Origin of the sequence: Bacteroides sp. AM44-19 (assembly GCF_003603395.1) — a bacterium.
Classification (GTDB): domain Bacteria; phylum Bacteroidota; class Bacteroidia; order Bacteroidales; family Bacteroidaceae; genus Bacteroides; species Bacteroides uniformis.
In genome coordinates this window covers 171556-229226 of sequence record NZ_QTNB01000001.1, presented here as the reverse complement: position 1 = coordinate 229226, position 57671 = coordinate 171556, and the positions used below count along the sequence as shown (strand labels likewise).

Below are 57671 nucleotides of genomic sequence, written 5' to 3'. Positions count from 1 at the left end.
GGAGGTTTGGGGCGATGGAAGAACTGCTAATTATGAATATAACTATGATTTCAATAATATTATATTGTCTAATTTATCTAAAGTAGTAAGTGATTTTGTTACGTGCAAAATTGGCTTTGAAACCTTGATAAAGGATACATTATGTATAGGCATGAATGCTAAGATGAATCAGAATGGTTACCGTCCTGACGGCTCTTACTATTATGGTGCAATCTATGCGGAACCATGCAAAAATTCCGATACCGATTTTAATCAGTTGTTGTCTATTATTGATAGTGGGACAGACTCTCGTTGGGATTATTGTCAAGTGGTGAATAATCAATCTTTGAAGACACTTGCGAATCTGATTACTTATTGTCAACAAAACAGTATTCTTGTGTTATCTTATTTACCGCCCTTTTCGCCTAAAGTATGGAACCATATGGAGGGAATGGGAGATAAGTATATCTATATGCAGAAACTATATGATGAAATCTCTCCTATATTTGCTTCATATCCCCAAGCCTTTTTTTTCGATTATAGTGATGGTGGAATTCTGAATAGCCCCAATCCTGAGTATATTGACGGCTTTCATGGTTCCGATCGTACTTACTTGAAAATGGTGATACAGATTGTTGAAAAGTATCCTGTTTTATCTTGCTACTTTAAAGATGGTAAATGTCTGAGTGATATACTACAAAACTATCCGGTTGTAGGGGTAGCAAGGGAATAAATTATTAGGCTCTTATCGTGTAGTTGATTAGATATCCCTTTGTTCGGACCTACATAACCAAAAATCCTTATTTATTGAAGAATTTATCCCTTTAATATAGGTTTATCTACTTTACGATTATACCCATCAATGCAAGGATTGGTGTATTTATATGTAAAAGCCTAAATGTTATCAGGAAGAAGTAGGTTTGAAAATAAGGTAATCAATGCTTTAACTAAAAGAAGTCTTCTTAGATATAAAACAAATAATAAAATCAATATGAAAGTCGTTATTCTTGCTGGCGGATTCGGTACTCGAATATCTGAAGAATCTGCTTACAAGCCTAAGCCTATGATAGAAATAGGTGGGATGCCTATTTTGTGGCATTTGATGAAAGTATATTCATACTATGGAGTTAATGAGTTTATAATCTGTGCCGGATATAAGCAGCATAAAATTAAAGAATGGTTTTCGGACTACTTCCTTCATACATCGGATATTACTTTTGATTTTACCAATGGCAATGAAGTGATTGTGCATCAAAAGCATATTGAGCCATGGAAGGTAACGGTTATTGATACGGGGCTTGGCACAATGACCGGTGGAAGAATCAAGAGGATAAAAGACTATGTGGGAAATGAGCCCTTCATGCTTAATTACGGAGATGCAGTGGGCGATGTAAACCTTAAGGAGTTGCTGGATTTCCATAAGAGTCATGGTAAATTAGCCACTGTTTCGGTATATAATTTCGGTCAAAATAAAGGTGTATTAGATATAAAAGACGGAACAGTCAGAGCTTTCAGAGAAAAGTCTGATTTAGATGGCAATCTGATTAATATTGGTTTTTTCGTATTAGAACCTTCAGTGCTTGAATATATTGAGGGAGATAACACGGTGTTTGAGCAAGAACCTCTGAAGCAATTAGCCGCCGAATCGGAATTAAAGGCTTTTGTTCATCATGGCTTTTGGCAATGTATGGACACTCTGCGCGAGAAACAACATTTAGAGAAACTTTGGTCCACGGGAAATGCGCCTTGGAAAATCTGGAAATAATTAGTAACGATTAATAATATGGCATTTAACAACGTATATAAAGGTAAGAAAGTCCTTGTGACCGGCAATACTGGTTTCAAAGGTAGTTGGCTCTCTGCATGGTTGCTCATGGTGGGTGCTGAGGTTTATGGCTACTCTAACGACGTTCCTACCAATCCCTCAATGTTTGAAACACTGGGATTGGACAAAAAAATTCATCACCATTTTGGTGATATTCGCAATCGTGAGGAGATGAACGATTATGTGCAGCGGGTAAAACCAGACTTTCTTTTCCATTTGGCCGCACAAGCTATAGTCTCTACTTCTTATAAAGAGCCTTTCGATACCATTACAACCAATGTAGTAGGTACTGCTTCCGTGCTTGAAGCTATCCGCAATATTACTTGGGAATGTACTTGTGTACTTCTTACCAGCGACAAGGTTTACGAAAATGTAGAATGGATTTGGGGTTATCGTGAGACCGATGCAGTAGGTGGTAAGGATGTATATTCAGGTTCTAAAGGAGCAGCCGAACTCACCATCAAATGCTATTGGAATTCATTTATTCAGTCTATGCCTAACATTAAATTGGGCGTTGCCCGTGCAGGCAACGTGATAGGTGGTGGCGATTGGGCCAAAGACCGCATTATTGTAGATTGTGTAAAAGCTTTCTCGAATCAAGAAACTGTGGAAATCCGGAGTCCGAAGGCAACCCGCCCTTGGCAGCATGTATTGGAACCCTTGAGTGGCTATTTAAATCTGGGGCAGTATCTTTATGAAGGTAAGGTAGAGAACGGCGAGCCTTTTAACTTTGGTCCTCGTGCAGAGCAAACCAAGACTGTATTTGAATTGGTACAAGATTTGGCTACATTGTGGGGGTTGGATAAAGATCAAGCTGCTAAGCTGACAGGCAATGTTCCTTTTAAAGAAGCAACCCTACTTAAACTTAACTGTGATAAAGCTCTTGTTTATCTCAATTGGCATTCTACCCTCCATTATGAAGAGTGTGTAAAGTTTATTGCTGATTGGTACAAGGCTTTCTATATTGACCGTTACGAAGATATGTATGCTCTTACTGTAAAGCAGATTGAGGCATACGTAGATTCTGCAAAAAAGCAGGGACTTAATTGGGCGGAATAGTATGGAAGGCGTAACATTGCACCCCTTAAAGCATATCACGGTGCCCAAAGGCGATATTTACCATGCCATGAAGTCTACTGACGAAGGATATTGTGGCTTTGGTGAAGCATACTTTTCTCAAATCGAGCAAGGGCAGGCTAAAGGCTGGAAGCGCCACAATCGTATGACACTGAATCTTATTGTTCCTGTAGGTGCGGTTAAGTTCGTTGTTTATGACGATCGTGAAAGTAGTGCAACGAAAGGTAGTTTTGAAGAAATCATTCTATCTCCAGAATTCAACTACCAACGCTTGACAGTGGCTCCGGGTCTTTGGATGGCATTCTATGGAGTAGGCGAAGGCGTTTCCATGCTTATGGATATTATTCCCGAACCTCACGACCCTGAGGAAGCCAGTCGCGTAGCTCTCAGCGATATCCCTTATAATTTCTAATCCCTCTCAATTATTATGAAGATTCTTATCACCGGTGCTACGGGCTTTATCGGTCAGAACCTATTACCGCAGCTTTGTTCTGTTTGTCCGGATGTTGAAGTTCTGACACTGAATCGTTCTGTAGAAAAGGCTGAGTTATTGTTTCCTCAGGATAGGTTTACTAACTTTGTGCATACATCTGCGGACAATTGGGACATGGTAAGGGCTTTTAATCCCAATATAGTGATTCATTTGGCAGCATTGAGCACTGCCGACAATGACATCCGGATAATAGATTCCTTAATTGCTTCAAATATTACTTATGGAGTTCAGTTGCTGTCTGTACTGTCTAATTGTCCTTCGCTAAAATTGTTCGTAAACACCGGTTCTTTTGCTGAATATAGATTAGGGGTGCAGCAGTTTGATAGCGCATACCTTTATTCGGCCACAAAGACTGCATTCCGAACTTTCTTGAATTATTATGCCGGATTATATGCATTCAAATATATTACAGCAGTACCCTATACTGTGTATGGAGGCAATCCTACAGTGAAGCGTTTGATGGATTACATCATTGAATCGCTGGATGCACCCGCGGCAATAGAGATGACGGGAGGAGAACAAATCCTTGATTTTATTCATGTGGATGATATTTCCCGATTTCTCATCTATGTGATTCAGAATCATTGTTCTTTTTGTATGTTAGAGAAAAACGGAGAAGACTTTCATCTTGGCACAGGTCGGGGTACAACTGTCAGGGAGGTTGCGAAGATTATTGAATCGGTGTCCAAACGCCGTTGTAATATCAATTGGGGAGCTAGAGCCTATCGAGATAGAGACACAATGTATGCAGTAGCTCCTATAGCCAAGAATATAGAATTAATCCAATGGAAAGCGCAGATTGAGCTGAAAGTAGGAATAGAACGTTATTTAAACAAACAATAATATGGCACATACATATATAGATACATTATTCGAGGTGTATCCAAATCGAACCGAATATCTCGATTGGATACAATACGAGTTGGATACACGTGTTTATTACTTTGGTAATCACTTTAAAACGCCATTTGGACACAAACGACAGTTGAAATATCGCATCCGTAATTATTTGGCTTCATTCAAGCGGAAAGTTAGCAATATTGATTTTGATGGAGCTATCTTATCAGAAGCTTACGCAAACTGGGGAATCAATGACAAACTAAAGGAAGAAGGTTATAAGGTGTGTATGCTTCCTTGGCATGCTGATCCGGGTTTCAGACTAAGCACTGAATATGCTGCGGTGGCAAATGGGTTGGATTATGGTGACTTTAATTTTTTATTAAGCGAATATTTCATAGATAGAGTTTACAATTTCCGTTCATTTTTTGAGAATTTTCTTCAATGCAATCATATAAAACTTGTGATTTTTGCAAATGATATGACTGCAATAAATAGAATTGCGATATCTGCTTGCAAAAATGTGGGTGTTAAATCAATGATATATCTGCATGGACTGCCTGCCGGTTCTTACAATGCTATAGATAATAATAGAGCAGACTATTTATGCGTATGGGGTGATAGGATGAAAGAATTGTGTGTTAATGCCGGAGTTAATGCAAATAAAGTGATTGTAATGGGCAATGCAAAATATTCTGGTCAAAAATTCCCAGACACTCATCCTGCTTCTTTTGATAATGTGTTGGTTCTGAGTCGCGCAATTTCCGGTGCGCCAAGTGACAGCGTAAAACGTCCGATTGAGAATAGAGGTCTTTCGATTGATTATATTTATATGGTAGAAGAAGCGCTCAAGCGAGTAGGCGTTAATAAAGCTACGCTGAGACTTCATCCGTCGGAAAACGGAGAGTGGTATAAAAAGTTTATTGATTCTGACTTTTATACATTAGATGACAAGTCTTTGATGGATTGCCTGTCAGATAAAACTGCTATTGTATCTCCTGCTTCTACGGTCATGTTCGACGCCTTCCTATGCGGTATTCCCTTTTTTGCTTTTGAACCACACACAATTATAGGTTATGAAGTTGTCCCCCCTTTTGATGGTAGTGAAGAAGAAATGCCTATTGCGAAATCAATAAGTGAATTGGTTGATCATTTGCAGCATAACATTGTGGCATCACATGCACTGATTGATAAATATATTAATCCGGTTGTTGATATGTCTAAAATAAAAGAACTACTGCCCAATGGATAATAGCTATTCCCTGAAATATCTGAAGATATATATATGGCAGGCGATTTCTTTTGTGCTTAGTTTTGTTTCTCTTTTTATAGTTGTTCCATCGTTAAGCTCCATGCCGGGCGTTTATGGCGTTTATAGTTTATGTGTAGGTATGACTATATTTTTGTCATATGCTGATTTGGGCTTTATAAATGCTGGTACTAAATTTGCGTCGGAGTGTTTTGTAAGTGGAAAAATCGAAGAAGAAAAGTCGTATGTAGGCCAGGCTACTTTTGTTTATTCTGTTATAGCATCTGTAATGCTTTTGCTCTTTCTTTGCTTTTCTTATAATCCATGCATCATTCTGTCAGGCATAAATCCTGGTTCTGAGGAATTTTATATTGCCCAAAAGCTGCTTTTAATTTTATCACTGAGTATCCCGGTTTATGTTGTCCAGAAATATGTATTTCTAATATATAATGTCAGACTATTGGACTATAAAGTTCAAAAGGTACAAATATTGGGGGCATTGGTAAGAATAGCGTCTGTTCCTCTTGTCTTCTTCAATGGTAGATATGATATAGTAGGATACTATGGATTTTCACAAATCGTCTTGTGTTGCGCGGCTGTGTATATGCTTTGGAAATCTAAAGAATTTTCTTACGGATTCATATCTATTTTTCGTGTTTGCAGATATAATAAAGTTGTTTTCAGCAAGATGAAGAGTTTGGCCTTCAGTGGAATTTTAGCTTGTGTGTCATGGATTTTATATTATGAGTTAGACTCTTTGGCTATCGGTAAATTCTTAGGAGTTCAGGCTGTGGCATATTATGCAATTGCTTTCTCAATAGCCTCATTCATTCGATCTGCTTTTGCAATCTTCTTTTCTCCTTATAATGTGAGATTCAATTATTTCGTTGGCGAATCTGACTTTCAGGGTTTGGCTTCATTTTGCAGAACTTTGATTTCGTTTTCTTCAGTTTTGGTTATTCCTCCTTTAATAGCACTTATGTGCTTAGCTAAGCCTTTTGTGTTTGCATGGGTGGGGGATGATTACGCTTCTTCTGTTTTAGTGTTTCAGCTATTGGTTGGATGTTTTTTACTTGCTTATATTACTTATCCATTATCATTCTTGCAAACGGCATTGAAACAAGTAAAAGCAATATCAATTGTAAGTATGATTGTACCAGTGGTGTACTGGAGTGTTATTTGTTTATTGATAGATACTTATGGGCTCTATTCATTTGCATTCAGTAAATTGCTGGCATTTGCTATTTCAGCTTTTGTATGTATATTGTTTTCACTGTCAAATATTCAGATTGGCTTTTGGAAGTATATGAATATACTTTTTCTTCGACCTGTCATATATAGTGCTATTCCGGCTCTAATACTCTCATTAATCGCTTATCATTGTATTCCATTTGGAACTGCCAGAATTGATTTGTTGTTCGTAATGGTATGCGTAATGGGTATCTCTGCTGCTGTGTGGGGACTGAATATATTGATAAATAGATTGTTTAGAGAACGTGTTTTTGCAGTCAGTGCTTCTGTTATGAAGCGTAATAAATAGTTTTTTTGATTTCGCAGTGTCATGGAAAGGTTAGTAGTATTTCTGGATAACGAGATTTATGGTGGCAGTGAGAGGCTGATGTATACTGTACTCACGAGTAAACTTATTAGAGAAAACTATATAGTGAATGCTCTTTATGGATATAATAAACCGATGCATGACGGTTTAGTCAGAGATTATGGTGACCGATATGATTCCATATTTACTTCGGCGCCTATATATTGTAATGAGCTATACATTCGAATACACATGTCACAGCTTCCCAAGCTATTAAAGATGACATTTAAATTTCCATTTTGGCTATTTAAGAAGACTGGATTAAAGATTATCTACAACTTTATAGTTCTTTTGTTCTATGTAATCAGAATGAAGCCTGATTTAATTCATATCAATAATGGAGGTTATCCTGCAAGTGTCAATTGCCGTATCATGGTATTTATAGCTTCACTTCTACATAGGAAATGCGTGATGCATGTGAATAATCAGGCTGTAAAACAGCGCTTCCTTGAACCCTACATGGATCGATTCATCAATCGAAAGGTATCTTACTTTATTGTTGCCTCAAAGCTGGCCAAACATAATTTGCTTGTAAACAGACACTTTGATGTCAATAAAATATCTATTGTGCCTAATGCTGTGAAAGAAGAGTCCATAAAGATTAGTAGGGAGGAATTATTGTCGATCTATGGAATATCTAATGACAAAATAGTAGTTCTCGAACTTGCCTTCTTGCAGTATAGAAAAGGACAGCGTTTTCTTATTGAGTCGATTGAAAAAATTAAAGAAGAGACTCCTTTATTGGGCTCAAAACTTCATTTGATTTTATCTGGCTCTGGCGAGGATGAACAGGTTCTGAAGGAGATGGTAAAGGTTAAGAATATGGGGGATATGATAACCTTTACGGGTTATTGTAACAACCCGATAGATTTCATCAATGCTGCTGACATATTTGCATTGCCATCAGTTGCCAATGAAGATATGCCATTGGTAATATTGTCTGCGATGAAACTGGGTAAGCCCATTGTTGCTACCAACTTTGCTGGCATTCAAGAGGAAATTGAGTCGGGAGTTTCAGGCATCCTTATTGAACCTAACGAGCAGACTATTGTTGACAATCTCGTCCATGCTTTGATAGAGATGAGCCATTGCAACAACATCTGGGGCAAAAATGCACAAGTAAGATACGAAGAGCTTTTTTCTCCGAAAATTTACGAACGGAAGCTCTTGGAAATATATTCAAAAAGCTAAAATTAAAATGAAACATATACTTTTATTAGGCGGTTATGGTTTTATAGGGACTAATATTATTAAATATGTAGATAACCATCTAAAAGATAAATACCGTTTTATTGTTTTTGACCGGCTGCCTACTCATATGTACGGCATATCATTCGAATCGATCGAGAAGACTTATACTGGAGATTTTTCTTCAAGAGCGGATATGGAAAAAATATTTTCTGAAAATCAGATTGATATCGTCATACATTCATTATCATCTACAGTTCCTTCCACATCACTTGACCCTAAATTTGATATAGAGTCCAATCTTCTGCCAACGATACAATTTTTAGAATTGCAAGGGAAATACAAAGTACCGTCGATTATTTATTTATCATCGGGTGGGGCCATATATGGAAACGATAGCTTGTGCGCATTTTCCGAAGACCATTTTTCCAATCCAATCAGTTCATACGGAATTACTAAACTTGCTATAGAGAAGTATCTTTATCTTTATCACATGCAATATGGATTCAATTATCTGATTTTGAGACTTTCTAATCCATATGGTCCCTATCACTATTCGCAAAAACAAGGTGTAATTAATATTGCACTTGAAAGAGCTATGAAGAATGATTCGTTCTCTGTTTGGGGTAATGGTGAAGGCACCAAAGATTATATTTATATAGAAGATTTTTGTAATATCTTGTTTGAACTGCTTGATAGTAAAGTTTATAATAAAGTGCTGAATGTAGGATCGGGTGAAACCGTCTCGCTGAATACAATCCTTCGTATAATTAAATCGTATTATCCGAATTTTGAATGGATAAATACTTCTTCATACCCCAATGATATTGCTAATTTCTCTTTGAATATTAATCGATTGAAAACATTCATTCCGGACATTCGGTTTACTGATATAAATAAGGGAATCAATAAAACTTTAAATTGGCTTCTTCATGGGAAAGATTCTATTTAGCATCATCATACCGTCTTACAATAGCGCATTATTTATACGTCGCTGTTTGGACTCACTTCTTAAACAGACTTATTCAAACTGGGAGGCCATAGTGATTGATAATCATTCTACTGATGACACTGTTTCTATTGTCAAAAGTTATGGAGATAGTCGTATTCAATGCTATTTAATACATAACGAAGGTGTAATTGCTAAGTCTCGAAACTATGGAATCACTTTTGCAAAGGGAGATTATGTTTGCTTTTTGGATTCGGATGATTGGTGGAAAGAAAATAAACTCAATACGTGTCTTCTTTATTGCAATCTTAATGAAGAAGTTTTTATTTATCACCAGTTTGAATTATATAGAGAGGAGCAGAGGGGGCTTCACTCTAATAAATCTCAATATAGAGAATTGCCAAACAGCAACAGAGTACGTAACCTACTTTGTAATGGAAATACGATAGGAACTTCAAGCGTTTGTTTATCTCGCTCTATTCTTACGCGGTATCAATTTAACGAAAGCCCTTTGCTTGCTGGAGTGGAAGACTTTGATTTATGGATTCGTATTTTAAATAATGATACTGTTAAGACATTCTTTATAGACCAAGCGTTAGGATTCTATTATGTAGGTAATACGTTTTCTGCATCTGCCAAACAGCTGACAAAGCTTCGCTTCTTGATTGCTCAATATATAGGATGTTTTGATAAGGCTATCCGTAGAGAAATAATTAAATCATGGTATTTCCAAAAGGCAGTGTATCATTATGTGAACTTCAAATTTCCCGAAGCCATTAAATTCTTTCTTATCTCTGCAACATCTAAGTCGAAAAAAATTCGCTGCATATCTATACAAGCTATTGTTAAAAGCAATTTTTTGAGAATATATAACATTTTGAAATGAACATAACGAAATCTTCATTCTTAGTAGGGTGGCTATGTCTATTTTGCCTATTTTATATTCCTTTAAATTTTTCATCATGGATGTTTAATGCTTTGCCATTAGTGTCAGTAAGGTTAATATTAACATTAGTGCTGGTTTTTGTTTTATTTTCTCGTAAAATTTTAGTTACGAAGTCTGAATTTGCATTCTTGTTATTATCTGTAGCTTATTGCACCGCTGAATGGCTATATAATCCGGCGTATAATAAAAATTTCATAAACGATTTGATATTTTTTATGTTTTGCTTCTCTTTTTATATTATACAAAAAGATATGCAAAATTTGAAAGTTAAAGTTATAAAGGTGTGGGTTGGTATCGTTTCATTAGCCTCTATATCATCAGTGCTTTCGTGTGTCTTATATGCTTTTTTACCTTCGACTTTTTTTCCTGCTGGATATGATGGATATGCAACGGTAATTAACCCTTTGGGATTCATTCATTTAGAAACAGGTGGATTTCGGCCAAGTTGGTTCTTTGCAGAACCAAGTTATTTAGGATTTTATTTAGGCGCCAATTTACTGTTTGTTTACCGTTATTATAAAACAAGATTACCCAAGAGTGCATTTAAACTATTTATGATGATTTATCTATTGAGTTGTTTCACCGTTCAATCAGGTACGATAGTAGTTAGTCTTGCATTCTCTTTCTTAATTTCAATTTTCTATAAGTTGGCATTTAAGTCAACTACTACTCTGTATTGGCTGTTAGTGGCTCTTATGATTGTAGTTCTAATAGTTGTATTAGAACTGGACTTAATGGAGATTTACACATCTTACAATCTTCTTTCTTCATTGGGTGATCGACAATCAAGAATGATTTCATCGGCTGAAATCTATCAAGATATGTCAGCATGGGAATATCTTTGGGGCAAAGGAAGTGATTATGTTGCTCTTCTTAACGGTAGAGGTGAGTCGAATACTTATTATAAAATATTTATTGAGCAAGGAACTGTACCGCTTGTATTGTTTCTGATTTATATTAAATTCTTTCTAAGGAAATCTGTTTTTGCCTTGGCTTTTGTTCTTATTGCTTTTAATTCTACTATCTGCCACTTCAGTCCTATGACATTTTTCTATTTTATCGCTTTATATAATTTCTATGGGAGTCAGCATATGGAAGAATCTCGCACATATAGAATAATAGGCAATAGGGTTGTGGCATTGTGATTTTAAATCCTAAGATTGTAGGTATGCATTTCAATTTTCTTAATAACTTCACTTCAAACTCATCAAATGTTGATACGTCTAAATTTGGAGGTGAGTCTGAAACTATATCATACTTGAGATTCCCTCTTATTGTGTTGGTAGTAATGATTCATTCTAAATTTGACGGGGTTGTAGTTAATGGAGTTGGTTTGATGCACGATGGTGGTTTTCCTTGCTATTCTACAATATCTACCCTCGTTTCAAACATTATTGCGAGTATAGCAGTTCCTTTGTTTTATTTCATTTCTGGATTCTTGTTTTTTTTCAAAACTGCATTTTTTAGTTTTGATGTATATTGTAGCAAAATCAAAAAAAGAGCAAAAACTATACTTATTCCTTATTTATGTTGGAATTTATTTGTTATTCTGCTGTTGCTGGCTGCAGAAAGTGTTTTCCCGGGGCTATTATCAGGAAAGAATAAGCTTGTGGTAGATTATACATTTACAGATTGGCTATGGTCTTTCTATGATACTTCGCATATTAATCCAACTGTAGAAGGTGCTTTTCCCATATGTTATCAGTTTTGGTTCTTGCGTGACTTAATGGTTACTATGGTTTTCTCTCCTATCGTTTATCTTGGAGTTAGGTATTTGAAAGTATTATTTATACTATGCTTGGGCATTTTATGGCTTATTAATTTTTTGCCTGCTATTCCTGGTTTTAGTTCAGCTGCTATGTTTTATTTTTCATTTGGTGCTTATTTTAGTATTCATAAAAAAGATTTTGTTGCAACAATGCGACCATTATTGCCTTTATCATTATTAGCATATCTTTTATTGGTTAGTGTTCGATTTATACCTGGTTGTATGAATTCATGGTACATTGAATACGTACATCATTTGAGCATTATACTGGGTATGTTATGTATGATTGCTATTACGTCATACTTGCTTTGTATGGGAAAGATAAAAAGTCATCATTTCCTGACTAATAGCAGTTTCTTTATCTATGCTTTTCATTCAATGCCATTGGTGTTAATTATTAAGTTGTTATTCAAGGCTATTCAGCCTCAGTCGGATTTTACAATCTGCATGCTCTATTTTTTATGTCCAGCAATTACAATTGTGATAGGTCTTGGCTTATATAAATCATTAGTAATTCTTTTTCCAAAATTTACCGCAATCATTACTGGTGGAAGAAAATAATCAAATTCAAGGTCAACAAACATTAATCGTTTTCTGGTAACCTTTAATTTATGAAGAGTAAAATATCATTTTTTCTTCCCTCATTTAATATAGGGGGAGTAGAACGTGTATTTATTAATTATGCTAATGCACTTTCTGACAAGGGATATAATGTTGATTTTGTGGTTTGCAAAGCTGAAGGTGTGCTTTTAGATTTGGTTTCTTCTTCTGTGAAAGTTGTGTCGTTAGGTAATATTCAGCTTCGCTATTCCTTTTTTAAGCTTAGGAAGTATATCAAGAAGCGTCAGCCGGATTCAGTTATTTCAGGTGGAGACTTTCCGAATATAATGTTGATATTGGCAGCTTCTTTTCTATCAAAACGTCCTCAAATAATAATCTCACAGCATAACTATTATAACATTGAGGTGAAAAATCTAGGATTGTGGGCTCGATGTACAACCTTCTTAATGAAACAAATATATCCGTGGTCTGATGTGGTTATTGCTGTTTCAAAAGGAATCATGACTGACCTATCAAACAAAATCAAGTTAAATCCCAAGCAGTTACTTTATTTGCCTAATCCTATTGATATTGATAAAACTATGCAATTAGGTAACTTACCGGTACCATCATTACCGAATAATTTTATCGTTTTTATTGGACGGCTTAGCAAGGTGAAAAACCTCAAATTACTGTTGAACGCTTTTCAACATATAAAGCATCAAGGTTACGAGCTGCTTATTGTAGGAGATGGACAAGAACGAAGTGAACTTGAAGATTGCGCAAATAATTTAGAGCGAAGTTCTAAAATTCATTTTATTGGAGCTGTTCCAAATTCAATGCCTTATTTAAAGCGTGCTAAAGTGTTGGCTTTACCTTCTTTTTCCGAAGCACTGCCAACAGTACTACTTGAAGCTTTAGCTTTCAGTATTCCTATTGTTACAACGCCTAATGCGGGAGCTGTGGAGATATTGCAAGATGCTAAAAATGCGTTTATCTCAGAATCATTTGATAATGTAGAGGAATTTGCTAGTTTGTTGGATAGTGCCATAGTGCATTGCGCTGAAGATGATAGGTCATTATTGAGTAAATACTACACGTTGAACATCCTACCACAACTGGAACGCATATTACAGTCATGATTTATATTTATTTGTATAAACATTGGTTAGATTCCTACTATTACATTTTTATGAAAGCAGGACATTGTAAGTGAGTTGGAGTACAAAGATGTTGCTTTTTTGAGCGAAATTCAATAGAGAATTGTGAAAAAATTATGAATATATTAATAGACTTTACACAAATTCCCATACAAAAAGTTGGGGTTGGAGTTTATGCAAGAGAAACGTTCCTTGAATTATTACGTGGCACAAATAATAAGTATTACTGTTTAGTTCAAGATGATGACAAAGATATGTTGAATACCTTAAAGTCAAGCAAAATAATCTTCGTCAAATCTAAGTGGTTTAGATTTTTTTTCTTTAGATTCTTCTTAGAGCAGTTCTATATACCATGGATTTGTTATAAATATAAAATTAATATTGTCCATAGTTTGCATTACAGTTTTCCTTTAATTCCATTGAGGGCTAAGAAAGTTGTTACCATTCATGATTTAACCTTCTTTATATATCCAAAAGCGCATACAATCTTTAAGAGGTATTATTTCAGATTTTTTATTCGGTTTGCATGTCGATTTGCAGACGAAATTATATGTGTGTCTAACTCAACATTAAATGATTTAAATCTACACATAAAGCCAATTAAATCTGAAACTCAAGTTATTCCCTTAGCTTGTGAGCAACCAAAAGTTTTTGATCTTGAATCGATAAATAATACAAAGGCGAAGTTTGGCTTGCATAGAAAATATTTATTATTTATCGGAACACTGGAGCCACGAAAAAATATAGTCAACTTATTGATTGCTTTTGAAAAAATAGTAAAAAATGACAGTTCTATTGACTTGGTAATTGTTGGCAAAAAAGGCTGGTTTTATAACGATACTTTGACTAAGGTTCAAGAGCTTAACATAGCCAATCGTGTGATTTTTACAGGCTTTGTTACTACTGAAGAAAAGTTTATTATATTGTCAGGTGCGTATGCTTTCATTTATCCTTCTATTTATGAGGGATTTGGTCTTCCTGTTTTGGAGTCTATTACGTACAACATCCCTACAGTAACAAGTAATATCTCTTCATTACCAGAAGTGGTTGGACAAGCAGCAATATTGATAAACCCCAATAATATTGATAGTATATACAATGCTCTTAAAGAAGTGTTATATAATGAAGATACAAGATTGGTATTAGCTGAAAGATGCTCTAAGCAAGCAAAAAAATTCTCATGGGAAATCACTGCTAAAATGACAGAAAATGTGTATGATAAATATCAAGTTGTTAAATGAGAACTGTGAAAGCTTTATATTATCAATGCATATTAAAAGCATTTACATATCTGGGAGAAATAAAAGAAAGCAGTAGGTAGATTTCGAAAAGAGTATCTCGATGTTTTTTAGTAGTGCTTTATCATAGAGAGTTTTACTATCCTATTACAGTTGATAATTGGGGCTTAGTGTGTGTACTTTAGAATGATTCCCCCCCTTTTTCTATCCAGCTATCTTTTTTATTTAATCGTTTGATTTTTTCACTCAAACGAAAGATACTGTAGTTTTTTTGTATAATGAAGTTTTCCCCTTTTTGAAGAAAATAAATGTTATGAAACTTTCTTTTGTCATTGTTGAATACCATTCAGTGGAGGATATTTTGGCTTGTTCTTCATCCATACAAGAGAATATGGAAAAGACATCTTATCAATTTGAGATAATAGTATCCTCTAATTCATTGTATAATTCCGAAAAGCGGAAACAATTACTTGCTGTACATTCTCTATGTAAATGGATTTTTAATGCTGAAAATGGTGGCTTTGCTTATGCAATGAACCAAGGATTAAAAGTGGCTACCGGAGATATTTTGGTGATTATGAATCCTGATGTAAGATTGAAGTCAGGGATTGGAGAGATGGTTGAATATTTCGCAGCCCATGAAAAAATTGGACTGATAGCTCCTATGATTAGAAATACATTGGGTGACATACAAGATAGCTATCGTCATTTTATTACACCATGGCGTTTCTTGGTTAGACATTTGGTTAGAGTTATTGGGCAAAAAAAATTAAAGAAGTATGATAATCCGGTGAATATGGATTGGGTCTGTGGAGCATTTATGATGATGTCTCGTGCATCGTATACCTTTGCAAAAGGTCTGGATGATGGTTATTTCCTTTACTGTGAAGATATGGACTTATGCAAGAGAATGTGGTTGGGAGGTTATAAGGTAATTTATTATCCGATGGCTGAAATAGAGTACGAAGGAACACGTTCTGCAAGATACTCACTGAAGTATGCTCTTGTATTTCTCAAATCTTTATTAAGATATTGGAGGAAGTTTGGCTGTATTGGTTAAAGATTAAGAGTTCTTAATTTTGCATCTGAAGTTGAGACGATTTATATGGGCTGATTAAGGTGCTTGTAGAAAAGGGTAGTTAGGGATTTATCATTTGGCTATATCTATAGCTGATATACAACAAGATATTCATTCTAAATTGAGAAAGATAGCTCCTGCTTTTTTGAGCGATATGGTGAGGATATGTACTATATTCAACTCAATCCTAATGCATGTGGCATTTCTTTTGAAAAAAATATTGAAAAGGTTTACTTTTTCAAGTGTATCACTAACAGCCATGTTCTCGGTTAATATCTTTTATAGAATATTTTCATGAATATACTTATTACCGGAATCCACGGTTTTGTGGGTTCCAATCTTGTTGTGGCTTTGAAGGAAAGCCATACCCTTTATGGGTTGGATATCATTACTCCCGAAAAGGAGGGTGTGACAAAGACTTTTTCTTGGAAGGATATTGAAACTATTTCTTTCCCAATGCAGAATCTTCCTAAATTTGATGCCATTATTCATCTGGCAGGCAAGGCGCATGATACGAAGAATCAGTCTGCCGCTCAGGTATATTTTGATATCAATACTGGATTGACTCAGAAGATATTTGATTTCTTTCTGGAATCGTCTGCAAAGAAGTTTGTATTCTTCAGTTCGGTGAAAGCTGCTGCTGATAGTGTATCTGGAGACATACTGACGGAGGACGTAATACCGGCTCCGGTAGGGCCTTATGGAGAAAGTAAGATAAGGGCAGAAGAATACATTTTCTTGGAACTAAAAAGAAGGGAAGAATTGAAGGTGGCTGATGGTAAGCAGGTGTATATCTTGCGTCCCTGCATGATTCATGGTCCCGGCAATAAGGGAAACTTGAATCTGCTTTACAATGTAGTGAAGAAAGGTATTCCCTGGCCGTTGGGAAGTTTTGAGAACAGACGCTCATTTACTTCGATTGACAATCTTTGCTATGTGGTGGAAGGATTGTTGGTGAAAAACGCGGCGAGTGGTATTTATCATATGGGGGATGATGAAGCCTTGTCCACAAATGAGCTGATATCTTTGATGTGTGTAGCTTTGGGGCGCAAGCCGCATATCTGGAGGATGAATAAGCGGATGATGGAGTTTTGTGCCCGCCTTGGAACTTTGCTTCATCTGCCTTTGAATACGGAACGCTTGCAGAAGTTGACGGAGAATTATGTGGTGAGTAATGCGAAGATAAAGGCTGCCCTTGGCATTGACAAAATGCCGGTGAAGGCGGAAGAGGGAATCGTGAAAACGATAAAGTCGTTTGTTACTCATGTTTAACTATTATATACTGTGTTTGTTGTATGTCCATAAAGAGAGTAGATGCTTCGCTATGCTCTGCATGACGGATGCTAATAATATGAATAGGTCCTAATTTCTTACTTAAGATGTATTATTTGACAGTCTTGGTTCTGCTATTTCTGGCAGAACTTTTTTATTTTAAGATAGCAGATAAGTGCAATATCATCGACAAACCTAATGAGCGGAGTTCTCATACTAAAGTGACTTTACGCGGTGGGGGAATTATCTTCTACTTCGGTGCATTGGCTTATTTTCTGGCGAGTGGTTTTGACTACTTTTGGTTTATGCTGGCATTGACTTTGGTGACGTTCATCAGTTTTGTGGATGATATAAAATCCACCGGACAAATGACAAGACTGCTTTTCCATTTCTCTGCCATGACCTTGATGTTTTATCAGTGGGGGCTGTTTTCCTTGTCTTGGTGGTGGATAGTCATTGCCTTGATAGTCTGTACGGGCATCATCAATGCCTACAACTTTATGGATGGCATTAACGGTATAACCGGTGGTTATTCTCTGGTTATTCTTGCTGCGTTGGCCTATATCAATAAAGAGGTAGTGACTTTTGTGGAAGCGGATTTTATCTATACCGTTATCTGTTCTGTTCTTGTCTTCTGCTTCTTTAATTTTCGTAAGAAAGCCAAGTGCTTTGCCGGTGATGTGGGTTCCGTGAGTATTGCTTTTATCCTTCTTTTCCTGATAGGCAGGCTCATCATTGAAACGGAAGATTTCAGTTGGATAGCCCTTTTATCCGTTTACGGTGTAGACAGTGTTCTGACTATCATCCACCGTCTGATGCTTCATGAGAATATCGGCTTGCCGCATCGCAAACATCTGTATCAGATAATGGCGAATGAACTGAAAGTTCCTCATGTAATGGTTTCTTCTATTTACATGGCAGTGCAGGCAATCATAATCGTAGGATATATAATGTGTTTAGGTTACGGTTATTGGTATTTGGCAGGTATAATTCTTTTGCTTTGTTTTCTTTATATCTGCTTTATGAAGAAGTATTTCGGATTGCACTAGTCGACGTGAGTAATACTGAAATGATGATTAGTAGAATAATGAAAGGCGATGGAGACTAAAATCTCCATCGCCTTTCGTCTTTTTTTGAAATATAAATCGTACCTTTGTGATACACCAATCAGGTTATAATAACATGGAACAGATGCGTAAACTGCCGATAGGCATACAGACTTTTGATAAACTACGTGAAGGGAATTTTCTTTATGTAGATAAGACGGCTATGATTTATCAAATAGCATCTACTTCTACTCCTTATTTCTTGAGCCGTCCCCGTCGTTTTGGCAAGAGCCTGCTTCTTTCTACCTTTGAAGCCTACTTTCAAGGACGCAAGGATCTGTTTCAAGGTTTGGCCATCGAACAGCTGGAAAAGGAATGGGAAGAATACCCGGTTTTGCACTTGGATTTGAATGCCCGGAAATATGAAGCTGCTGCTGACCTGACGGCTATGCTTAATCAGTATCTGGAGAAATGGGAGCTGCTCTATGGTCAGGAGAAGAAAGACCGTAGTCCGGAAGAGCGTTTTGCTTACGTGATAGAGCAGGCATGCATGCAGACAGGAAAGCAGGTTGTTGTGCTGATTGATGAGTATGACAAGCCATTGCTTCAAGCGGTCTTGGATGAGAACTTGCTGGATGAGTATCGGAAAATATTGAAAGCGTTCTACGGTGTCTTGAAGAGCGCTGACCGTTATCTTCGTTTTGTTTTCCTGACCGGAGTGACCAAGTTTGCGCAAGTAAGTGTGTTCAGTGACTTGAACCAGCTGAATGATATCAGCATGAAGTCTCCTTACGCTGCTTTGTGTGGTATTACCAAAGAGGAGTTGGTGAAAACCTTTCTGCCGGAACTTGAGAGACTGGCTAAACGAAGAGGGATATCCTTACAAGAAGTGATTGATTTGATGGAACGTCAATATGATGGTTATCATTTTCATCCGGAAGGTGTAGGAATGTTCAATCCGTTCAGTGTATTGAATGCTTTTGATGCAGAAGAGATGGGGTACTATTGGTTTCAGACCGGCACACCTACTTACTTGGTTGACTTGCTGAAGCAGAGTGATTACGATATACGTCTATTGATAGATGGAGTGGAAGTGCTGGCTTCCGCTTTCTCTGAATATCGTGCGGAAACAAATAATCCTCTTCCGATGATTTATCAAAGTGGTTATTTGACCATAAAAGGGTATGATGATGATGTGAAGCTATACACTTTAGGCTTTCCGAATGATGAGGTACGTTACGGCTTTCTGAATTTTCTGGTACCCTATTATACCAATGTATCCAATGATGAGACTGGTTTCCACATCGCTAAATTCATGCGTGAATTGAAGAGTGGGGATGTGGAGGCGTTTATGGAGCGTCTTAAGATATTCTTCTCCGGTATTCCGTACGAGTTGAGTGATGATACGGAACGTCATTATCAGGTTATTTTTCATGTAGTGTTTACTTTGCTGGGACAGTTCATCCGGTCCGAGGTTCGTAGCAGCCGCGGCCGTGCGGATGCAGTAGTTCATACCCCTACCGCTATTTATGTTTTTGAGTTCAAACTGGACGGTACAGCCGACGCAGCTCTGAAACAAATAGATGAGAAGGGGTATCTGATTCCTTATACCTTGGATGGCAGGAAATTAGTGAAAGTAGGTGTGAACTTCAGTAAAGAAACACGGAATATTGATGAATATATTGTCGTAAAGGAATAGGAACGAACAATCCTATATACGGAAAAGGCGATGGAGAATCAAATCTTCATCGCCTTTTCCATATATAGTATTTCATTTTATTTCTTCATCCTCAGTACCCGTATTCCCGTCCACTTATTATTGTCTTTCAGCATTTGGGACAAGGGGACTTTGGAGACGACCACTTTCTTGTCGGTAGAGGAAGCGTGTACCAGCAGGAGTTTGCTATCCGCATAGAAAGCGATTCCCATGTGGGCTACATCCAGCCCCGGAGTGTTGGTGGTGATGGCTATGATATCGCCGTCTTTAATCCACGGGAGACCATCGGCGGGAAGTTTGGCTTTGGGAAGATAGTGAATTTCCTTGCCGGACAAGGATTGTTCAATCTTTTTCATTTTGGCTACGTTTTCCGGAGAATTTGCCAGCTGCTTGTAGAGTTGGGGGTGGGAAGACATGTAGGAGATGGACAACCGTTCGGTGTCGGGACTCATGGCGCCCGTTACATCCTGAAGGAAGCCGTTGCGTACGCCATTGTTTATCCAGTCGGCAATATAATGCAGGCGGGAAGTGTACCCGTCGATTTTACCGTCACGGTAACGGATTTTTTGCAGGTTATCGGCGAAAGCGCTTTCCGAGATGTCTCCGTCGGCCAATTTGGGGGTGAGTGTCTCTGCCAGCACATATTCCACCAGCGTGGTGCAGTCTACCTCATCGCAGTTGATGACGAGTTCTTCGGGACCATCTGCTTCCAGCGTATGGGCTACGTATGGCACATCCAGATACTTTATTCCATTGCTCAACATATCTTTCCCTCCCTGGGCAGAAACGGAAGTTACCATGGCTGCGGCGCAGAGGGCGCTGAACATAAATTTAGTCATTGTTTTCATTTTTCTCTCTTTTGATTATTATTGTTCTTGAACGTAAAAAGGATGCAGCAAATTTACTACATCCTTTTTATAAAAGCTTAATCCGGAGGGATTAAATTCAATATTGCCGGATTAAATATTTATAATCCTCCTTTTTATCGAACGGAACAAGGGTAAAACCGTATTCGATGGCATTCTCCTTGCCCGGACGAATCAGATAGGGTTCATGGGCTGTTGCACCCCAACTGTCGTCTCCACCGACACCCATCATGCGGTAATCAATGAATAAATCGACCATCTTTTCCGGCAGAGGGTCGGTGAGATGGCGGTGATGGGTCTTTTCGGTACGCGGAGCGCCGTTGTCAATCGTATCGCCGCTGTCCATACTTTCCAGGGGATAGTTGGAGGCGTTCAGCTCAAAGGTGCGGTCGGCGATGAGCAGCAGGCCCCGTTGCGTCTTATCGGTAAAGGCACACCAATAGATATCTGTGCGATGGTTGTTCTCTTGTGGGCGGACATACGGCTCGTACATGTTCTTGACCGGGATGGCATACTCTCCGATGAACTGGGAGGTACGGCGGTCTCGGTAATTCTCTTTCGGACCGCGACCGTAGTAGGTCAAGTCTGTAAAGCTTTCCGGTAACTGCATCCGCAGGCCTACACGCGGTATCATCGGAGCTTGGTCTCCTTCGGCCATGAACCGGTTGTCTACCTTGATGACTCCGCTGGCATATATCTTATAGGTGATGTCCCAACGGGCGTCTGTCTGCGGAAAACGGTAGGTCACCTTTACTGTCGTGGCATTGCTGCCCGGAGTCACTTGGAAACTTTCGGCTTTTGGTTCCTGGTAGCTTGCCTCTTTCCAGGCTTTGAGGCGGACGGGGAGGTTGGCTCCATAATCATTGTCCGTCGGTGCACGCCAGAAGAATGGCCGGGGACCCTGACCGTTCAGTATGTACTCGTGTTTCTTGTACAAATAGGAGGTGAGCAGGCCGCTTTGCTTGTCGAAGGTGGCTTTGAAGTCGGGACCGGAGAACGCCACCAAATTTCCCTCTTCCTTAGAAGTGGCGGGCTGCTGTGCCGTAGCCTCTTTCTTGTAGAAAGTATGGACGTAGGTCTGTTCGCGTGCAATGACCGTGCCGGCCGGGAGGAAAGGTTCTGCCGTCTTGATGGCTGCATAGAACTCGATGCGTACATCTCCCGTTGTCTGTTTCTCTTTGGGGATGCCGTTCAGAAAGCCGGTGGTTACCGTCTTGCCCGGTGCGGCATGGATATTTTCAATCTTGCCACGGTAGACTTCCTTTCCGTGGTCGCGTATGATGTAGTAGAAGTCGTACTTGTCGAGATTGGTGAAGGAGAAATCATTGCGGATTTTCACGGTAGAAGTCTGCTTGTCGAAGTCGAGGAACTTGATGTTCTGGTAGACCTTCCCCATCTCTTCCGTCTGCGGCTTGACACTGCGGTCGGGATATACCACGCCGTTGATGCAGAAATTGCCATCGGAGGGGGTACCGTTCTCGCCATAGTCGCCGCCATAGGCCCAGTATTTGCGCCCGTCGTCTGTCTTGGCGGCAAAGCCCTGGTCTACCCAATCCCAGACACAGCCACCCTGGAGGATGGGATATTTTTCGATGATGTCCCAATACTCCTGGAAGTTGCCGAGGCTGTTGCCCATGGCATGGGCATACTCGCAAAGAATGAGGGGACGCGTCATCTCCTTGTTCCGAGCATACTTTTCCAGATAGGAAGGGGAAGCGTACATCGGGCAGTAGATGTCCGTATTCCATTCCAACAGTGCGCGTTCATACTGGATGGGGCGGCTGTCGAGCGTCTTCAAGGTGTTGTAGGTAACGTAGAAATTCAATCCGTTTCCGGCTTCGTTGCCCAGCGACCAGATGATGACTGACGGATGGTTCTTGTCCCGTTCGTACATATTCATGGTACGGTCGAGGTGGGCATTCATGAAGAGCGGATTGTTTCCCAGCGTGCCGCCTACACGCAGGTCGTAACCCATGCCGTGGCTTTCGATATTGGCTTCGTCGATGACGTAGATACCATATTCGTCACAGAGTTCGTAGAAACGTTCCTGCTGGGGATAATGGCAAGTGCGTACGGTATTGACATTGTATCTCTTCCAAAGCTCGAAGTCTTTCTTCATCAGTTCTTCGGAGACATAGTGACCGGTATTCTCGTTGTGTTCGTGATAGTTCACGCCTTTCACGAGGATAGGTTGTCCGTTTACCAACAGTTGTTTGTCCTTGATTTCCACTGTGCGGAATCCTACTTTGCAGCTTGTCGCTTCAATCACATCTCCATTCGGGCGCTTTAGGCTGATGACGAGGGTATAGAGGTTGGGCGTTTCGGCTGTCCATTGCAGGGGTTCCTGGATGGTCTTCTTGGTGAATTCCACTTCCGTTTGGTCACCGCTGACCTGAGTAGAGGACTGGGCTATCTGCTGGTCGTTCTTGTCCAGCAGGCGGTAACCAACGACAAATGGGGAATTTTGTCCGCTTTCATTGGTAAACTGCACCTTTACCTTGAGGATACCATTCCGGTAGTTCTCATCCAAAGGAGACTCCACCTTGAAGTCCGTGAGATGGATTTGAGGCTGGGCATATAAGTAAATGTCCCGTTCGATACCACTGATGCGCCAGAAGTCCTGGCATTCCAGATAGTTGGCATCGGAAAAGCGGTGTATCTGAATGGCAATGACATTCTTCCCTTTCTTGGCAATGGCGCTGACGTTGAAACGCGCCGGAGTCTTTGCATCTTTACTCATGCCTACAAACTTGCCGTTGAGGTAGTAGAAGGCTGCCCCGCGTACGCCGTCGGCACTCAGGAAAATTTCCTTATCGTCCCAGTCTCCCGGAAGAGTGAACTCGCGGCGGTAGGTGCCGGTGGGATTCCATTCTTGGGGAACGTATGGAGGATTGGGCTTGTCCCAATAAGGAGGATAGCCCGAAGAACAGAATTCATAAGGCTGGTTCACATAGATGGGCGTACCGAATCCCTGCAACTCCCAGTTTCCGGGTACATTGATGTCCGGCCAGCGGCTGGCGTCCACACGGTCCATCATGAAGTCCGTGGGGCGGTCGGCGAAGGTTTCCACGTAATGGAATTTCCATTTCCCGTTAAGGGACAAGCGGAAGGTTCCGTTCTTGCGGTCATTGATGACGGCATCAGCCTCCGTGACGTAGGAGGTGAACGTGCTGCGGGCAGGCTCCCGGTTGATGCTTGTCAGCTTGGGGTTGGTAATCTCTTCGTAGCGATTGTTCTCCTGAGCAGTCAGGGCAAAGGGAAACGCTGCGAGGCAAGTGAGTAAAAAATACTTTTTATTCATAATTGCTTTTATTTCTTTGTGGTAGGTTCAGAGACCGGGAATACGAGCCCTTCACGCAACCACTTCTCCAGTTCTTCCGTCCATTGACGCTTGTAGGTGAAGTTGTCCCGGAATCCCCAGCCATGTCCGCCGGTAGGGTAGGCATGCAGGCTGGCAGGCACTTTGTGGTCACGCAAGGCGAGGAAATAGCCAATGCCGTTGATGGGTGGCACTGCGTCGTCGTCCGAAGAAAGCATGATAAAAGCCTGCGGAGTGCGTGGGGATACTTGTCTTTCGAGGGAGTATTTTTGTTCCAGCTCCTGAGATGGATTTTCTCCGATAAGGTTCTTACGGGAACCTCCATGGGTAACGCCTTTCTGCATGGAAATCACCGGATAGAACAAGATCTGGAAGTCGGGACGGGTCTTGTCACTGCTGTATAGTGTGGCAAGCGAAGCTGCCAGATGGCCGCCGGCAGAAGCGCCCATGATGCCTACACGCTGAGGATTGACACCCCATTCGGCGGCATGTTCGCGTACCATGCGGATGGCTTGTTCGGCATCGGAAAGGGGCACTTCATGGTGCCCGTTGGGCATACGGTATTTCAGTACTGCATAGGTGATGCCTTGTGTGTTGAACCAGGGAGCCATGTCGTGTCCCTCGTGCTTCATGGCCAGCCCCCCGTAGCCGCCTCCCGGACACATGATGATGGCCATGCCGTTGGGGTGGGAGGCAGGGTACACCGTAAGGGTAGGGGTGGTGACATCGGACACCCATTCGTTGTTATGGTTCTGTCCGGAATTGGTCAGTTCGTTGTTATTGGGGGCACCGTTGGGCCATAGGGGCAGCTCAACGGGCTTTTGTGCAGATAACATGGTCGCTGCAAATAGAAAAGATAAAAGTAGAATCTTTTTCATGTTCTTGGTATTTAAAAGTTATTTGGTTTTCATGGAAGCTTTGATGAGGTAGAATATCAGAATGGCATAAGCACCCAGCGCCAGCACTTCGGACCAGGTGTTCTGTAACCATGCATCGTTTACGAGGTTGATTCCTCCGAAACGCATGGCAGCACTTGCCACACCCATCAATGCACCGCCGGCAATGAAACCGGAGGCAAGCAGGGTACCTTTCTCCCCGCGTTCGGCATTGAGAGCGGCATCCTTGCTGCGGCTGGTCACGTACCAGTTGATGGCACCGCCCACTACCAACGGGACATTCAGTTCCAATGGGATGAACATACCCAATGCAAATGCCAGTGCGGGAATCTTGCAGAAATTGAGGATGACGGCCAGCACTGCACCGATACCGTAGAGCGGCCAGGGCGCACCCACACCGTTCATCAGAGGTTCGATAACGGCCGCCATGGCATTGGCTTGCGGAGCGGCCAGCTGTCCGCTGGTGAAACCGTATGTCTTGTTTAGGATAATCATTACACCACCTACGGTAGCGGCAGAAACGATGGTTCCGAGGAACTTCCAGGTCTCCTGCTTGGCAGGCGTGCTACCCAGCCAGTAACCGATTTTCAAGTCTGTGATGAAGCCTCCCGCCATGGACAGTGCCGTACATACAACACCGCCCATCACCAGTGCCGCAACCATCCCTTCGGGACCTTTCAGCCCTACGGCTACCATGACTACGGATGCCAGGATTAATGTCATCAGCGTCATTCCGGATACGGGGTTTGTGCCCACAATCGCAATGGCATTGGCTGCCACGGTGGTGAACAGGAAAGCGATACCTGCAACAAGCAGGATAGCTACAATGGTATGTGTCAAGTTGCCCTGCATCACATCGAAGTAGAAGAAGAGAACAACCAGCAGCAGCGTGATGATGGAACCGATGGCGATAATCTTCATAGAGATGTCCCGCTGTGTGCGTTTCACACTGGCTTCCACGTTGGACTTACCTCCCATTTCCTTGGCAGCCAGTCCTACGGCACTCTTGATGATGCCCCAAGACTTGATAATGCCGATGATACCTGCCATGGCAATGCCACCGATACCGATGCTCTTGGCATAGTATTTGAAGATTTCTTCCGGAGCCATAGCGCCTATGGTTGCCGTGATTTCGGGGTTCCATTGGTTCAGTACGGAATCTCCCCAAATCATGGACATACCGGGGATGATAATCCACCATACGGCCAGTGAGCCGGCACAGATGATGGACGCGTATTTCAGTCCCACAATATAACCCAGACCGAGCACGGCAGCACCCGTATTAACCTTGAATACCAGCTTGGCTTTCTCGGCCAGCATTTCGCCGAAGCCGCATACGCGGGTAGTGAAATTCTCGTTCCACCAGCCGAAGGTTGCCACGATGAAGTCGTATAGACCTCCGATAATACCAGCCATGAGTAATGGTTTTGCCTGGCTGCCGCCCTTTTCACCGGAGACGAGCACTTGTGTGGTGGCTGTCGCCTCGGGGAAGGGATACTTGCCGTGCATGTCGCTCACGAAATATTTGCGGAAGGGGATAAGGAAGAGAATACCCAGCACACCTCCCAGCAGGGAACTGATAAAGACTTGTGCAAAGGTGACGGTGATTTCTTTCGGATAGGTCTCTTGGAGAATATAGAGTGCCGGAAGGGTGAAGATGGCACCTGCCACGATGACGCCCGAGCTGGCACCGATAGACTGGATAATGACGTTTTCGCCCAATGCGTTTTTGCGTTTGGCGGCACCCGATACGCCGACGGCAATGATGGCGATGGGGATGGCGGCTTCGAATACTTGTCCCACCTTCAGCCCCAGATAGGCGGCTGCGGCCGAAAAGAGGATGGCCATCAGAATACCCCATGTCACCGACCAGGCATTTACTTCTGAATACTTCTTATCCGGGCTCATCAGAGGGTTGTACACTTCTCCCGGTTTCAATTCACGGAACGCATTTTCCGGTAGTCCGGTAATAGGTTCTTCTTCTTGTTTCATAGGTTTTGTAGTTTTATGTTTTTCTTTAATAGACTTCAAAGATAGTGCAAACCGAATGCTGGATAAAATGAGCAAGCTCATTATTATTCTGCTGAGGTGCAGCCTATCTTCGCATTTTAGGCAAAGAAAGCAAAAAAAAAGGAGATTTAAAAAAATCTCCTTAATTCTGTATGGTAAAATGCTTATTTGGCATCTTTAGCGGTCATGTCCCCTTCGATAAATAATCGCATGATTTCCGTTTTGGCATTGGTGCGCAGGGTAATGGATTTCTTGAAGTGTCCGGGGTATCTTCCGGTTCCATTATAAGTTACTTTCACTGTTCCAGTCTTTCCCGGTGCTATCGGTTCTTGTGAATATTCGGGAACGGTACATCCGCAGGAAGCTACAGCCTGATGGATGACAAGCGGAGCATCGCCTACGTTCGTAAACTTAAAGGTGTAGCTGACCACAGGACTGTTTTCGGAGAATGTGCCGAAGTTGTGGGTGGTCTGTTCGAATTTGATGTCTGCCTTTCCTTGTGCATAGGCATAACCGATGCTCATAACCAGCAGCATCATATAAAAAACGACTTTCTTCATGTTCTTATCTTTTTTATATTTCAACGGCGCAAAGGTAACCCATTTTCATTAAAATAATGCCTATGGCGTGCGAAATTGTATTAAATCGGGCTCAAAAGGTCTCTGTACGAATGATAAGCAGGGAAAAATAGGGGAAGCGGATGGTCGCTATCCGCTTGCTGTCATTGATATACTTCTCTTCCGGAGTGCCTACATTCTCAAAATAGTGATACCGGTATTCGGGATGCAGGCAGATGCAGCGGTGAATCTCATCGGTGCATCTGGACAGCTTCATGATGACAACCGCACTGTTTTCGCTTGTCAGTTTCTCTATCTCTTCTGTCGTAGTAATGCCGGGTATCACCGTCAGCCGCTCTTCCTGGCTGGCCACATGGAGCCCGCCCAGTGCGCCGGCGGCAATGAAGGCAGGGATACCGGGGATGTGCTTCACGGGGATGCCGTCTGCCTGCAGTTTGTCATATACATAATGTATGGAAGAGTAGAATCCGGCATCTCCTTCGGCAACGATACAGACCTTCTTTCCTTGTTGCCGGAGGGTGGAGCTCTCCATATAGACCTCGTCGTAGGCGCTCAGGGCTTTTTCGCGCTGTTTGCTCATGGGGAGTGGAAAGCGGTGCACCGTGTTTTCCGGAATGTCGAGTTGCAATAGGATGTCGGCTGCGCGTGAAACTCTGTTTCCATCTTTGGCCAGTGTCTCGGGACAGAATATACAGTCGGCTGTCTGCAGGGCTTTCAAGCCTTTTACGGTAATCAGTTCCGGTTCGCCGGGACCGAGAGATACAAATATGACGGGGAACATTTGCATGAAGACATTAAAGGTTAAAAATTAAAGAACAGCAAAACGGCTACAAAAGTGGGGAAATAATCAGTAGCAAACAAGATATTCGCTATCTTTGTTATTTACTAAAACAATCTGTTTTTTATGGATTATCAACTGAACACCCGCTTGAATGGCAACATAGCCATGACTTCCAGCTACCATGAGCGTGCGTCGCTGCAACGTGACAAGACTCTGTATAAATTCATTTGGGTACAGAGCGGTACGCTGACTCTGGAAATAGACCATATCCCCATGCGCCTGGAAAAGGATGAAATCGTGACCTTGACCCCGTTGCATCACCTGGAGGTAAAAGAGGTGGACGGTGAATACCTGACGTTTGTATTCAACAGCAATTTTTATTGCATCTATGGACATGACAACGAGGTCTCTTGCAATGGATTCCTTTTTTATGGCTCTTCCAAGGTGATGAAACTGGCACTTTCTGCCGGGCAGTCTTCCAACTTGCATGACATAGTCCGCATTTTCCGGCAGGAATCGGTCATCCATGACAACTTGCAGGAGGAGATGCTGCGGATTGTCTTGAAACGTTTCATCATTACCTGCACACGCATTGCGCGCCAGCGTTTTGGGGTGGGGCAGGAGAAGGAAAAGACGTTTGACATCATCCGGCAGTATTACGTATTAGTGGACCGGCATTTCAAGGAGAAGAAGCAAGTGCAGGATTATGCCGATATTCTTTGCCGTTCTCCCAAGACACTTTCCAATCTGTTCTCGACCTGCGGGTTGCCTTCCCCTTTACGGGTGATTCATGACCGCATTGAGGCAGAAGCCATGAGATTGCTGCTGTATACCCACAAAAGCGCTAAGGAAATCAGCTCCATTCTGGGCTTCGAAGACTTGTCCGCGTTCAGCCGTTTTTTCAAGAAAATGACCGGCGAGAGTGTCTCGGACTACCGGAAAAGAGTGAAACGGGAATAATTGCCAACTGTTGCGGAATAATTGCCATTTCGTACGTGGTGGAAAACAAGGAACTTTGCAAAAACAAAAATCAAGTCATATTACTGAAACCATTTAAAAAGTAGAACAAAGATGAAAACGAAATTGCAAAACTTGTTTATGGCTGCGTTGACGCTGGCCGCTTCCACTCAAAAGTTGGGTGTTAATTTGATTCGTGTAGCCATCCTGGTTATTTTCGTATGGATTGGTGGGTTGAAATTCTGGAATTATGAGGCTGAAGGGATTGTCCCTTTTGTGGCGAACAGCCCGTTCATGAGCTTCTTTTATACAAAGAGTGCCCCGGAGTACAAGGAGTATAAGCTGAAAGAGGGCGAGTTCAATGAGGCGAAACATCAGTGGCACGTGGAGAACAATACGTATGGTTTCTCTCACGGTCTGGGCATTCTGATTATGACCATCGGCATTCTGACATTTCTGGGGATATTCTCTCCGAAAATCGGACTGGCGGGAGCCGCACTTGCCATTGTCATGACGATGGGTACCCTCTCTTTCCTGGTGACAACCCCTGAGGTGTGGGTGCCCGACTTGGGAAGCGGGGAGCACGGCTTTCCGTTGCTGACGGGGGCAGGGCGCTTGGTCATCAAGGATACGGCCATTCTTGCCGGTGCCATTGTCGTACTGTCTGACAGTGCAAAAAGAGTATTGAACCAATTAAGGAAATAGACGTATGAAACAGTATGATGCCATTATCATCGGATTCGGCAAAGGCGGAAAGACGCTGGCTGCCGAGTTGGCAAAACGGAAGCTGGACGTTGCCGTAGTGGAGCGTTCGGAAAAGATGTACGGAGGGACATGTATCAATATCGGTTGCATTCCCACAAAAACATTGGTGCATGCGGCAAAGCATGCGGACAAAGACGCTTCTTGGGAGGTCAAGAAGGCATACTATCGTCAGTCCATTGCAAGGAAGGAAGAGGTCGTCTCTTTCCTGCGTCAGAAGAACTATCACAATCTGGCCGACAATCCTCATATAACGGTCTATACGGGTATCGGCTCCTTTGCAGGTCCGGATGTGGTGGAAGTTGGGATGGTGGAAGGGACATTACAATTGCAAGCTCCCCGGATATTCATCAATACGGGTGCCGAAACCGTCATTCCACCGATAGAGGGGATACAAGGTAACCCACGGGTATATACCAGCACCTCCATTATGGAACTGACTGAGCTGCCGGTACAGCTCGTCATTGTAGGCGGGGGATACATCGGACTAGAATTTGCTTCCATGTATGCTTCATTCGGTTCGCAAGTCACGGTGCTCGAGGGCTCTTCCGAACTGATATCCCGGGAGGACCGGGACATTGCGGACAGTGTCCGGGAGGTATTGGAACAGAAAGGAATCGTTTTCAGGCTGAATGCACGCGTGCAGTCCGTGAAAGACTCTGACGTCATTTACCGGGATGCGGTCACGGGAGAGGAACATCAGTTACACGCAGATGCCATCCTGCTGGCTACCGGCCGGCGTCCGAATACGGCTGGCTTGAATCTGGCGGCGGCAGGTGTAGAGGTGAATGAGCGCGGTGCCATTGTGGTGGACGACTATTTGCAGACTACCAACCCCAAGATACATGCTATCGGTGATGTAAAGGGCGGTTTGCAGTTTACCTACATTTCTTTGGATGATTACCGCATTCTGCGCGAAGACCTTTTCGGGGCGGGAGAACGCAAGGTGTCCGACCGTGACCCGGTGAGCTATTCGGTATTCATCGACCCGCCGCTTTCACGCATCGGGCTGAGCGAAGCGGAAGCACGCAAGAAGGGATTGAATATAAAGGTCAACAAGCTGCCGGTAGCCGCCATTCCGCGTGCCAGGACTTTGGGCGATACGAACGGACTCTTCAAGGTAGTGGTGGACGCCGATACGGACAAGATTTTGGGATGTACGCTGTTTGGCCCGGAATCGAGTGAGGTCATCAACCTGGTGGCAATGGCTATGAAGACCGGGCAGGAATATACCTTCCTCCGTGATTTTGTCTTTACACATCCCAGCATGAGCGAAGCGCTGAATGACTTGATGGGCTTTTAAAGATTATTTAGGCACAGTATCCGTCAATTTGCAGGAGGAGCATTTGCGTATCTCCCCAAAAATGACGAATATTGTGCCCGAATTCCATAAACCCCGATAATCATGACCCGGATATCTGCCATAGGCATTGCACTGCTGTGCGTTTTATGCGTAACCTCCTCTTGCGGCTTAAAATCAAGACAGACTGCTACCGAATCTTCTTCCGAAACGGGCTATTCTCCGGTTATGACAGACACGGCAGCTACCATTGTACCGCTTTATGCCAAAGGCTATACGGTGAAGTACTTGCCGCACCATGTCCGCCTGGTGGATATACACGACCCTCAGAAAGAAAACGGCAACACCTTCCATTACGCACTGGTACCGAAAGGCATAAAGCCTGCCGGCATACCGAGCGACTATACGGTGATAGAAACACCGGTGGAGCACGTTATGTGTATGACATCCCTGCAACTTTCCAACTTCATCCGTCTGGATGCCTGCAATTATGTGGTGGGCATCACCAGTACGCGCCATCTCTTCAACAAGGAGATGAACGACCGTTTGAAGTCCGGCGAGACCGTGAAGATTGGTATCGAAGGGAACTTTGATAATGAAGTGATAATGAGCATGAATCCGGATGTTATCTTTATCTCTCCTTTCAAGCGGGGTGGATATGATGCCATGCGGGAAATCGGTATTCCACTGGTTCCCCATTTGGGATATAAGGAGATGACCCCGTTGGGGCAGGCTGAATGGATAAAATTCATCGGCATGTTTATAGGCCAGGAAGTGGAGGCGAATGAAAAGTTTGCTGCGATAGAGAAGCGCTATAACGAATTGAAGGAGCTGGCTGCCAACGTGAAGAAGCGTCCGGTGGTATTCAGCGGCGAGATACGGGGTGGCAACTGGTATGCAGTGGGAGGAAAGAGCTTTCTTGCCGAACTGTTCCGTGATGCCGGTGCGGATTATTTCTTGAAAGACGATCCCCGTTCGGGAGGTGTCACGCTGGATTTTGAAACCGTATATAGCCAGGCGGAGAGTGCCGACTATTGGCGCATTGTCAACAGCTATGACGGGACATTCACGTATGATGCCTTGAAGTCCCTCGACCCGCGTTATGCCGACTTCCGTGCGTTTCGTGAGAAGGGAGTGGTATACTGCAACATGCGTGAGAAACCCTTCTACGAAAGTATGCCCATGCAGCCCGAAATTGTATTGGAAGACTTGATACATGCTTTCCATCCCGATTTGTTGCCTGACTATAAACCGACTTACTACGAACTGCTGAAATGATAAAAAGACCCGTACTTCCGTTGATGTTGCTGACACTGGCATCTATCTTTCTTTTTTTCCTGCTGAACCTGCTTTTGGGGTCGGTTCACATTCCTCTGCGCTCCGTGTGGAACATATTGTGGGGAAATACGGATGAATCCGTTATTTGGCAGAATATTATCTGGAAGTCCCGCGTGCCCCAAGCGTTGACGGCATTGGTGGCGGGAGCAGGGCTGTCAGTCAGCGGTCTGCAGATGCAGACGGTGTTCCGCAATCCGCTGGCAGGGCCTTCGGTATTGGGCATCAGTTCAGGTGCCAGCCTGGGTGTGGCTTGTGTGGTATTGCTGTCCGGGGCGATGGGCGGTGTGGCATTGAGCCGTTTGGGGTATATGGGCGAGGTTGCCTTGTCGGTTGCCGCCATTATCGGTGCGCTGGCTGTGATGGCGCTCATTGTCTATGTCTCCCAGAAGGTGAAGGGCAACGTGACGCTGCTGATAATCGGTGTGATGATAGGCTATGTGGCAAGTGCCGTCATCGGCGTATTGAAATATTTCAGTGTGGAGGAAGATATACGTGCATATGTCATTTGGGGATTGGGTAGCTTTGCCCGTGTTTCGGGCGACCAGATGGTGCTGTTTGTCTGCATCATGGCTGTGCTGCTTCCGTTGTCCTTCCTGCTGATAAAGACGATGAATCTGTTGCTGCTGGGCGATGGCTATGCACGCAATCTGGGACTGAACATCAAGCGGGCACGCCTGCTGGTTATCTCATGCTCCGGTGTGCTGGTGGCTATTGTAACGGCCTATTGCGGTCCGATTATGTTTATCGGGTTGGCGGTTCCCCATCTGTGCCGTGCCATCTTCCACTCTTCGGACCATCGGGTGCTGATGCCTGCCACATTGCTGGTAGGCGCTTCCCTGGCATTGGTCTGCAATCTGATAGCCCGTATGCCCGGCTTCGAGGGAGCTTTGCCGGTCAACTCGGTGACGGCACTGGTAGGTGCGCCGGTAGTGGCTTCTGTACTTTTTAGAAAACGGAAAGGAGAATTGAATGAATAAGGAAACCATACATATAGAGAATCTTTCCATCGGTTACCCCGGTAAGGGGGATGTGAAAGTGGTGGCAGACGGCATTTGCGCCGGAATTAACAGTGGTGAGCTGACTTGCTTGTTGGGAGCTAATGGAGTGGGGAAGTCCACGCTGCTCCGTACGTTGTCTGCCTTCCAGCCAAAACTTGGAGGAAACATATTTATTGAAGGAAAAGAGATTGGGGACTATACCGACAAGCAGCTTTCGCGCGTCATTAGTGTGGTGCTGACGGAGAAGTGCGATATACGCAATATGTCCGTCGTAGAACTGATAGGTCTGGGGCGCAGCCCCTACACCGGTTTCTGGGGAACCCTTTCGAAAGAGGACAAGACTGTGGTGGACAAATCCATCGCCCTGGTAGGCATTCCCCATCTGGCACACCGCATGGTGCATACGCTGAGTGACGGTGAACGGCAGAAGGTGATGATAGCCAAGGCGCTCGCCCAGGAAACTCCCGTCATCTATCTGGATGAACCGACAGCTTTCCTTGATTTTCCCAGTAAAGTAGAGATGATGCAACTGCTTCACCAGCTCAGCCGGCAAACGGACAAGACGATTTTCCTTTCTACTCACGACCTGGAACTGGCCCTGCAGATAGCGGACAAAATATGGCTGATGGACAAGGTGAACGGCGTAACTATCGGTACGCCCGAGGACCTTTCGTTGAACGGCAGCCTGAGCAACTTCTTTGCCCGTAAGGGTATTGCCTTTGATTTGGAAACGGGACTGTTCAGGGTAGCCAATGAATATACCTCCCAGATACGCTTGGCGGGCCACGGGCAGAAGTATGCCATGGTGCGCAAGGCACTCCAGAGAAACGGGATTCTGGCAAACCGGAATGTTGAATCGGAGATTTATATCGAAACCGGAGATTTGAAGGGAGACGGCAGCTTCGTATTCCATCGACCGGGCAAGGAGCCGGTAACAGTGTACTCCATTGAGAAATTGCTGCAAATAGTCTTGTCATTCCATTCCCTATGATGCACCATTCTGCAAAGGATAATTATGTCCACTTAACGACGACTCCGGTCCCCCGGCTGATTACGTCATTGGCTGTGCCGACCATCATCAGCATGCTGGTGACGTCCTTCTACAACATGGCAGATACCTATTTTGTGGGTAAAATAAATACCCAGTCTACGGCTGCCGTAGGTATCGTGTTTTCTGTGATGTCCATTATCCAGGCTGTGGGATTCTTCTTCGGTCATGGTTCGGGGAACTACATCTCCCGTAAGTTGGGGGCGCAGGAAACGGAGAGTGCCGAGAAGATGGCATCCACCGGCTTCTTTTTTGCCTTGTTTATCGGAGCGGCTCTGGCTGTGCTGGGATTGCTGTTCCTTACACCGCTTTCCCTTGCTTTGGGGTCGACGCCTACTATTCTTCCGTATACGGAGCGCTATTTGGGAATCATTCTGCTGGGTACTCCTTTTATGACCGCCTCATTGGTGCTGAATAACCAAATACGTTTTCAAGGTAATGCGGCGTATGCCATGGTGGGGATTGTGAGTGGGGCGGTCATCAACGTGGTGCTCGACCCTATCCTGATTTTTGTATGCGATATGGGCATATCCGGTGCCGCACTTGCCACAGTAGTCAGCCAGATATGTAGTTTCATCCTTTTGCTATATATGGGGCGCAGAGGAGGAAATATACGTATACGTTACAGAAACTTTACGCCTACACTGGCTTTCATCAAGGAAATTATTGGGGGTGGAACTCCGTCACTCACCCGGCAGGGACTGGCAAGCGTGGCAACCATTTTGCTGAACGTGGCGGCCGGTGCATATGGTGACGCAGCTATTGCAGGGATGTCCATTGTGACGCGTATCTCTATGTTTATCAATGCTTTCCTAATTGGTTTCGGGCAAGGCTTCCAACCGGTATGCGGATTCAATTATGGTGCCGGGCTGTATGCCAGAGTGCGCCAAGGATTCTGGTTCTGTGTGAAGGTAGGCTTTTTCTTTTTGCTGGTTTGTGCGGTGGCAGGTATGGGATATGCCGAGGAGATTGTCTCCATCTTCCGCAAGGGAGACCCTGCTGTTGTAGCTACCGGTGCGGCAGCATTGCGCTGGCAGTTCATCACCTATCCGTTGGGTGCATGGATTGTGGTCAGCAACATGATGCTGCAGACTATCCGCAAGCCCGTACGCGCTACGATACTTTCCTCTGCCCGTCAAGGGCTGTTCTTCATCCCCCTCATCTTCATTCTTCCTTATTTCTTAGGACTGAAAGGGGTGGAGATGTGCCAGGCGGCGTCGGACATGCTGACCTTCTTCCTCGCCATTCCATTGACCTGCGGGGTGCTGGCGGAGATGAAGAGGAAGGAGGCGGAACAACTGCAACAGCGGCAATCTTGAAGTTTCTGCGTCCCTATTCAATTTTCACGGGAGCTATCGGTTGCCGCTTCACTTTATCGAGGGGAGCTGCATGGTACTCGATGCGCCCGAAGTCTATCTGTCTCAAATCAATGCTTCTGATTGTACTGTTGTACATGGTGCGATAGTAGATGATACCGTTTGTCATATCTGTGGCCGATGTCCATTGGGTGGCACTTGGAATATTGGCAGGAACCTGGCCGAGGGGAAACTCGATGCCTACGGGTATATCAAAGTTATTCAGTATCTGAAAACATTGGAGAACGGTTTCCAGTGCGGTATTCTGTGGTGGTGTAGAAGTCTGGTAGAAAGCGGCACGGATAAAGCGGGAAGGGGGAGTCACATCTCCCGGAATTCCCAAAAAGCCGCTTCCCGAACCGAAAGGGGCTATAGTCACATTGCCCAGCGATTTGCTTTCGGCACTGCCCGGGTAGAGGTTCACATAATTGTTTAAGTTGGTCATCTGCCAGTCAAAGCCGGGGGAGTTTGTCAATACTCCCAGTTTGTTTTCATAGAAACGGGGCTGTCCGTCGATGAACTCCAATACCAGTTGGCGGCCGGTCTTGTCTGCAATCCGCCAATGTACGGTGGAGGCGCGTGGGTCAATGGCTATGACCGTTACATTTTCAATAGCCTCCTTTACCTCGTCCACAGTAGAAAAGCTTCCCAACAGCCATGATACCAATTGTAAATCGGCTATGCTCGACGCTTTTCGTGTGGGGTCGTACTCCTCATATTTGCCATATCCGGGAAAGTAGAACAGCCCGGCGGAGAGCCCGGCTTCATTCAGACCTTCGGCCACGAACTCCTTTTGCTCCACTGCCAGGCCTACGTAGCCATAGCGTGAGGTGAACTCCATGCCGGACAGACTGCCTCCGGGTGTCAGTGATTGTTGCGAATAACCGCGCGGTACGATGACGTACTGGCTGTTCAGCTCACTGCCTCCCCATTCGATGGTGCGGGCTACGACGTGCGCATTGTCTTTGGCCGTCAGGGTGATACCGGTACATGCCTCTGCTGTTTGAGGGGCGAAGGTGAGGGCTGTCATTGCTGCCAGCAGGATAGGAATTCTTTTTGCCATATTATTCAGTTTATATTGTTGAGTATCTGTTTGTATACTAAACAACTCTGTATGGCAAAATGTTCCCTTACCAGAACCGGTACCCCAGCGTGAAGAATGCGGCGAAGTTCTTGGGAAAATATCCTCCTTCTTCCGAATGACCTATCATCTGGTTTATCTGCTCATTGACTTTTACCAGTCCCACTTGTGTCTCTGCACCGATGATGAATCTTCTGTATTCAAAAGTAAGTCCCAAGGCAATACCTGCATCGAAACGGTTGTTACCCATTTTCCCGTCTACCATGCTGCCGAAAGTGTCTATCTTGAACTGGTATCCTCCCTGCATACTGCTGCTGCTATAATCGTAGGTCTCGCCGGAGGTCTTGCCTGCCACGCCTATGGCCGCATAAGGGCCGACGCTCAGCGAGGCATGATAATCCCTGCCCAGATGGAGGCGGGCCGCTATCATGAGGGGGATTTGCAGATACAGTTCATGCATTTTGGCCTTGCCGATGTGGCTTATCTCGTCTTTACCGCCGATGGACACAAACTCCAATGCGGATTGCAGCACCCAGGTCTTGTTGAGGACATATTCTGCACCGACACCAGCTTTGTAAGCTATTTGGGTGTCACTGCTGGAGTGTTTTCCATGAAAATGGGAGGTACCGATTCCTGCTTTTGCATGAAAGGACAGCGGTTTTTGTGCCAGGCCGGTCAGTACGGTCATTGCCATACAGACGGTAATGATTATCTTCTTCTTCATGAGTAAATTTTTCCGTTTTCGGTTATGAGTAATATTGTTAGTTCGCCATTGGGCAGTAAGGGGGCACAGTGCCGGTGACAGAGCTCAATCAGTGCCTTGCCAAACTTTTCCAGCAGCTCTTCGGGAATGATGTCCCAGAGTTCGCGCGCCAGGTTCATCTGTCCGATGGCGGCAAGTGTTTCTTCGCTGCATCCCGTCTGGCGTGCCAGGTCTTGAATGAATTCCTTATTCATGGTCACTTTCTTGCTGTGGGTATCCAGATTGCCTTCGGCCAGTTTCACGGCCTTTCCCATCATCACGCCGAGGGTGACGTGCGGTACTTGCTCTTCGGCTGCTATTTTCAAGGTTTCGCCGATAAAGTTGCCGTAATGCACGAAAGCCTGGGTGGGGAGGTCGGGATAATACGCCTTGATGAAACGTTCGCTCTTTGCGCCGGAGCTGATGACGATACGAGGGCTCCGGGTTGCCTTTGCCACTTCCATGGACTTCCGGATGGAATTGACGAAGGCTTCCGAGGAGAATGGCTTCACGATGCCGGAGGTCCCGATAATGGAAATGCCTCCTTCGATACCGAGGCGGGGATTGAAGGTGCGTTTGGCTATCTCTTCTCCACCGGGGATGGAGATGGTAATGAGAATAGGATTGGGCTGTTTGGCAATATGGAGGCGTTCAAGCCATAGCTTGACGTTCTTCTTTATCATTTCGCGCGGGGTATCGTTGATGGCAGAGCTACCGAGCTCAAGTCCCAGACCGGGCATGGTGACGACACCTACGCCTTCGCCGCCGCAGACGATGATGTTGTAGTCGTCCTGGGGAGTGTCTTCCGGCAGCGGGTCGTCTATGCGGAAAGGTATGGCTATATTGGCCACAACTTTCATCCCGTTGGTGATGTCCGGGTCGTCGCCGGCATCCTTGATGACGGTAGCGCTTGTCTCGAACATGCCGTCACCGTTTTCCAGAAGGTCGGAGTGGGGAGTATGGTGCTGAGGCTCTACGGGAACCTGGATGGTTTCTCCGTTGGGAAGGACTACCGGAAATTCCGTAGGACGCTTTTTGAAGTAGATATTGAATACATCCCAGGTGGCGGCTACGGCAGCAGCAGCGGCACATGTTCCGGTGGTCAGTCCGCTGCGCAGGGGGAAGAAGTCGGGTAAATGTTTCTCGACTATGCGGCGCAGGCCATGCTCGCCGTTTACACAGATAAACTTGCCGGATGTCTCGGGACGGCGGATGGCAAAGATGCGTATACCCAGTTGCCGGGCAGCTTCCACCTTCTCGCAGAATCCGCCGGATATCCCGCTTTCCTTGAGGAGGATGGCTTCGGGATGAAGCTGTTTCATTAGGACTTGCTCGTCTTCTCCGGGCGTGTAGTAGTAGAGGTTCTTCTCGGAGAAGCCCTGTTCCCGGGCGAGCTTGCGCGAGCTGTCACGGTCGAGGATGCGGAAGTAACAGCAAGCATTCTGCCACAAAGGCTTCAGCTTACCTATGGTCTGTACGCCGGTCAGTGCAAGTAAGATGAAAATCTTTTCTTTCTGTATCTTCTCGATGGCATCATCATAATCCCTGCACCAGGTGATGTGTTCTTCATCGCGTTCCGGGAAGATACGCTCGAAACGGATGACGGGGATATTCGATTTCACGGAGACTTGTTCCAGAGTCTCATGCAACTGTGTGGCAAAGGGGTGTGCGGCGTCTATCAGCAGCTTTATGTGATGCTGTGCACAGAATGTTTCTATTTCTATTGCATCCATCGCGCCTTGCAGGCGGATGCCATTATGCAGAAGTACGTCCTGCTCATCCCCTTTGGTAGAATAGTAGAAAGTTTTTCCGGCTTCTTCAAGGGTTTGGATGGCTATGCGTCCTTCGGTGGTTCCGCCAAATATTAATATCATGTTTGAATGGTTATGGGTGATTAATCGTTGATTTATTTCCGGTACAGATGCTTGAACTCGTGTGCATAGAGCCGTGACAGACCTTCGCGGTTGCCGATGGCTTCGCCTACGACAATCATGGTTGTCAAGGTGAGGTTATTTTCCTTCACTATCCTGGCAAGGTCTTTGAGTTCCCCCCTGAATATTTGTTCGTCTTTCCATGTCAAGTGGTAGCAGACAGCTACGGGGGTAGTTTCCGGATACTCCTGCAACAGTTCTTCCTGCACCTGCTCCGCAATACTTGCACTGAGGAAGATGCACATGGTACTTTGTGAGCGTGCCATGAGATGTAGCTTTTCGCGTTCGGGCATGGGCGTGCGTCCTTCGCCGCGTGTTAGGATGATGCTTTGCACTTTTTCCGGAATGGTGAACTGCGACTTCAAGGCTGCCGCTGCCGCCTGGAAGGAGGATATGCCGGGGGTGATGTGGTAGCTCATACCGTGCTGGTCAAAGTAGTTCATCTGTTCCTGAATGGCACCATAGATACATGGGTCACCCGTATGCAGGCGTACGATGAATTTTCCCTTGTCATAGAACTTCTTCATCACTTCAAATTGTTCCTCCAAATCCATAGAAGCGGAGCTGAGTACGGTAGCTCCGGCCTTGGCACAGAGAGTCAGCTCCCTGGGAACGAGACTGCCGGCATACAGAATGAGGTCGGCGCGTTCCAGCATTTGGCGTCCGCGTACGGAAACCAGGTCCGGGTCGCCCGGGCCGGCACCCACTATTTCGATGTGGCCCTGGCGCACAGTTCTTATGTCGAGGGCGGCGGCCACGGTATAGTTCTCTCCTTTCTTCTTGGGCATCAGCAGCCGGGAGTTGTTCGCACTCAGCAAGGCGGCGGCTTCGCTGACACTGGGGGTACCCATGTGCTTCATGACGGTTTTGCTGGGATGGGGCACCTCTATCTCTGCCAGTTCCTCGGCTGTATAGAAGTAGACCGGGAACTTCTTTTGGAGCGCTTTCACTACCGGTTCGTCACTTTTAGCTTTAATCGTGGAGATGGAGGCGATGCTTTGGGGCATGATGCCGTATTCCTTCAGTGTGTTCATAATCTCTTTCTCCACTTTCCGCACGGGGCCTGCCAGCCGGGCAAGGCCGATACCGAGGTGTACGACACAAGGCACGTAGCATATCATAGGCATTTCCGGGAAGTTGGGGATTTGAGGAGATACGCACAGAATCAGTTTGAAGCGTGAAGGGTTGATGTCCTGCACCCGGTAGAATACTTCTACATGAGGCGGAAGGTTCGCCTCCATCCAGTCCGTACCTTCATTGCGCACCGTGAGCAGTAGGGCGGTGGGCTTGCCGGAAACGAAGAGGCTGATATGCTCGTTCATGCATACTCTTTTTTTCTCTTCGGGCGTCTTGGCAAGTTCTGCCAGCAGGAGGGTGGAGGGCTCAGCGTTGATGACCGGAAACCACCCGAAACGTTGGGGCAGGGTATCGAGTCCCCATAGACCGGTGCAGTCGCTTTGCGTGGTGACTACCGGTTCGGCCCCGAGGATATTCGCTACCTGGTGGGTCAGTTCGTTGGCTCCTCCGATGTGTCCGGAAAGTACGGAGATGGCAAATTTACCGGTACTGTCCACGCAAACCACGGCAGGGTCGGTATATTTGTTCTTCACGCAAGGAGCGATGGTGCGGACACAGATTCCCATGGCGCCAATGAAGACAAAGGCATCATAGCGGTTGAAGTTTTCCGCTGTGAATTTGCCGGTGGATTCTATATGTGTGCATCCCTCTTCGTGCCTGAGGGTGAAGATTTCGGAGTCAGGAAGTTCGTTGAGCAGTGATTGGGCTATGCTCAAACCGGCTTCGGAGATTAGAATAATAGCTGTTTTCATAATGGGTATGTTTAAGAAAGCGTGGCTTTCATAATTTCAATGGGGTTATATTCGTTCAAGGCGATATGGGTGGAAGGGTGGAGCACCATTCCGTTCCGCTCGATTCCTCGGAGGAACGCCTCCTTGCTTTCTGCCGATACGGAGTTGAAGACGATGCAACCTTCGGGGTGCAGCATTTGTTTCACCTTCTCTATCATTTCTTCCAGGTGTCCGCCGTGTCCGCCGATGAAGACAGCATCGGGACGGGCAAAGGGAGTGAGGTCGGTGTGCAGGAAATCTCCGGTTACCGCCGTAATGCCCGGCGCGCCGAAGCGGCGGGAGTTGGTGTCCATCAGCTCTTTTCCTTCGGGACGTATCTCAAAGGAGATGACGGCGAGATGGGGGAATTGCAAGCGGGCTTCGATGGAGACGGAACCGGTACAGAAACCGATGTCCCAGAAGACGCGGCGGCGGTTCAGTTCCAATGCCTGCAGGGTGAGCAGGCGGATGGGGGCCTTGGTTATCATGCGGGCGCGTCCGTCAAGATGTGCAAACTTCTCATCGGGGATGCCGAAGGGACGGACTGGAAAGTCCGGAGCTTGTACGCTGCCGTGCAGGGAGGTTGTGCGGCATTGCCTGGGATGGCTGACAAGCAGCAGGCAGTTAGGATGTTCGAAGTCGCCGGCAACCGCTTCCTGGGGTGTCATCCGGCGTATGCGTTCCTTTTCGGGATTGCCGAGATGCTCGCCGATGTATAGTGTGTAGTGAGAGTATCCATATTCCAGTATGCGGGCGGCAATGGTGACCGGGGTATGTTCGCGGTCGGTGAGGATGCCTATTTTGGGGGCACGCTCTATGAGGGCACGGTCGAACTCCTGCCACGGGCGTCCTGTCAGGGAGACGGTGCGCATGTCGTCATACGGCATGACGAGGCGGTGTGCCAATGTCTGCAAGGAATTGAAAGCGGGATAGAGCAGAATGTCTGCCTCGGGAAGCTTGCGCTTTATGGTATTGGCAAAACCGAAGAACAACGGGTCACCGGACGCGAATACAATGATGGAGTCGTCCGTAGCCGTCTCTTCGAAGCGGGTAAATATTTCTTCATAACGGGAAAAGACGCGGTCCAGCGGCACGGTGATGGAAATCCATTCGGCCCCGGCAGGCAGCAGAGGACCGACAATCTCCTTATGCCGTATGCCGCCGGAGAAGACCTTCCCCTTCCGTATCTGCGCCAGTGCTTCCGGCGGAAAGAAGGGGGAACGGTTGTCATCCATTCCTATGATTATAAATCTGTGTTTCATTCAATGAGTAATCTTATGAAAATATCAAGTAATGTAAGGGGGCATAACAAGTAATGTTATCGGTCGTAACAAGTAATGTTATGGAATGTCTCTTTTCGCTTTACACATCCCTCCCGGGGCGCAACTGCTCCGCATCGTTGTAGCACAACACGGAGTTCACCAGCGTGGCAGCCAGGTTGCTGCCTCCTTTACGTCCTTCTACGATAATCTTGGGTATTTCCGTAAACGGTTTCACCATGTGTTTGGACTCTTGCACATGCACAAATCCTACCGGTGCGGCAACAATGCCTGCCGGATGTGCCTTGCCCTTACGTATCAGGTCGCAGAGTTCCATAAGTGCTGTAGGTGCATTGCCAAATACAAAGAATGCATCGGGATGCTCCTCCACAGCCAAACGGATGCCTGCCTGGGTACGGGTAATGCCTTTCTCTGCAGCCATTGTCGCCGTGCGTGGGTCGCCGAGGTAGCATTTCACCTCTATGCCCAATCGTTGCAGCGCTCCTTTGCGGATGCCGCTGGCTGCCATCGTGACGTCTGTGACAATCGTCTTGATTCCGCCTTTCTCGATGGCTTGATACAAGGAAGCCACGGCACCTTCGTCCGTATGCAGCAGATGCTCCATTTCAAAGTCGGCGGTGGTATGTATGGCATGGAGTAAAGCCCATTTATGGTCGAGGGGAATATGCTTGTTCTTCAGTTCCTTTTCGATGGTACGGAAACTGCGAATCATGATGTCTTGCCCGATACCCGTGGCTTCGGTATTCGTGTCCCGGTAATAGCCGCGCGGAGTGATGAAGGCTCCGTTCCATTCGTAGGACTGTGAGTTGCCTATCAATACGACTGTAAACATATCCACCTCTTCGGGATTGAAATCTCCCAGCGTGGTGATGTGTACCGCTTGTTCCGGGCGTCCTGCCTGGCGTACATATCCCACGGGCGTTTCCGGTGAGCGTCCTTCCTGCAGAAAGAGTTCTTTCAAGCGGTAAAGCTGCCAGTAGCGTCCTTCACTTTTGGGGTTGTAGACTGCCGTCACGAAGTCGGCGGCAGCGGCTGCGATGATACGCCTTTCAATACGCTCCCAGGGAGTCATCAGGTCCGAAAGGGAGATGACACAGAAGTCATGTCCTACGGGAGCTCCCAGCAGTGAGGCTGCCTTTTGGAAAGCGCTGATGCCCGGCAGCGAAACGATTTCCACGTCGCTGTTCCTTTCCCGCTTCATCTCGTAGACAAGCGGCGTCATACCATAGATGCCCGCATCCCCGGAGCTGATGACGCAGACCGTCTTTCCCTGCTCCGCCAGCTCGAAAGCCTGCTCGGCACGGGCGCGTTCACGCTTCATGCCGGTATCTATGCATGCTGTTGAGGGGTGGAGATAAGGGATTACAAATTGGAAATAATACTTATATCCCACCACTACATCTGATTCTTGCAAAGCGGAAATTACGGCGGGAGTCATATCCGATTCATTGCCCGGTCCGATGCCGGCAACAATTATTTTGGGGTGTTTCATATCCATATGTTCTATTGGCATACAAAGATAGAACTTATATTTGATGAAACCGAAAAAACTCTGCGCTAATCGGCGTAATCTGTGGTGAAACTTTATTGTCTAAACCTGCAAGTGCCGGTATTCGCTCGGAGTATAGCCTACGTTCTTCTTGAATACTCGGTTGAAGTGCTGCGAATACTGGTATCCCAGCTCATAGGCAATCTGGCTGACCGTCTTCCCGCTTCCTATAATCATTTCTTTGGCCAGGTCGATGATTTTGTTCTGGATATATTCTTGCGCCGTCTTTCCGGTTTCCTTCTTCACCAAATCTCCGAAATAGTTAGAAGAGAGGAACACTTTGTCTGCGAAGTATTTCACGGAAGGCAGTCCTTCGGTCTGCGGTTTGTCGCTTTGGAAATAGTCGTCTATCAGTGCTTCAAATTTCATCAGGATGTCTTTGTTGGCTGCCGAGCGGGTGATGAACTGGCGTTCGTAGAAACGCATGCAGTAGTCCAGCAGCAGTTCGATGTTGCGTGCAATCAGCCCCTTGCTGTGCTTGTCGATGGGGCGTTGGATTTCCATTTTAATCTTCTTCAGACAGTCGAGGAAGATTTCTTTCTCGTCTTCGGACAAATGCAGTGCCTCGGTAGAGGAATAGGAAAAGAAGGAATACTGCTTTATTCCCTGTCCCAGCGAGGTGCCTTTTATCAAGTCGGGGTGGAACAGCAGGCCGGAGGCGCTGGGCTGCATACCTTCCAGCATGTTGACCTCGGTCACCTGGCCCGGGGCGAAGCTGGTTACCGTGCCTTCCTGGTAATCGTAATACTGTTTTCCATAGCGTATGTCTCCGCATTTGGTGTTTTTGAGGAAAAGGGCGTATACGCCATAGTTCAAGGTGAAATGCCTGGGATATCCGGTGGCTTCGGACAAGTCGACTACGCTGACCAGCGGGTGCAGGGTTTCGAGACCGAACATCTTGTTGTATTGGTCTACAGCATTGAGCTTGATTACTTCTTCCATAAACGTTCCTGTTAGTTTTGTACAAATGTAGAGAATAATCCGGAAAGTACCATATCGCAGGAGGAGGAATCCGTAATATGGTTACAAATGTCCGTAATCTGTGTACATTGAAAAGAGCTACACCCTTTGTCCGGAATGGTGTAGCCATCCGGAGCAAAGGGTGTAGCCTTGGTATGTAAAAGGTGTAGCCCTTTTACGCTTGCTGGTTATCAATCTTTTAGCATGGCTTTGATGTGTTCCATATAGAGCTGGCGGATGGCTTTGTTTTCGCCCAGTCCCTGCATGCGTACATTCACTTGATAGCCTTGCTTTTCAAGTTCCGTCTTCCACACGCTGGCAATGTCTTCCTTGGTATGGTTGCCGCATACCAGTAGCAACGGAACCAATGTCACGCTCTTGGGGCGTGTCTCTTTCAGTTGCAGCAGGGTTGCGTCCAGGGTAGGATATCCTTCAATGGTGCTGACGTGGAAGTTCTTCAGTCCATGGGCTTTCATCATGAAGTCGAGCATGGCGTAAGTAGCCGTGCTGGGTAGCTGGTTGCCGTGCCCCACATAGACAATGTCTTCTTTCTTTCCCGGCTGTTCGGCGGTCAGTATGTCGATTACCTTCTCGCAGTCTTCGACGGAGTAGAGCAGGGGATTCCCCACTTTTATCTCCTTGAAGAAGGGACGGAGCTTGTCTGCATCCCTGCGGACGGAGGTCATCTCACTGCCTTCTATCAAGGTAGTGCTCTGGACGTAGATGGTCCGGTAGCCTTCAGCGCGAAGTTTCAACAGTGCATCCGTAGGGCTGTCTTTGTACACGCCCTCTTTGGCAAGTCTTTTTCGTACAATCGGCGAGATGTATGCCTCGCGTACTGTAAACTGCGGAAAGGCTTCCTGCGCCTCACGGGTCACGACGTCGAGTGTCAAGGCACGTGTCTGAGGGTCTGAACTGCCATAATGGGTGATGAGCAAAGCCGCCTTCTCCTCTTGTTGTGCGGAGGAGAAGAGGCTGATGCCGAGTAAATAGAGAGTGATGAAAAAATGTCTCATAATTGTTGTTGTTTCTAAAAGCGTTATGGAGAAATTATTTTAGTCTGAGTGCCAGGCTGATTACTACCGAACGTCCCGGGGAATACAAGGCGAAGTTCTTGTTCAGCGGGCGGTTGTCTTTCTTGTTGAAGATATTGTCTATGCCGATGCCCGGTTCGATGACAAAGTTGCGGAAGCCGTCGAAGGTATGGCGGGTATTGAGGTTCCAGATGCCGTAGCCCGGAGCATTGCCGTCCGCGTCACCCGGATAATAGACTTTGCTTTGCAGACGACCGTTCAAGTTGAGGTTCAAGGTATAGTCGCTCCAGCTGTGTGTATAGTTTCCGGTGATGGTGGCTGTATGGCGTATGCTGCGTTCGATGTTTTGCCATTCGCCTCCTTCGTTCAGACCGCGTCCATAGGCGTAGGTATAGTTTCCGGCCAGGGTGAAGCCCGGGAACAGATTGCCGTTCAAGTTCACTTCAAAGCCTTTGACGGTAGCTTTCTCGAAATTGAAGTAGTTCTTGACACTTAGGTTTTTCGTGGATGAAAGGTCACCGATTTCGGGGAACTCTTCACGCAACTGGTTCTGCTCTGCTTCCGGTAGGTCATCGAATTTAGTGGATTTGGAAGTTACCATGTTCTTTACATAGTTCAGGTAACCAGTGACGGAAGCACTGAAACGGTTGGTGCGGTATTCCATGTTGATGGAGTAATAGTTGCTGCGTTCGGGGTCGAGGTTCTCGTCACCCAATGAGATGGTGGCTCGTGTACCCATTGTCTTCTTGAACATGTGGTAGTAGAGCTCGTCGATTCCCGGAGCGCGGAATCCGGCAGCATAGGTGGCACGTACATTGAAGTTGCCTATGTTGTACATGGCTGCCACTTTGGGGGTGAAGCGTCCACCCGTCTGTTCGTGATGGTCGTAGCGTACACCCACAACACCGGTCAGATGGTTCCATAGCTTCACTTCATGCTGGCCGTAGGCTGATGTCGTATAGACACTTTTGTCCAAATCAGAGTCGGGACGGCGGAGCACTTCACGGCGATAGTCCACACCGAACACCGTAGTGCTGTTGGTTGTAAAACCGAAGATACCTTTCAACTCGGCATCATGGAATTTCTGAAGCTTGGTAAGCGCATACTGTCCGGGCAGGTATCCGCTGTTTTCTATCAGGTATTTGTAGCGTGATGCGTAATTGTTTCCTGAATAGTCGAACTGGATAACGTTGCGTTTACTCAGTTTGTATTTGGCGCCTGCCCCCCAGTTGTAACCTTCGTAGGTAGTGTTGTACTTGCTTCCGCCGGTGATGTCTTCGCGTTCTACCGGACGTTCGAGTCCGCGGTTATAGTATCCACCGTTGGCATAGAAGGAAAGCTGGTCCGTAGCATCATAGGTAAACTTCTGCGAAAAGTTATTCGAGCTGTAGCCCAGGGAGAGCGGGGCAATCGTTTCGATGATGTCTTCTCCATCTTCTGTCAGATGGCTGTTTTGCCAACCGTCGGAGTGGTCGTATTTATAGGAAGTATAGGACCCTATTTTTCCTTGGGCGATGTCCAGATTCAAGCCTTGGGAGAATTGATTCTTTCTCGTATAGCTGCTATTGCTGCTGAAGGCTACCACATCTTTAGGCTCGTTGGTAATGATATTGATTACACCGCCGATGGCATCCGAACCATAAAGGGAAGAAGCGGCTCCGTTCAGTACCTCGATGCGTTTGACGCGGGTCATGTCTATTTGGTTGAGGTCGATGTTACCGGTAATGTCTCCCGTGACCTTGCGTCCGTTGACCAATATCAGCACGTGCTTGTTGGAGAGTCCGTTCATCATCAGATAGGACCCCATTGCGTTCGGACGGAAGGAGAGCGAGGGTACCATCATGGTCAAGGCCTGCTGGAAGTCGGTGATACCGGCACGCTTTATCTCGTTGGCAGTGATAACCGATACCGGAGACGGAGTGTTCTTCAGTCGCTGATGTGTACCCGTACCCGTTACTACGACCGGGTTCAACTCGTGAGTTTTCTTGGTCATATCGTCGCTGTCACCTTTTTCTGCTTGTGCATAGGCACCGGTGGCGATGATTCCTCCCATAAGGAGAGCTGTGAGAAGTCTTTGCTTTATCATATATTGTTTTATTTTATATAACGCTGCAAATGTACATACCATTATCGGAGGGTGAAATACTTAATAGTTGTTATACTGCGATGGCCAAATAGCTATTAATAGGTACTGTATTCCCTTATTCCGGCACATAGATAATCTCTCCATTTTCAAGCTGATAGGCAACTCCCACTTTCTTTCCTCTTTTACCGGAGGTCTTTGGGTCTTCGCTGGGAGTGTATTTCTTGATTTCCTGCCCTTCTTTGGTAATGATTTCCATATTTTCCTTTCCGGGATTCTTCACCATGGTGAAGTCTTCTTTGGAAAACATCTCCGTCATATTGAAGCGGGAGACGAGAGCCACCATCAAGGCTACGGCAAAGACCATCGCTACGTCAAAAAGATTGGCTACCGTACCCATGGGGTCGGAGTCCGAATCGCTGTGCAGTAATCTGTTTCTCTTACTCTTCATAGTTTTCGTATCGTTAGTCCGTTATTCCTTTTCGGCCGTTTGGCGGCTTATCACTTTGTACAGATATTCCAAGTCGTTCATTTCGCGGGCATACCAGCGTTGTTTCACTTGCAGGGTAATGATGCCGACAGCAGCAATGACCAAACCTACCACTGTAGTGGCAAAAGCCACCTGCATATTGTAGGCCATGGAGGAGATGTCTCCTTGTGCCAGCCCCACCAGTGCGGGACCCATCGGGATGAGGGTACCCATCAGTCCCAACATAGGACCCAGCTTGATGAAAGTACGCGAACGTCCCAACTCCTTCTCGGCTTCCACTTCATAATTGGCAAGCAGGTGTTCGCAGTAGGCGTCGTCATCCCGGTGTGCGGACAATTTGGACATGCTGCGGAGGAGAGGGGAGTTGCCTGCCGATGGGAGTTGCTGCAGCAGTCCGTCTATATTCTCTGGGGTAATGTTCTCCAGTGTTTCAGCGAATTGCTTCTGTAATTTCATCCGTTGATAGAATTCCCCGAAGAAACCTCCCGCAAGGAGAATGGCACGTAGAAAGAATAGCAGCAGCAGGACTATGACGGGAACCAGCAGCCCGTTCGAAATCCAGAACAGTGTGTTTGAGATTGTTTCCATATATCTTTTTAGTTTTTAATTCTTTAATTCGTTTCAATAGCCCGTGGCAATGATGCTCAATATAACAATGAAAATATTGACAATGAACAATACTTCCAAGCGCAGCGGCTTGTCACCGATAGCATATCGCAGCAAATGGCTACCGGCACCGACTGCAAAGAAAGTAACACCGGCTGCTATCCATGAGAGACTGCCGAAATCTATTCCGGGAAAAGTGAAAAGCAGCAGTGCCAGGACATAGCATATTACTCCGCCTATCAGTATGCCGGGGTATAACTTCAGGAAGAGGGTGACCGCTTGTTTGAAGGCCGTGTTGCGGGTACGCATTTTTGCGAAACAGTCGAAACAGAAAGTTATCATTATGGCGGCTTCCAGAGTGACACATACCGACAAGTTCAACATCTGTGGACGGGAGGCAAAGAAAGCTGCCACCACGGTCTTGGACTGTTCCGTCATCCATGGAGTCACCAGCCACGCAAAAAAGGCACAGCCTGCGGCAACCGTCCACATTCCCCAGCGTGGATAGAACCCCACCTTTAATAGAAAATTGAGGGCGATGAATAGGGCTAACAGATGAATGACGTATTCCATAATACTCTGTTTCTATTTATTCTTTTTTTCTTTTCTTCAACAGTACGACCAGTCCGATGAAGGTGATGACGACAAGACTGCCTGCAACCACTCCGTTCACCCTGTTCTTACGTACCGTTTGTTCGGAAGTCAGTTTGTGTTCTTTCAGTACGACATCCTTGCCATCGGTTGCGGATGCTTCGTGTACCTCCTTCATGTTCTGGGTATAGGTCTGCTTCTCGCTATTATCCAACTGGTCGGCAACGAACGACTGTAGCTTGTCATTGTCGCAAACGAATTCGGTACAAGCGGCACCTTTTTCGCGTGTGATTTGTGCATGCAGGGAAGCAGTGGTTTTCAGTTGCTCATCAGATGCTTTCCAGTAACCTTTGCGGGCGCTTTCCAGCATGACGGCTGTCATAGCCTGGAATGCGGCGGGATTGACGCGGAGGAAGTACTCGTGAATGCCCAGCTTATTCTCATCCTTTATATACATTCTATACAAGTCATTGAACAGTTCTTTGTCCATGGCCGACGGACGCATGACGTGCCAGCCGAAGATGTTGCGGAAGATTTCGCCGAACATCTGCGCCGAACCTTCCCCGCCTTTCATCCGCTCTTGTATAAAGGTAGGGTTCAAGATGGTGGAACGTGTCTCTACGGCAATGGCCTCTTTGGCATCCTGCATGCGGCGGTTGGTCCGGTTGCGGTAGTCTGCCATATAGGCATCCGGTTCCTTGCTGGTCACGGTTTTGACGGTGAGCGAGAGTCCACCCGTAAATTCGTATACATGATCCAGGGAGATGGGGCCCCATGTGTTACTTTGACGGGGCTGGATGACAACATCCGTTTCGGACAGTGCCGAGGCAAACAAACCTTCCTGGACGTCTCCCCAATTTTCGTCGTCCCCATAAGAGGCACCCATATTGTTGAGGTATCCTTCGGCTATCTCCTTTTCGCTTTCCCACGAGCCGCTGTGCTCGGTATAGGCCATCATACCGGTACTGTATCCGCTGTTGACCGGTCCGAATACACGCATCACAGACATTTCACGGGCACGTTTGGGGGAAGTTCCCTTTTCTACCAGTAATTTTTCCTGCAACAGTGTACCCGATGCCACATAGTTGGGATAGGTCTCATCTCCGGCTTCCGATGTCAGACGTATAGCATCGGTCAGTAACTTCAAGCGGGAACCGGCTATGTCGCGTAGCTGTCCGGACACTTGTACCAGCACATTGATGCGCGGACGCCCCAGTTCTTCACTGGGCACCAGTTTCAGGTCAACCACTCTGCCTTGGGCGTCGCGTACGGGTTCTACTCCCAGCATCCAGAATACCTGGGCCAGCGTAGCTCCTTCCGTATTGATGAATTCGCCTGCCCAGAAGGTATAGCTTACTTTCCGGGGATATTCGCCGTGCTTGCTGATGTACTGTTTTAAAGTCGCTTCTGCCAATCGCTTTCCATCTTCCCAAGCCCTTGGGTTGGGAGTATTCTCGGCGTTGATGCTGTACATGTTGCGTCCGGTGGGCAGAACGTTCGGGTTCAGTACGGGGTCACCTCCCGGCGCAGGGAATACGGTTCCTCCGCTGAGTGCACGCACCATGGCATTCTGTTCGTTGACGGGGGAGGCAAGCAACTGTTCGCGATAGAGTAGGGCGGGGCGAAGCTCCGGTGCTACAGATGCAGTATCCTTGGGTGGATTCTGGAGTAAGGCGGTCAGCCTTTTCCTGGCGGCAGGCAAGTAGTGGTGGGCTATATAGGTGAAGTCTTGCAACTGTTCTGTGGTGATTTTACCTTTATCACGGTCCTTGCGGGCCGTTTCGTATGCCAGCGGGTCGGCAGCGACGGCGAGAGTGGTAGTCAGCAGGTCGCGGTCAGAATAAGGCTCGTTCATGGTGTAGTACGCACCCAGTATCTTTTCGTTGGCTATCTCTTCGGTGAAGGCATCCAGACGTTCCAACTCCTTGGTTGTGTAGGGGTCACTGGAGATGGAGTCGAGGTTGAGGTCGCGATGCAGTCCCAGACGCATGGCTTCTTTTTTGATACTTATTCCTAGGGTTCGGTGTTTTTCGGTACCTTCGTCCAGCACTTTGTGAATATCTTCGAGCAAGGCCGAATAGCGTTGGCGCATACCGCTCTCCACGTAGGGCGGAGTGAGATGGGTGACCAGTACGGCATGTGTCCGGCGTTTGGCAATGATACCCTCGCCTACGTTTCCGGTGGTATAGAAATAGAAGTGGGGGAGGTTACCAATCAGTACATCCGACCAGTCGGCCTGCGACTGTGCCACATTCTTTCCGGACGTGTATTCCAAGTTGCCGTGGGTGCCGAAGTGAATCACTGCATCTGCCTTGAATCCTTTTTGCATATACAGATAAGGAGCCAGGTAGCTGTGGGGCGGCGCTACCGGCATTCCATGCACCAGTTTGAACTCATCATCTCCCAATGCCGGGCGGGGCTGGGGGAAGAGTAGGATATTGCCGAATTGCAGGCAGGCAATGGCAATACTGTCCTCTGTTACCAGCAGATTGCCGGGCGCATCTCCATATCTGTCTGTCACTTCCTGATATTTCTCGGGAAGGAGTACTTCGTGTGCCCATTGTTCGTATTGCTCGGTAGAAAGCCATATCGGGTGTGCCGTTTTCAAAAACTGTTCTTGTGCTCCTTTGGCATACGAACCCATGACGGCACCGTCACGATGTATCCGCTTGCCGAACTCCTCTACAGTAGCAGGCAGTCCACTGACGTCGTACCCTTCCGAACGCAGGCGTTTCAAGAAGTTATAGAGTGAAGGAATCACTTCCATACCGCTTGCCAGCAGGGCGTCTTTTCCCGGAGTCTTGAAGTAACAGATAGCAACGCGCTTTTCTTTGTTGGACATGTCTCTCAAGGACATGTACTTGGTAATATGGTCCACTACGGCATCTATCCGTTCATTTTCAGCGGTGTACAGATAGTATCCTTGTTTGTTTTCGTTTTGGGTAGCGATGCAGAGGGGTAGCATGCCTCCATCTATCTCAGGCACCACTACACGGGCGGTCAGTGTGCCACCGCTGACGGGGGTATCCGGGTCCAGCCATTCCTCGTGGGGCTGAATCAGCGGGAAGGGCATGAATAAAGGAATGTTTTCCTGGTGCAGCCAGTTGATGAGTGAGTCATTGCCCAGCCGTCCCATAGGCAGGTAGACTACTGCATCGGGATGGAGGGTACGTATCATATCGGCACGCGGTTGACCTCCGGCTGTGAAAGGATAGACATTGAAGCCTGCTTGTGTCAAGCACGTGATGAGGGAATCTACGTGGGCACGGTTTCCTTCCATCGGAAAGTTGAGTCCGGAAATCAGGGCAAGGTTGCGTCCGTCCTCATGGTAGAGATTTTTTTCTTTCAGATAGGCGGTCACCTCTTGCGGAGTACTGAAGTAGCGGCCGTATTCGCGGTGGTAGAACATGTTCTCCAGCAATGGGATGGGAGGCTCGTAATCCTGGTGTCCCCACCGGTGGGGAGTGGCGATGTGGCGCAGGTAGAGTAAGGCATTCCGGTAGTTGTGCTTGTTGCCGTTCTTGAGATACTCCCGTAGCGTATGCTGTTGTTCATTGGTAACATTGTGATTGAGGGAGAGGGTGAAATTTCGTAACGTATTCGTAAAGACTGGTACTCCGCTGGCACCCACCCGTTCCACTTCGGCAATCTGGCCGTCGTCAAGGTATAGCCCTCTGCTGTACATCACGATGGCATCATAGCCGGAAAGGTCCTTCACCTCTTCTTTTTTTATGCAGGTGACTTCTATCCGGGCGCAGTCATTGTTCAGGGCAATGTCGGCAGCTTGTGCCAGGGTTGCGTTGATAATAAGTATACGTGTAGGAGCAAGCCAGTACTGATAGGCCGCAAAGCTGCAGACAATCAATAGGGCTATGCTGCCGAGGAATATTCCAAGTCTTTTCTTATTCATACAAGTTTATTCTCGTTAATAGCGTTTTTGTCTTTTACAACATTTTCTTCTTATATAATTCACACTTAACGCCACACCCGTGATGCAAACGGCTGTACCTCCAAGCAGCAATACCCAAAGCACAGTCTTGCGCAGGGTGGCATTGGAGTTCAGACCGGGCAGACGCATGCGGTGCAGGGCTGTATAGCTCCAGTATTTCCAGCGGGAGGAGGTGTCTACATGGCGGATGATTCCCGTTTCCGGGTGAATGTAATAGACGCTCCGGTCCGGGTCGTCCACCGTTATCTTCCAGACGGGAAGCTGGGGTCGTCCGCGATACATATTGCTCATGTCGCGATAGTAGGTCTCGAAATGTTCGAGCCGGGAGATACGTATGCCGGGGATATGTTGTGAAGAATCACGCTGGGAGGTATAAATGCTTTCCACGCCTTTCAGGATTTCTTCTTCGGAGAGTTGTAACGGACGCGGCAGGCTGTCGGCGGCATCGATGTAATACTCGTTTTTTCTATCTTTTACGATGTAGTAGGGATGTTCGCGGAAGTTGCGCCACTCTATCTGCAAAGCTTGGGGATAGGCAGCTATGACACGGCGGTAGTCCAAGGGGTAATCCTCCGGTTGTGGGGCACGGGCATGGAGCGTGCGTGTGGCGCTGCCTTTCTTCAGTGCCGGTTTATGAATCCATTCGGGAATGTCTGCCAGAGACATCATGCCGCTGAAGGTGAAGGTCAGTACGAAGATGCCGAAAAATATTCCGCTGACGTAGTGCCAGTGATACCATCTTTTTCGGTAGGGGGAGAACTTGGGATGGCGGCTTCGGTGCGTCTTACGCCATACATCCACAGTTACCCAAATGCCGGCAATGACCATGAGACAACCCAGAGCTGTGAGCCAGATGACGGTCTTAGTCCAAAGGACGGTGTCCTGCCGCAGCCAGGTGAAGTATACCCAGTGGGGAATGGCACCCAGCCATGCCCAGAAGCGTTCGCTTCTGTTGGAGAACTGCAAGGCCTCACCGTTTTGTGAACTCAGATAGAGCTGTGTCCCGGCATCGTCGGCAAAGTATATTTTATAAATGGGCATTTCCTTTTTCAGTTCAGCGAAGGGAATCCATTGGTCCAGAGAGTGGAGGGTGTCGATACGGGTAATGGGAGAAGAACACCACAAAGCTGCTGTCCGGTGCAGGTGTTCACTGTCCAGAGAGGGTCGTGAGATGGTGGAATCGGCAAGGAAATGAAGCGTGCCTTTTGTGGTACTAAAGCTGAACTCGGGGTGTCCGGTATTGAGGTTCAGTATCGTAGACCTGACCTTTACGCCACGGGGCAGGCGGGCTGTGACGGAGGAGATGTCCGGAAGTGAGTCTCCGGTTTGGGAGAGCATATCCAGCTTTTGCATTTTCTCTTTGGCGCTGACACGGGGAAAGCGGTGGTACATCATCACGAAGGCGGAGAGGAACCACATGAGAAATAGGATACAGAGCAAAGTGCCCAGTATCCTATGAATAGAGTACATCAGTTTGGTGATAACATTCATTGTCGTTCGCGTTTTTCCTGCAAAAGTACAAGATGATTCAAGAACACTAAATACCCACTAATGGGTATATTATTCTGTGTCTTTTCCGGCAGCATAGGCCGCCTTCTTCGTCATGATGTCCAGCATGCGGTGCTTCAGTCCGAAACGGATATGGTCAATGAATATTTCTTGAATTTCCGGAATTTGTCCCAGTCCTTCCAGTTGTGCACTGACGGTGAAGCCTTCTTTCTCGAGCATCTCCTTCCACTCTCCGGCAATGTCGTTTTTGGCATGGTCTCCGGCAACAAACATGAAGGGTATGAGGGTCACACGTTTGGCTTTCCCGGCTTTCAGTTGTGCCAGCATGGTGTCAAAGGTTGGATAACCTTCGATGGTGCCCACATGGAAATTGGTCAGTCCGCCTGCTTTCAGCATATAGTCCATCTGACTGTAGATGGCGGTACTGGGGGTATAGGTGCCGTGACCCACAAGGACGAAGTGTTCTTTGGTAGCTTTCTTGCTTTGTGCCGGGGCGTTGTAGCGGTTCCCCAGAATACTTGCCACTTTCTCTGCATCTTCGATAGAGTAGAGCAGGGGAGTACCTACACGTATTTCCTTGAAGAAGGGTAGTGCGTTTTCCACATCCCGGCGGAGGGATTCCATTTCTACTCCGTCAATGATGTTGGTGCTCTGCACGATGAGGTGTGTGTAACCTTCGCTGCGCAGTTTCAGCATGGCATCCAGTGGAGTCAGCTTCGTGGTGCCGCGCTCTTTCAAGCGGCGGATAATGATGCGCGACGTATAGGCTTCTTGGAACTTCAACTCCGGGAAGGCAGCTTGTGCCTTGGCGTTGATGGCATCAATGGTGAGGGCACGGGTATCGTCATGCGTAGTGCCGAAGTGCACCATGAGCAGGGCGGCCTTGTCACCGGGTTTCATACTTGCAAGCATATCGCTGTGCTCGTAATTGCCTCCCCCGTGCGCATGGCAGAGGAGGAGGAAATTACAAAGGAATAAAAAGACAAACAAATTCTTCATAAATACTGATGCTTGTTTTAATCGTTCTCTATGACACGTATCATATCGAAGTAGAAGCGTCCGTCCACTTCGGCTCCTTTCTCTACATTACCGGTCTTGATGTCATAGATGTAGATAACGGCGTTGGCATCTTCTTCAGTGTTTACACCAATGTATGCTTTGTTGTTGAAGATGACAGAACGCTGTGAGAAGCGACCGCCGCTGTAACCGATTTCCTTGCCATCATAGCTTAAGCGTGTCTTGGTTCCGGTGGCAAGGTCGATGACGGTATAGTAGTGTGAGAATGCATCGATAGCTGTAGGCTTTTTGATTCCTGCAGCAGCTGCTTTATCGCTGATAGGAGCTTTGTCATTGCGAGCATAGACCAAAGCTTTGTTGTTTCCTAAATACTGAACTGTCATCAACTTACCGTCTGCATTTTGATAACCGTTGTAGGAAGTGTCAAATTCTGTTGCGCCTACCTTAATGCGTAGTAGCATCCCCTTTTCAATACCACTTGCCTCTTCATGGAAACAAGCCAGGTAGAGGTTGTCTGCTTCGTCATACATCACGCAGTTTTGCATCAGCTCTCCATAGGCACTTCCTGCCATTTCACCTTCAACGGGAGATTTGATGTCTTTTTCTACTTCCATAGTTACCGGATTGATGATGGCTGTGTGGAAATTAGGCTCTTGTTCGCTTGCAATTGTCAGACCGGCTTTTTCTTTCCAATAATAGAAGTAGTACAATCTATTGTCCGATTTGCGGTAGGTAAGGATACCGGAGCTTGTCAGCTTGGTCCAGTTGGTAGGATCAGGTATGTTCAGAGTACCTTCATCGAGGATTGTCAGGTCTTTTGCGTTCAGCTTTGTAT

47 protein-coding genes (2 of these 47 only partly in view) are annotated in these 57671 nt (G+C 46.0%); 25 read left to right on the top strand and 22 right to left on the bottom strand.

All coding sequences use genetic code 11. The annotated features are described in order from the left end of the window. The 18 genes from DW947_RS01090 to DW947_RS01000 form a co-directional block, all read left to right on the top strand. Window positions 1-712: the 3' portion of a hypothetical protein gene (locus DW947_RS01090; RefSeq protein WP_117962391.1), read on the top strand. Its footprint begins 410 nt before the window's first position; 712 of the gene's 1122 nt are visible here — the last part of the coding sequence; its start codon lies beyond the left edge, outside the window; the stop codon is at window positions 710-712. Between the two features lie 258 nt (window positions 713-970). Next, window positions 971-1744 carry a glucose-1-phosphate cytidylyltransferase gene (rfbF, locus tag DW947_RS01085; RefSeq protein WP_057256105.1) on the top strand — a complete coding sequence of 258 codons (774 nt, stop codon included), beginning with the start codon at window positions 971-973 and terminating at the stop codon, window positions 1742-1744. A gap of 18 nt (window positions 1745-1762) precedes the next feature. Beyond that, window positions 1763-2863, top strand: coding sequence for a CDP-glucose 4,6-dehydratase (rfbG, locus tag DW947_RS01080; RefSeq protein WP_057255951.1), 1101 nt, complete (start codon window positions 1763-1765; stop codon window positions 2861-2863). Window position 2864: 1 nt separating this feature from the next. Continuing rightward, window positions 2865-3293, top strand: a complete 429-nt coding sequence (locus DW947_RS01075) for a hypothetical protein (protein WP_057255949.1) — start codon at window positions 2865-2867, stop codon at window positions 3291-3293. A 15-nt stretch (window positions 3294-3308) separates the two neighbouring features. Beyond that, on the top strand, window positions 3309-4217 hold the full coding sequence (locus DW947_RS01070) for an NAD-dependent epimerase/dehydratase family protein (protein ID WP_057255947.1): 909 nt from the start codon (window positions 3309-3311) through the stop codon (window positions 4215-4217). A 1-nt stretch (window position 4218) separates the two neighbouring features. Further along, window positions 4219-5463, top strand: coding sequence for a hypothetical protein (locus DW947_RS01065; protein WP_057255945.1), 1245 nt, complete (start codon window positions 4219-4221; stop codon window positions 5461-5463). Then, window positions 5456-7000 carry a hypothetical protein gene (locus tag DW947_RS01060; protein WP_117922762.1) on the top strand — a complete coding sequence of 515 codons (1545 nt, stop codon included), beginning with the start codon at window positions 5456-5458 and terminating at the stop codon, window positions 6998-7000. Before DW947_RS01065 ends, DW947_RS01060 begins: the two co-directional genes overlap by 8 nt. Before the next feature lie 21 nt (window positions 7001-7021). Continuing rightward, window positions 7022-8248: a glycosyltransferase gene (locus DW947_RS01055; protein ID WP_057255941.1), complete on the top strand. Its 1227-nt coding sequence runs from the start codon at window positions 7022-7024 to the stop codon at window positions 8246-8248. A 7-nt stretch (window positions 8249-8255) separates the two neighbouring features. Next, window positions 8256-9197, top strand: a complete 942-nt coding sequence (locus DW947_RS01050) for an NAD-dependent epimerase/dehydratase family protein (RefSeq protein ID WP_117713480.1) — start codon at window positions 8256-8258, stop codon at window positions 9195-9197. Continuing rightward, on the top strand, window positions 9178-10080 hold the full coding sequence (locus tag DW947_RS01045) for a glycosyltransferase family 2 protein (RefSeq protein ID WP_057255938.1): 903 nt from the start codon (window positions 9178-9180) through the stop codon (window positions 10078-10080). The genes DW947_RS01050 and DW947_RS01045 overlap by 20 nt, the downstream gene beginning before the upstream one ends. After that, the gene (locus tag DW947_RS01040) at window positions 10077-11285 is read left to right on the top strand and encodes a hypothetical protein (protein ID WP_117951787.1); all 1209 of its coding nucleotides are present in this window, start codon (window positions 10077-10079) and stop codon (window positions 11283-11285) included. The genes DW947_RS01045 and DW947_RS01040 overlap by 4 nt, the downstream gene beginning before the upstream one ends. Beyond that, a complete protein-coding gene (locus DW947_RS01035; RefSeq protein WP_227239037.1) occupies window positions 11282-12469 on the top strand; it encodes an acyltransferase family protein in 1188 nt (395 codons plus the stop codon). Before DW947_RS01040 ends, DW947_RS01035 begins: the two co-directional genes overlap by 4 nt. A 50-nt stretch (window positions 12470-12519) precedes the next feature. Continuing rightward, a complete protein-coding gene (locus tag DW947_RS01030) occupies window positions 12520-13590 on the top strand; it encodes a glycosyltransferase (protein ID WP_117713482.1) in 1071 nt (356 codons plus the stop codon). Window positions 13591-13724: 134 nt separating this feature from the next. Then, on the top strand, window positions 13725-14849 hold the full coding sequence (locus DW947_RS01025) for a glycosyltransferase family 4 protein (RefSeq protein ID WP_117713483.1): 1125 nt from the start codon (window positions 13725-13727) through the stop codon (window positions 14847-14849). Window positions 14850-15159: 310 nt separating this feature from the next. Then, on the top strand, window positions 15160-15906 hold the full coding sequence (locus DW947_RS01020) for a glycosyltransferase (RefSeq protein ID WP_117713517.1): 747 nt from the start codon (window positions 15160-15162) through the stop codon (window positions 15904-15906). Window positions 15907-16218: 312 nt separating this feature from the next. Beyond that, window positions 16219-17196: an NAD-dependent epimerase/dehydratase family protein gene (locus DW947_RS01010; RefSeq protein ID WP_117713484.1), complete on the top strand. Its 978-nt coding sequence runs from the start codon at window positions 16219-16221 to the stop codon at window positions 17194-17196. 107 nt (window positions 17197-17303) lie between these two features. Beyond that, complete coding sequence (locus tag DW947_RS01005; RefSeq protein ID WP_117713485.1) at window positions 17304-18245, top strand: MraY family glycosyltransferase; 942 nt, start codon at window positions 17304-17306, stop codon at window positions 18243-18245. Window positions 18246-18378: 133 nt separating this feature from the next. Beyond that, window positions 18379-19941 carry an ATP-binding protein gene (locus DW947_RS01000; RefSeq protein WP_117713486.1) on the top strand — a complete coding sequence of 521 codons (1563 nt, stop codon included), beginning with the start codon at window positions 18379-18381 and terminating at the stop codon, window positions 19939-19941. A gap of 77 nt (window positions 19942-20018) precedes the next feature. On the opposite strand, the gene DW947_RS00995 is transcribed toward DW947_RS01000, so the two are convergent. From DW947_RS00995 to DW947_RS00970, 6 genes are all read right to left on the bottom strand, one after another. Next, on the bottom strand, window positions 20019-20807 hold the full coding sequence (locus tag DW947_RS00995) for an N-acetylmuramoyl-L-alanine amidase-like domain-containing protein (protein ID WP_057087726.1): 789 nt from the start codon (window positions 20805-20807) through the stop codon (window positions 20019-20021). Window positions 20808-20904: 97 nt separating this feature from the next. Next, on the bottom strand, window positions 20905-24126 hold the full coding sequence (locus DW947_RS00990; RefSeq protein ID WP_119958421.1) for a glycoside hydrolase family 2 TIM barrel-domain containing protein: 3222 nt from the start codon (window positions 24124-24126) through the stop codon (window positions 20905-20907). Window positions 24127-24134: 8 nt separating this feature from the next. After that, entirely contained in the window at window positions 24135-25022 is an 888-nt protein-coding gene (locus tag DW947_RS00985; RefSeq protein WP_005836645.1) for an alpha/beta hydrolase, read from the bottom strand. Between the two features lie 18 nt (window positions 25023-25040). Further along, window positions 25041-27032 (bottom strand): OPT family oligopeptide transporter, encoded by a 1992-nt coding sequence (locus tag DW947_RS00980; RefSeq protein WP_087332506.1) that lies wholly within the window; start codon window positions 27030-27032, stop codon window positions 25041-25043. Window positions 27033-27214: 182 nt separating this feature from the next. Continuing rightward, a complete protein-coding gene (locus tag DW947_RS00975; protein ID WP_005836647.1) occupies window positions 27215-27610 on the bottom strand; it encodes a DUF1573 domain-containing protein in 396 nt (131 codons plus the stop codon). Between the two features lie 91 nt (window positions 27611-27701). Continuing rightward, window positions 27702-28409: a precorrin-2 C(20)-methyltransferase gene (locus DW947_RS00970; protein WP_172685019.1), complete on the bottom strand. Its 708-nt coding sequence runs from the start codon at window positions 28407-28409 to the stop codon at window positions 27702-27704. A gap of 123 nt (window positions 28410-28532) precedes the next feature. Here DW947_RS00970 and DW947_RS00965 point away from each other — a divergent pair, with 123 nt between their 5' ends. From DW947_RS00965 to DW947_RS00935, 7 genes are all read left to right on the top strand, one after another. After that, a complete protein-coding gene (locus tag DW947_RS00965; RefSeq protein WP_117962398.1) occupies window positions 28533-29369 on the top strand; it encodes an AraC family transcriptional regulator in 837 nt (278 codons plus the stop codon). A 111-nt stretch (window positions 29370-29480) separates the two neighbouring features. After that, complete coding sequence (locus DW947_RS00960) at window positions 29481-30071, top strand: DUF417 family protein (RefSeq protein ID WP_119958420.1); 591 nt, start codon at window positions 29481-29483, stop codon at window positions 30069-30071. Between the two features lie 4 nt (window positions 30072-30075). Further along, on the top strand, window positions 30076-31431 hold the full coding sequence (locus tag DW947_RS00955) for an FAD-dependent oxidoreductase (RefSeq protein ID WP_044468337.1): 1356 nt from the start codon (window positions 30076-30078) through the stop codon (window positions 31429-31431). A gap of 102 nt (window positions 31432-31533) precedes the next feature. After that, entirely contained in the window at window positions 31534-32706 is a 1173-nt protein-coding gene (locus tag DW947_RS00950; protein WP_057087716.1) for an ABC transporter substrate-binding protein, read from the top strand. After that, a complete protein-coding gene (locus tag DW947_RS00945) occupies window positions 32706-33743 on the top strand; it encodes an iron ABC transporter permease (RefSeq protein ID WP_034529853.1) in 1038 nt (345 codons plus the stop codon). The genes DW947_RS00950 and DW947_RS00945 overlap by 1 nt, the downstream gene beginning before the upstream one ends. Beyond that, window positions 33736-34755: an ABC transporter ATP-binding protein gene (locus tag DW947_RS00940; RefSeq protein WP_005829404.1), complete on the top strand. Its 1020-nt coding sequence runs from the start codon at window positions 33736-33738 to the stop codon at window positions 34753-34755. Before DW947_RS00945 ends, DW947_RS00940 begins: the two co-directional genes overlap by 8 nt. After that, window positions 34752-36131 carry an MATE family efflux transporter gene (locus DW947_RS00935; RefSeq protein ID WP_005829402.1) on the top strand — a complete coding sequence of 460 codons (1380 nt, stop codon included), beginning with the start codon at window positions 34752-34754 and terminating at the stop codon, window positions 36129-36131. The genes DW947_RS00940 and DW947_RS00935 overlap by 4 nt, the downstream gene beginning before the upstream one ends. A 13-nt stretch (window positions 36132-36144) precedes the next feature. On the opposite strand, the gene DW947_RS00930 is transcribed toward DW947_RS00935, so the two are convergent. The 16 genes from DW947_RS00930 to DW947_RS00855 all read right to left on the bottom strand — a co-directional run. Beyond that, window positions 36145-37230: a linear amide C-N hydrolase gene (locus tag DW947_RS00930; RefSeq protein WP_118930805.1), complete on the bottom strand. Its 1086-nt coding sequence runs from the start codon at window positions 37228-37230 to the stop codon at window positions 36145-36147. Window positions 37231-37297: 67 nt separating this feature from the next. Then, entirely contained in the window at window positions 37298-37972 is a 675-nt protein-coding gene (locus tag DW947_RS00925; protein WP_119958419.1) for an outer membrane beta-barrel protein, read from the bottom strand. Further along, on the bottom strand, window positions 37969-39864 hold the full coding sequence (gene cbiD / locus DW947_RS00920; protein ID WP_119958418.1) for a cobalt-precorrin-5B (C(1))-methyltransferase CbiD: 1896 nt from the start codon (window positions 39862-39864) through the stop codon (window positions 37969-37971). Before cbiD ends, DW947_RS00925 begins: the two co-directional genes overlap by 4 nt. 32 nt (window positions 39865-39896) lie before the next feature. Further along, complete coding sequence (gene cobM / locus DW947_RS00915; RefSeq protein WP_119958417.1) at window positions 39897-41750, bottom strand: precorrin-4 C(11)-methyltransferase; 1854 nt, start codon at window positions 41748-41750, stop codon at window positions 39897-39899. Between the two features lie 11 nt (window positions 41751-41761). After that, a complete protein-coding gene (gene cbiE, locus DW947_RS00910) occupies window positions 41762-43030 on the bottom strand; it encodes a precorrin-6y C5,15-methyltransferase (decarboxylating) subunit CbiE (protein ID WP_119958416.1) in 1269 nt (422 codons plus the stop codon). Window positions 43031-43130: 100 nt separating this feature from the next. Further along, window positions 43131-44540, bottom strand: coding sequence for a precorrin-3B C(17)-methyltransferase (gene cobJ, locus DW947_RS00905; protein WP_119958456.1), 1410 nt, complete (start codon window positions 44538-44540; stop codon window positions 43131-43133). A 99-nt stretch (window positions 44541-44639) separates the two neighbouring features. After that, complete coding sequence (locus DW947_RS00900; RefSeq protein WP_005836667.1) at window positions 44640-45539, bottom strand: helix-turn-helix domain-containing protein; 900 nt, start codon at window positions 45537-45539, stop codon at window positions 44640-44642. Between the two features lie 209 nt (window positions 45540-45748). After that, window positions 45749-46573 carry a sirohydrochlorin cobaltochelatase gene (locus DW947_RS00895; protein WP_118940788.1) on the bottom strand — a complete coding sequence of 275 codons (825 nt, stop codon included), beginning with the start codon at window positions 46571-46573 and terminating at the stop codon, window positions 45749-45751. 34 nt (window positions 46574-46607) lie between these two features. Further along, window positions 46608-48677, bottom strand: a complete 2070-nt coding sequence (locus tag DW947_RS00890; protein WP_182291934.1) for a TonB-dependent receptor plug domain-containing protein — start codon at window positions 48675-48677, stop codon at window positions 46608-46610. 115 nt (window positions 48678-48792) lie between these two features. Beyond that, window positions 48793-49125 carry a DUF2149 domain-containing protein gene (locus tag DW947_RS00885; protein WP_005836672.1) on the bottom strand — a complete coding sequence of 111 codons (333 nt, stop codon included), beginning with the start codon at window positions 49123-49125 and terminating at the stop codon, window positions 48793-48795. A gap of 21 nt (window positions 49126-49146) precedes the next feature. Beyond that, window positions 49147-49752: a MotA/TolQ/ExbB proton channel family protein gene (locus DW947_RS00880; protein WP_117681278.1), complete on the bottom strand. Its 606-nt coding sequence runs from the start codon at window positions 49750-49752 to the stop codon at window positions 49147-49149. A 33-nt stretch (window positions 49753-49785) separates the two neighbouring features. Continuing rightward, the gene (locus DW947_RS00875) at window positions 49786-50343 is read right to left on the bottom strand and encodes a hypothetical protein (protein ID WP_005829371.1); all 558 of its coding nucleotides are present in this window, start codon (window positions 50341-50343) and stop codon (window positions 49786-49788) included. 16 nt (window positions 50344-50359) lie between these two features. Further along, window positions 50360-54271, bottom strand: a complete 3912-nt coding sequence (locus DW947_RS00870) for a cobaltochelatase subunit CobN (protein WP_118940789.1) — start codon at window positions 54269-54271, stop codon at window positions 50360-50362. A gap of 15 nt (window positions 54272-54286) precedes the next feature. Then, window positions 54287-55801, bottom strand: a complete 1515-nt coding sequence (locus tag DW947_RS00865) for a PepSY domain-containing protein (protein WP_118930803.1) — start codon at window positions 55799-55801, stop codon at window positions 54287-54289. Between the two features lie 69 nt (window positions 55802-55870). After that, on the bottom strand, window positions 55871-56818 hold the full coding sequence (locus DW947_RS00860) for a sirohydrochlorin cobaltochelatase (protein WP_118930802.1): 948 nt from the start codon (window positions 56816-56818) through the stop codon (window positions 55871-55873). 17 nt (window positions 56819-56835) lie between these two features. Further along, window positions 56836-57671, bottom strand: partial view of a hypothetical protein gene (locus DW947_RS00855; protein WP_008663413.1) — the 3' portion only. It continues 487 nt past the right edge of the window; 836 of the gene's 1323 nt are visible here — the last part of the coding sequence; its start codon lies beyond the right edge, outside the window — the gene reads right to left on this strand; it ends in the stop codon at window positions 56836-56838.

Bases quoted from the DNA above. Each gene is read 5' to 3' on its own strand.
- DW947_RS01075 (WP_057255949.1), top strand. From the start codon at position 2,865: ATGGAAGGCGTAACATTGCACCCCTTAAAGCATATCACGGTGCCCAAA.
- DW947_RS01025 (WP_117713483.1), top strand. From the start codon at position 13,725: ATGAATATATTAATAGACTTTACACAAATTCCCATACAAAAAGTTGGG.
- DW947_RS00970 (WP_172685019.1), bottom strand. From the start codon at position 28,409: ATGTTCCCCGTCATATTTGTATCTCTCGGTCCCGGCGAACCGGAACTG.
- DW947_RS00975 (WP_005836647.1), bottom strand. From the start codon at position 27,610: ATGAAGAAAGTCGTTTTTTATATGATGCTGCTGGTTATGAGCATCGGT.
- DW947_RS00885 (WP_005836672.1), bottom strand. From the start codon at position 49,125: ATGAAGAGTAAGAGAAACAGATTACTGCACAGCGATTCGGACTCCGAC.
- cobM (WP_119958417.1), bottom strand. From the start codon at position 41,750: ATGAAAACAGCTATTATTCTAATCTCCGAAGCCGGTTTGAGCATAGCC.
- DW947_RS00925 (WP_119958419.1), bottom strand. From the start codon at position 37,972: ATGAAGAAGAAGATAATCATTACCGTCTGTATGGCAATGACCGTACTG.
- DW947_RS01070 (WP_057255947.1), top strand. From the start codon at position 3,309: ATGAAGATTCTTATCACCGGTGCTACGGGCTTTATCGGTCAGAACCTA.
- cbiE (WP_119958416.1), bottom strand. From the start codon at position 43,030: ATGAAACACAGATTTATAATCATAGGAATGGATGACAACCGTTCCCCC.
- DW947_RS01055 (WP_057255941.1), top strand. From the start codon at position 7,022: ATGGAAAGGTTAGTAGTATTTCTGGATAACGAGATTTATGGTGGCAGT.
- cbiD (WP_119958418.1), bottom strand. From the start codon at position 39,864: ATGATATTAATATTTGGCGGAACCACCGAAGGACGCATAGCCATCCAA.
- DW947_RS01010 (WP_117713484.1), top strand. From the start codon at position 16,219: ATGAATATACTTATTACCGGAATCCACGGTTTTGTGGGTTCCAATCTT.
- DW947_RS00935 (WP_005829402.1), top strand. From the start codon at position 34,752: ATGATGCACCATTCTGCAAAGGATAATTATGTCCACTTAACGACGACT.
- DW947_RS01000 (WP_117713486.1), top strand. From the start codon at position 18,379: ATGGAACAGATGCGTAAACTGCCGATAGGCATACAGACTTTTGATAAA.
- DW947_RS01065 (WP_057255945.1), top strand. From the start codon at position 4,219: ATGGCACATACATATATAGATACATTATTCGAGGTGTATCCAAATCGA.
- rfbG (WP_057255951.1), top strand. From the start codon at position 1,763: ATGGCATTTAACAACGTATATAAAGGTAAGAAAGTCCTTGTGACCGGC.
- DW947_RS00890 (WP_182291934.1), bottom strand. From the start codon at position 48,677: ATGATAAAGCAAAGACTTCTCACAGCTCTCCTTATGGGAGGAATCATC.
- rfbF (WP_057256105.1), top strand. From the start codon at position 971: ATGAAAGTCGTTATTCTTGCTGGCGGATTCGGTACTCGAATATCTGAA.
- DW947_RS00985 (WP_005836645.1), bottom strand. From the start codon at position 25,022: ATGAAAAAGATTCTACTTTTATCTTTTCTATTTGCAGCGACCATGTTA.
- DW947_RS00900 (WP_005836667.1), bottom strand. From the start codon at position 45,539: ATGGAAGAAGTAATCAAGCTCAATGCTGTAGACCAATACAACAAGATG.
- DW947_RS01040 (WP_117951787.1), top strand. From the start codon at position 10,077: ATGAACATAACGAAATCTTCATTCTTAGTAGGGTGGCTATGTCTATTT.
- DW947_RS01030 (WP_117713482.1), top strand. From the start codon at position 12,520: ATGAAGAGTAAAATATCATTTTTTCTTCCCTCATTTAATATAGGGGGA.
- cobJ (WP_119958456.1), bottom strand. From the start codon at position 44,540: ATGAAACACCCCAAAATAATTGTTGCCGGCATCGGACCGGGCAATGAA.
- DW947_RS00870 (WP_118940789.1), bottom strand. From the start codon at position 54,271: ATGAATAAGAAAAGACTTGGAATATTCCTCGGCAGCATAGCCCTATTG.
- DW947_RS00960 (WP_119958420.1), top strand. From the start codon at position 29,481: ATGAAAACGAAATTGCAAAACTTGTTTATGGCTGCGTTGACGCTGGCC.
- DW947_RS01050 (WP_117713480.1), top strand. From the start codon at position 8,256: ATGAAACATATACTTTTATTAGGCGGTTATGGTTTTATAGGGACTAAT.
- DW947_RS00860 (WP_118930802.1), bottom strand. From the start codon at position 56,818: ATGAAGAATTTGTTTGTCTTTTTATTCCTTTGTAATTTCCTCCTCCTC.
- DW947_RS01045 (WP_057255938.1), top strand. From the start codon at position 9,178: ATGGGAAAGATTCTATTTAGCATCATCATACCGTCTTACAATAGCGCA.
- DW947_RS01005 (WP_117713485.1), top strand. From the start codon at position 17,304: ATGTATTATTTGACAGTCTTGGTTCTGCTATTTCTGGCAGAACTTTTT.
- DW947_RS00965 (WP_117962398.1), top strand. From the start codon at position 28,533: ATGGATTATCAACTGAACACCCGCTTGAATGGCAACATAGCCATGACT.
- DW947_RS00865 (WP_118930803.1), bottom strand. From the start codon at position 55,801: ATGAATGTTATCACCAAACTGATGTACTCTATTCATAGGATACTGGGC.
- DW947_RS01060 (WP_117922762.1), top strand. From the start codon at position 5,456: ATGGATAATAGCTATTCCCTGAAATATCTGAAGATATATATATGGCAG.
- DW947_RS00895 (WP_118940788.1), bottom strand. From the start codon at position 46,573: ATGAGACATTTTTTCATCACTCTCTATTTACTCGGCATCAGCCTCTTC.
- DW947_RS00990 (WP_119958421.1), bottom strand. From the start codon at position 24,126: ATGAATAAAAAGTATTTTTTACTCACTTGCCTCGCAGCGTTTCCCTTT.
- DW947_RS00995 (WP_057087726.1), bottom strand. From the start codon at position 20,807: ATGAAAACAATGACTAAATTTATGTTCAGCGCCCTCTGCGCCGCAGCC.
- DW947_RS00950 (WP_057087716.1), top strand. From the start codon at position 31,534: ATGACCCGGATATCTGCCATAGGCATTGCACTGCTGTGCGTTTTATGC.
- DW947_RS00930 (WP_118930805.1), bottom strand. From the start codon at position 37,230: ATGGCAAAAAGAATTCCTATCCTGCTGGCAGCAATGACAGCCCTCACC.
- DW947_RS00955 (WP_044468337.1), top strand. From the start codon at position 30,076: ATGAAACAGTATGATGCCATTATCATCGGATTCGGCAAAGGCGGAAAG.
- DW947_RS01020 (WP_117713517.1), top strand. From the start codon at position 15,160: ATGAAACTTTCTTTTGTCATTGTTGAATACCATTCAGTGGAGGATATT.
- DW947_RS00880 (WP_117681278.1), bottom strand. From the start codon at position 49,752: ATGGAAACAATCTCAAACACACTGTTCTGGATTTCGAACGGGCTGCTG.
- DW947_RS00940 (WP_005829404.1), top strand. From the start codon at position 33,736: ATGAATAAGGAAACCATACATATAGAGAATCTTTCCATCGGTTACCCC.
- DW947_RS00980 (WP_087332506.1), bottom strand. From the start codon at position 27,032: ATGAAACAAGAAGAAGAACCTATTACCGGACTACCGGAAAATGCGTTC.
- DW947_RS00875 (WP_005829371.1), bottom strand. From the start codon at position 50,343: ATGGAATACGTCATTCATCTGTTAGCCCTATTCATCGCCCTCAATTTT.